Origin of the sequence: Kiloniella sp. (assembly GCF_048270245.1) — a bacterium.
In the GTDB taxonomy this organism is placed as follows: Bacteria; Pseudomonadota; Alphaproteobacteria; order Kiloniellales; family Kiloniellaceae; genus Kiloniella.
Genome location: NZ_JBLWTH010000006.1, coordinates 1 through 57,671 on the forward strand (window position 1 = coordinate 1; position 57,671 = coordinate 57,671).

Below are 57,671 nucleotides of genomic sequence, written 5' to 3' on the forward strand. Positions count from 1 at the left end.
AAGCTCGGAAAAGTAATATAAAACCTAAAAACAACGGACAAACATCACCCTAACGCGGGGTGGAGCAGCCCGGTAGCTCGTCAGGCTCATAACCTGAAGGTCGTAGGTTCAAATCCTACCCCCGCAACCAATAAAGTACTTAAAAGCCTCCTCAGCAATAGCTGCGGGGGCTTTTTTGCGCCCGTCAGGAGTGAGACAACGAATTCTTAATGTGAAAACAGTAAGTAGCGAAGCTGAGTAAGTTCTCGAAGTAACCTTATCCATGGCAAACAAGCATCAATATATTGCAAGTGATAACTATTCTCATTAAATTGTTTTTGATAATTAGAATCAGAAAAGTAGCTATAAAGGCCAGATAATGCAGTTTAGTGATCGCGAGTATAGCGTTGAGGATTTGCGTATTTTTAGTGAACACCTGAAGCTTAATGTGGAAGATCTGACAATAACTAGATCGGATAAAGCAGTTGATCTTGAAACTGGCCTGATAAATGGATGTTTTCGGGAAAGCAAAATTTTACCTGGTTTAACAGTCTGTACATTAAAGGGGGCGATTCTTGGCGAATATAATGTTGAAGCAACGAATCCACCGGGGTTAAGCCTTTATATTGGATTTGAGGGGAGTGGTCATACAAAACAAGGTGAAAACACTATTGAGCATAAAACAGCGCCTAAAATTTATTATCTGTTCCACGAGAGCCTTTTAACAATCAAGCAGGTATCTTTCCCTGGAAATATTGAAACTGTTGTTATTCATTTTGCTTTAGATGAATTAAAGCTATTTATCGAAGAATACTGTCTAAATAATGGGGAAAAGGACCGTTTAAATACTTATCTACTAGCTGGTCGAGATTACAAGGTTTGGTGTCCAAATCCTTCAATAACCGAGGCTTTAAAAGGGCTAGTTTGTACCGAGTTGACTGGGATAAATCTAAGGTTACATTTTATTCAAGTGGTGGTAGAGGTCTTAAAATCTTTCTTCACACACCTGTTGCAAAGGAACAAAATACAGTCGGAAGAGCAGGTGGTTCTGGCTAAAGATGTTCGGCATGTTGATAAGGCAGTCGAATTTATTAAGAGCAATATGGGTAAGAAGCTAACTCTTCAGGCCATTGCAGATGAAGTTGGCTGTAGCAAGAAGCATTTGAAATTGAATTTTCCAAAAATTTGCGGTTATCCACCAGCTCATTATGTTCTGCGTACACGAATGGAAGTTGCTAAAAATATGCTCAGGTCAGGGCGAGCAACTATTCAGCAAACAGCTGCACACGTTGGCTATGCAAATCAGGCCAGTTTTACGACAGCTTTTCGAAAATATCATAAAATTACGCCGAGTGAAGCAACATCGGCTGCTCTTTAGCTCTCCCTAAGCCCCCAGTACCTCTTTGCGATAATAAAAGGACTAAATGGGAAAACAACATCAATTGAGAACTCTTAAATAATCCTTCAAAACATCCAACGTTGTTTCGTACACTGTTGGAATGTAGATATCATGTTAAATTGTTATAAAAAAACTTTGTTATCTAGCTGCATAATCTGTAGCGCGTTTGTCTTAATTAATGTCCCTGGAAGTGGTGCTTTTGCTGAAGGAGGTAAGACAGATGAAGAGAGTAAAATGCAGCTTGATCCTGTGTATGTAACAGCACAAAAACGGGACGAGATTGAGCAAGAAGTTCCCATTAGTATGGAAGTTTTTACAGCAGATGAACTTGAAAAACAAAATTTAACATCCGTATTTGATATTATTCAAAAAACACCAAATTTGTCTGTTCGAACTGGGGCAAATGGTGGAGATAGTCAAATTACAATCAGGGGGCTTGGCGCTCAACTTCCTTACGTAGATAGCTCTGTTCCTGTTTTTGTTGATGGGGTGGCGATACCTGCAAGCCAAGCTATGATGCTTTTGAAAAATGCAGATCGGGTCGAAGTCTTAAGGGGGCCTCAAAGTACCCTCTTTGGCCATAATGCGATAGCTGGTGCCATCAATATTGAAACCAAATTACCAAGTGATGAATTTGAAGGGCAAATCCAAGGTGGTGTGGGAACCCGTGATCACTACCAAGGGGATTTATACCTTTCTGGCCCGATTCTGGATGAAAAGCTTTATGGATCATTCACAATCTCTGGAACGACAGGCGACGGTTTTGTTAAAAATCTTTCAGATGATAAAAATGCAGATAAATATGACACTAAGTATCTGCAGGGGAAGTTGCGTGCCCTACCTAATGACAACCTAGAACTTAGACTTAATCTGGACTTATCTGACCGCAACGGTCCCGCACGTTATTGGACAGATAGACCTAATTATACGGTTACAAGCACAGATAATCTGAAAGAGGAAACTCACTCACGAGGAGGATCCTTTGATGTGATCTATGATTTTGATGAAGCCGAGCTTCGTAGTTTAACAAACATGCGCCAAACCAAAATTGATTCCCTATTTGCCTGGCCTTACAAAATAGATAGCAAAGAAGAAATTTATAGTCAGGAAATCAGGCTTTCTTCTGTAGATGACGATAGTTCATTATCGTGGCTTGCAGCGGCTTATGTATCTCATGAACGAAATAACGTTAAGCAAGATATTCCCGCTTATCCTGCTATTTACGATACCGACTTGAAAACTCAAAATTATGCGATGTATGGGTATTTAGGTTATGACGTAACAGAACGTTGGAATATTAATGTGGGTACTCGATTTACCCGTGTGGATCGCAAGGCTGATCAGCTATTTTCTTTTGGTGGTACCTCAACAACGTTGGATTACGATGAAACCTTTTATGGTTTTACGCCTAAAGTTAGCACTACTTATGCACTTACACCCTCTACAAATATTTATGGTTCGATTGCTTCAGGATTTAAACCTGGAACAGTTAACTTTGCAGCCTCTAATGCGTCTAATCAGAAAGTAGATAGTGAAAAGAGTATTAATTATGAGATCGGAGCTAAAGGCCGTTTAGCAAACGACAGGATCTCTTATGGTGCTGCGGTGTTTTATACAGATTTCTCGAATTATCAAGCCTATGACACCTTACTCAATGCAATCAATATAAAGCGAGCCTATTCACGTGGTATAGAAGCTAACCTTTCAGCTCTACTGACAGATGAGTGGCAGATCGGGGGGAGTGTTGGATATCTAGATACGGAGATAACCAAAAGTAAGGATCAGTCATACGAAGGAAATAACTTCGCAATTAGTCCGGAATTAACGGCACGGATTTCAACCACATATGAGAAGGATTTGGGGCAGGATCTTACGGGTTATATTACGGCAGATATTACTTACCAATCTGAAACTGATTATAATTTAGCAAATGATGATAAAATTGAGGGTGATGCATACGCGCTTTTAAATGCTTCTATTGGTATCGACTACCAGAATTTACGCCTGGCGCTCCACGGCAAAAACCTTACGGATAAAAAATACGCTGCTGAAATTTCCACAGAAAAATTTTGGACCCCAGGTGCTAGACGATCCGTTCTAGCGACACTTGCTGTTAAATTTTAAGGCTGTGTATCGTGGATGAATTGTTTAATCCTGCTCAGGGTAAAGAACCCTGGGCAGAGGAGAAATTCTTTCCCTTAAGAGACGCTTTTTTACGTCTTTTTGAGCAGGGTGAAGAAATCGGGGCTGGCCTTTGTGTTTATGTGAAAGGGGAAAAAGTTTTAGATTATTGGGCTGGATATGCGGACCTTTTACAAAATAGCTTATGGCAACATGATACTGTAGTAAGTACCTTTTCTGCATCTAAAGCGATGGTCGCAGTTTGTTTACTTCACCTTATTGATAGAGGTTTAGCAGAATTGGATGAGCCTGTTGTTACCTATTGGCCAGAATTTTCCCACAAAGAATGCAGTTTAAAATCAAACGTTACGATAAGGGATGTCTTACAACATAGATCAGGCTTGCCGGTACTTAGGGCAAATAGACCGGGTGACGTCTATCATTGGGACCGCATGATTGGTGCTATTGAAAAGTCCGACCTTATTTGGCCGACAGATACTGAAACGGCGTATCACGCAATTACTTTTGGGCACATCGTTGGAGAAATCATACGGAAAATCAGCGGGATGATGCCTTCTGAATATTTCGATAAATATTTCGCGAAGCCATACGATGCAGATTATGCTTTGAAGCTACTGCCGTCCATGAAAGATCGAGTTGCCGTATGTACGGGATACGGGAGAGGTGCGCAAATATTCTTAAGCATTGCAGCCCGGGTTATGCCATGGCTTGGTGGTTGGAAAAGGCTTTATTTCAAACCCTGTGATGGAAATTACCATCCGAATAGCGATGCCTGGCGAGAATGTGAAGCACCAGCAATTTCAGGGTTTGGTACCGCGAGGAGCTTGGCAAAAATATATAGTGTTATTGGGCAACAAGAACCCACGCTGTTTTCTCCTAAGTTAATGAAAGAGTTGATGTCGGCACCTAAAACTCAGTTAGATCAAGCGACAAACTCATTCGTACGAATTGGGCTTGGGGTCTTTTTTACAGATGATAATTTAGCCCCCTTTGGGCCAACGAGAAATAGTTTTGGTCATGCCGGGATGGGTGGAAGTTTAGGGTTTGTGGACCCGGAAAACCAGGTAGCTTTTTCCTTTGTTCATAATAAGCTCCACCAAAAATCAAAACAGGATCCATCATTGATGGGGAATTCATCTAAGAAATTGATCGACATAGCGTATTCTTGTTTGAGGTAACAGATATCCTAACTTTTTTATAAAAAACTCTCTTAGTTAATTGTCGTTTCTCTTAAAATGAAAAGTATTCTTTATGTCGGCTTGTATTTCTAAAGAAAAAATATTGTTACTTGGAGGACTGTACTGTTCTCAGTTTCTTGCTATATCGTTCATATTTACCGCTTTACCAGCAATACTTCGTAGCGAAGGTGCGGATTTAAATTCTATAGCTTGGTTGTATAGCTTTGGGTTGATTTGGTCGATAAAGCTTTTATGGGCACCTATTGTTGATGCTTATGGATCTCGTAAATTCGGTCATTATCGTAGTTGGATTTTAATCTTACAGCCGCTTATGGTTTTTTCGATCTTACTCGGTGCTATTTTTCCCGTACCTGAAAGTCTGGGCATGCTCGGGGTGGCTCTAGGTTTTTTAAGTATTTGTTCCGCCACTCAAGATATTGCGGTAGACGCGCTGGCAGTTAAATCTTTATCCAAAGATGAAAGAGGACTTGGTAACTCAATCCAAACAACAGGTGGCTTTATTGGATCTATAATTGGCGGCGGTTTTGTTTTGTTGGCTTATGATTTGTTAGGCTGGAAGGGAAGTATGTTTCTTTTAGCTCTAATGACGACAATCCCGCTGTTCATGATAAGCAGGTACAAGGAACAGGGAATGCCATCTGTTCATGGCACAGTACTGCCTCACCTATATAGCTCTAATTCTATAGCTCGAACAACAGGCAGGAAGGGATATCTCCGAGCTTTAGAGTTTTTGACAAAAAGAGAGAATTTGAGCTGGATCCTTACATTAATAGCCTTCAGCATAAGTATTAGTGCGGTTGCCACCCTTCTTACGCCAATGTTGGTTGATTTTGGTTGGTCGCTACAACATATCGGCATAGCTACCAATATAATTGGTCCTATATCGGGGGTTCTTGGGGCATTTTCTGCAGGCAGTATCTTACTTCGGATGTTTAAGCGAAAAACATCGATACTGATATGTGGTTTGTTTATGGTGGTGGCGATAGCAACTTTACTTCTGCCTGCTGGGGGGTATTCATCCTCGTTTATCATCTATGGTGTGATAATATGCATATACTTTGGCTATGGAATGATGGTTACAGTTTTTTACACTGTGATGATGGATAAAAGCCGTCATATTTCAGCAGGAACAGATTATACCGTTCAATATTCTTGTTTCTCCATTACCGGCTATATATCGGCAATGGTTATGATGTCGATAGCTAGTGATTATGGTTATTCTGTTGCGATATATTGCGCCTTAAGTACAGGTATGATGAGTATTTTTCTTGTAATTATATTAAGTAACTCATCATTTACCTCTAGAGAAATTGTCTCTCCCTGAAGTAAATAGGTAGCTCCTTTTTTATTCAAAATTCTTACTTTAATCTGGTCTCGGCAACCAATAAAAACGGAAGATGAAAATCAACGTTAAGTGAGTTAATCTAATCTCTTTTTAATTGAATTACTTAGTCTTTGTAAAAATGATCTGTAATGAGCTTTTTTACGAAAATAATTATGCTTAAGATCTTGAGGCATTAACGTTGGCCAAAGATTTTTTTTCCAACTAACATAAGGCAAGCTGAGTTGGTCGCGTTTACTGTGCTGCAGTAATTCAGCCCACCATTGTTCGTGTAGCTCGCTGATATTGCTTTGATTATGACGGCGTAATAAAAAGTTATTTTCGATAAGCTGTGACGGATTGGGGAGTCCCTGATCAAGATAGAAATTTTTTTGTTTTTCAAAAGTACTTTCTAGATCCATTCCTAAAGCCGAGCATTCTGTAAATTCATCATAAATGTTATCCCTAAAAGGATGATATGCGGCGCCAAAATCTGGCCAAGACAATTTATCAAGCAGCTTTGTCGGGTTGTTTATAAGTCGAGCATTGCCATCAATATACACCGAATATTCATATTCGGATAAAAAGCGATGCGGTAATAATTTGGGCATTCTTGAATAGCGTGTGTTATCAACACCAGGGTTTGCAAACGGGATTATTTTCCAGTTTGATAGCCCAAGTTTTGTTCTCCAGCCAAGTGATTTTTGGTCGGTGAAGCACACATAATCCCAACCAGCGTATTTAGGTTGTTCGATAAGATTGTCGTAACCACCTACAATAGTAGTGTAGATTACATTTTTTTTTGATGTATTCAAAACAATTTTCCTGTTTCTGACAATCTTTGGATCGCGCACTAGAGTATAATTCTATATTGCTCTGGACAAGCTAGCTTTGTCCTATAAAACGAATTGTCATAGCATTTGTTAAAATCGCAGAGGGGCTAAAATGTGTGGGTACGTCGGTGTGATACAAAAGAAAATTCATCAAAGCTATGATGAACTTTCTAATCGTCTTCGTGCCAGTGCAGAAAGGATTAGTCATCGAGGGCCCGATGATGCTCATGAATGGGTTTCAAAAGATGGGCATATAGGATTTGGTTTTCGTAGGCTATCTATTCGAGACCTAAGCGAGGCGGGTCGTCAACCGATGCACTCGCACTGTGCTCGTTTTACGATGGTCTTTAATGGTGAGATATATAATCATCTGGATATTCGTAAGAAGCTTGACGGTATTTCCAGCCAAAGGTGGCAAGGGCATTCTGATAGTGAAACATTGCTTGCTGCTATTTCGTGTTGGGGACTGGAAAAAACATTAACTCTGTTAGATGGAATGTTTGCAATTGCTTTGTGGGATAGGTCAGAGCAAAAGCTTTTTTTGGTTCGTGATCGTTTTGGAGAAAAGCCACTTTATTATACCCAACAAAACGACATGCTCTATTTTGCATCTGAGCTTAAAGGGTTACCAGATCTTGGTGCTTCATTCGGCGACATAGATCAAGAAGCTCTGCAAACGTATTTTCGTTTGAGGTATGTTCCTGCTCCCCGGACAATTTATGAAAATATAAAAAAAGTATTGCCAGGGGAAATTGTTATTTATTCACTGGCTGGTAATCACAATCTTTCATACAGGAAGTATTGGGATACAGCTTTTGAAGCGCAGAAGTCTGTAGATACGGGATACGCAGGAAGCCGTGAAGAAGCTTTAAACGATATTGATAGCCTTCTAAATCAATTGGTCGAAAGACGTCTGGCTTCGGATACACCGATTGGTACTTTTCTTTCTGGAGGGATTGATTCTTCGCTTGTAACTGCTTTAGCGCAAAATCAATCAGATAATGCCATCAAGACCTATACGATACGTTTTGAAGATGAGCGTTATAATGAGGCAGATGAGGCTTTAAAAGTGGCCAAGCATCTGGGAACAGACCACACAGAAATGTCTGTTACAGAAAGTGATGCGCTAAAGTTAATTGGTAATATTCGAGAAGTATATGACGAGCCTTTTGCGGATCCATCACAAATTCCGACAATGTTGCTCTGTCAGCTTGCACGCCAACATGTGACAGTTGCTATTTCTGGGGATGGAGGGGATGAGTTCTTCGGAGGTTATTCGCGATACCTGCAAATAGAAAACGATTGGTATAGTCGCAAACATGGAACGCAAAATGAAAATCTTGCTCGATCACTCGCGGGTCTTCCGTGGCATGTTATTGACAAAGGGGCAGGCATTTTTAGGAAAAAACCAAACCGTTTTGGCCCGAAAGTCAAAAAATCATTGATCAAATCCTGTGCAAATTCTTTAGGAGCTTTTTCAGAGCATTATTCAGGATTTTGGCGAGATGGCCTCCCTCTAAAAGGTGTTTCATTGGATGATAATTGGCAATTTGGGCGAACGTGGCCTTTAGATGAAGGGCAGATGGACAGCTTTGGAGTTCTAAAGTCCTTGATGGTTTCTGATGGCTTGATTTATTTGCCTGATGATTTGATGGTAAAGGTTGATAGAGCAAGTATGGCGGCCTCTCTCGAGGTAAGAACCCCATTTTTAAATCAGGATCTGGCAAAGCTTTGTTGGTCTCTTCCAACGGGGTGGCACATTAATCAGAGAGATGGCCTAAAACAACTGCTTAGAGAAACGTTGTATAAATACGTTCCTCAAAAATTGGTCGACAGGCCTAAAAAGGGTTTTGATGTGCCGATCCGGGATTGGTTAAGAGGAGAGTTAAAACCTTGGGGGGCAGAGTTGGTTAATAGCACAAATGCTGAAGTCTGCGAATTACTGGATATGGAAATGATCCGTCAAAGCTGGCAAGAGCACCAAAAGGGAGCTAGCCGAGAGGGTGATCTATGGCCTGCTCTGATGTTTTTAAGCTGGAAAAATGAAGAATAACTATAGCAATTTTTGTAAAATTGTATCTGTACGCTTTGCCAGTTGTTTCCAACTGTAGAGCTCTTCGGCTGCTTGCCTACCATTCCACCCGTATTTTTTTGCACGGCTTTGATTTTTGTGAATGGAGGTGACGGCTTCGCAAAGGGTTTCAGGCGAGGAGTTCGGAATGACGATTCCGCAATCATTATTTATTACAATATCTTTTTGCCCAGGAAGTCGAGTAGTGATAACTGGTACGCCTGCGGCCATTGCTTCAAATAATTTTAAAGGGTAGAGCCCGAATTGCCCTCTACCATCTGTATCCTGAGTCAAAACGAAAGATAGTTTTGATTCTGAAACGAAATATGGCATGTCTTGGTAATTTATGCGTCCAAGATAACCGATGTGTTTATTTTTTTCTGCAGCTTCTTCAACTAGCGGTCTCATAACTCCGTCGCCAGCAAGGCGAAGCTCTAAGTCTGGAGGCCAAAACGGTGAGGTTGCTGCATTTAAGAGATTATCCAACCCTTGCCATTTGGCAAACGTTCCGTAAAAAGCTGCATATGGCTTTTCATTAGCTTTCGTGAAAAGGTTAGATTTCGGTGGGAGTTGGTTCTTTGGCATAAAGATAGATGTGTTTGCTCCGTTTGTAACTACTTCGAAAAAGGGCTTTTTCTTGTAACAGGAAAGTTTTTTTTCTGAGTATTGCTCTAGGCCTGGCGTTACTGAGATAATCACCGAAGCTAGCTGCATTTGTTTCCGCATAAGCCCGTCAAATATAAAGCGAAATTTTTTTACGCTAGGCCATGCTATGTAGAGATCTTCAAAGGGGCCATTTACTTCGACCGCAATTGGTATGTGTTTTAGCTTAGCAATTAGAGAAACGATAAATCCTGCAAAGTGCATTCTCGTGTATATGATATCTGTTTTTGGAGAAAACAATAAGCGCAACCATAACTTTAAGAAGCTGAATAATCGTGTAATAATACCGGGGAGGTGCGTTGATTTGTATTCTGGAGCAATAAGGTTAACAACCCACTCCTGCTCTTTGAGGCCATTAATAATCTCAATAACGTGAGTGTAGGAGGCATGCCCCTGTCTTAAGGGCTCAAAAGAAATATACGTTAGAGTTTTTTTTCGGTCATTTGAAATATTACTCATCAAACTGTAACTCGTTTATTTCAGCCCATTTGGCGAGATTAACCCATCGCCAGATTGCCCTTGGAAACTCAATTTTACCTTGTTCAAATGAATTCCAAAACCTGACAGCTTTATTCGAATCTATGAATGGAATTTGTTTGAAACTGTCACTCTGTAAAACTTGATTGATCCATGGAGAGAGTTCGTTAAACCAGTTGGTTTCGGGGGTCTGGAACCCGATCTTGTCAGTCCTATTTAATATTTCGTCGGGTACAAGGGATCGCATAGCTGCGCGAAATACAGCCTTGTCACATCCATCTTTTCCTATGAGGTATTCGGGTGGTAGAGATGCTGTGAAATCAACTATTTCAGGCGTAAGGAAGGGAACTCTACTTTCGATAGAATGAGCCATACTGTTACGATCTTCATAACGAAGAAGTCCTGGAAGGTTGAAGTGACATAAGTCTGCGGCTAGAGCTTCATTTAAATCTTTTGCAGTACCAGGGAGGTTTGCAAACTCTCCTTTATGACCTTTTTCACTAAACCAGCGCCAATGAATCGCTGAGTTTATCGTCCCTTCAGCATATTTTTTATGAATTAGTTTCCCTACATGAGGAGGGCATAGACGGGCAATTATGCGAAAAAGAAAATTCGCAAAGGATACTTTGCCTTGTTTTGAAAGAGTTCGGCAAAGGTTTATAGCATCTATGATTTGTCCAGAGCGAACCATACCAGCAATAGCTGCGGAATAATATGATCGGTATCCGGCTAAAATCTCATCTGCACCTTGTCCTCCTAATAGAACTTTTATTCCTGTGTCTTGGGCTTTTTGAAATACTCTGTATTGTGCGTAAATACTTGTGCTACCAAAAGGTTCGTCCTGGTATGTGATAACCTTGTCTATATCTCGGAGCAGATCTTGTGAGGTAAGGATAACTTTATGAGATGTTAGCTCTGCCTTTTTGACCATCAGATCCGCAAAATTCTCTTCATCAAAAGCTGTTCCTTGAGTGCTATAGGTAAAAGTATGAATCGCCTTGTCTCTTGGTAAAATGGTTCTCATTACCGCGGTAATTGCGCTTGAATCAACTCCACCAGACAAGGCTGCTCCATAGGGAACATCGCTCCGCATATGAAGTTCTACGCTTTTGATAAAGAGTCCTCTCAAATGGTCAGTAGCTTCCTGGAAAGAAATATCTTTTGTCGTTAATTGTGTTGTCGATCGTTTATAGTATCTATGAATTTGAAAGTCGTGGGGGGTATTCGTATTGAGTTTCAGGTAGTGACCGGGTTCTATTGAATTGATGTTAGAATAAAAACTTTGCTGATTGTTATTTACAAGTCCAAGAGAGAGATAATCGCGGACGGTTGATAAATTTGGTTTATTATTAATCCCCGGAAAAGTCAGGAGTGCTTTAATTTCGGAACCAAAAACTAAAGCGTCTGTTGTCGGGGCATAGAAAAGAGGTTTTATACCAAAAAAATCCCTGGCAAGAATAAGCTCATTCTTTTGTGTATCCAGAATAGCAAGGGCAAACATACCGACAAACTTCTTAAAAGCTTTGTGGTTCCATTGGATAAAGCTTTTAAGAAGAACTTCTGTATCTGATGCCGTATGGAACGTATGGCCAAGCTTTTTAAGTTTTTCTCGGAGTTCTATGTAGTTATATATTTCACCATTTTGAATAAGTACGTAGCGACCATCATCACTTTGTATGGGTTGATGACCATTAGTGCTAGTATCTATAATTGACAAACGTCGATGAACAAAGCCAACATCAGGGGAAGTTGTCGAAAAATTCGTGGGGGTTTGGTGGTTGATTTCAACACGACGACCCTTCTTCCAGATTCCAAAACCAGAAGCATCAGGTCCTCTGTGAGGTATACTATGGGATAAGTTGTATAGAATCTGTCTTGTATCAAGCTGGGCGGGCGTAGTTCTTATAAAGCCGGCTATCCCACACATTAATAATACTCCGACACTAACTGCTTTAATCCTCTAGAAAGATCTGTTTTTGGCTTCCAATTACTCAATCTTGTGATCTTTCCAATATCTGCAACTCGATAATGAACCTCAAATTTTTCACGTTCTGCTGGAATGGGAAGGTGGATGATTCTTGCTGAGGATTGGCTCTGGGCAATAATTTTTCTTGCTAGGTCATTGATGGTTTCCCCCTGCCCAGAACCTATATTAAAGATTTGGTATTCACCCGCCACTTCGGTTGCCGCAATGGTAGCTTTGGCCAAGTCTGTAATGTAGATAAAATCTCGAACTTGTTCTCCATTCCCAAAAATTTCGATATTTTGGTCGGCTAAAGCTTTTGTGATCATACTCGGCACAGCCATTTTTGCAAATTGATGAGGTCCATAGGGGTTAAAGTACCGCAATATGGTAGATTTGATATCAGAGTTCTCACTGAGAAACTTTAAGCGTTTTTCTCCCTGTAATTTTCCTTTGGCATAAGGCGAAGCTGGTGCTGCATCTATACTCTCATCTACTGCCTGACTCATTGCATTTTGCCCATAAACAGCACAAGTTGATGCATAAACTATACGCTTTGCTTTACACTGCTTAGCGAGAGAAATGACATTATCCAACATTATTGCTTCGTGCGTTTCATTTCCCCAAATTTGTCCTGCTAAATGATAGATAGTCTCAATTGTTGTTGGTAGTGTTGGGAATTCAGTTATATCAGAAAGATCTATAGAACAGCTAGGAAGCGCAGTATGAGCTTGACCCATACGAATAATTTGGAGAAGCGATTGGTTTTGAGCGGCAAGTTCCCGGATTACATGGCGACCAATAAAACCGTTTGCGCCGGTAACCAATATCTTACAGTCGGGAAAATTCATTAAAGGCCACTATTTATGTTCGATTAAATGATAGGAAGTTTCTTCTAATAAACGTGACTGAGAATGTAAATCAGCTTTTTCTTTTATCAGGGCGATGCCTTTGGTTCTCAAGGTTTCATAACTCTGTTGATCCTTGAACAACTCTAAAATGGCAGTAACGACATGTGAGGTTTCAATTTTTGTAAACCACCCTGTTTCCTTGTGAGCAAAGAACTCTTTATAGCGTTCAAGGTCAGCCATAAGAACAGGGGTTCCGCAGGCCATGGCTTCCATAACTGAAACAGGGGTTCCATCGGAGGGGGACAAGCTAATAACAAGATCGGCACTATTATAGGCGAGCATCATCTCTTGTTGGTTCATCGGCGGTGCATAGCGTACATGGTCTTCCAGATTTAACTCTTTGGTTCTGGCTTCCAAATTTTTCCGATAGTTGGCATCCTGATTGTAGGTAGCAAAAACTAATACTGATTTTGGGTTATGCTGTACAACCTCTTTCAAGGCATCCAGCATCATCATTTGGTTATAGAAAGGCTTTAACATGCGTGGACTGAAAATTATTTGCGCATCTTCTGTAACGCCCCAAAGACATCTAGTTTGTTGTGTTGAACCCTCGGGGTGAAAAATTTCATGATTTACTCCCCAAATTACGCGTTGAATCTTTGACCTGGGAACTCCAAATCGTTCGACGGTTTTGCCGAGGTGGTTCGAGACAACAGTAACATGGTCACATTTTTTTAACGCACGTTTTGTGATCCAGCGCCCAATGGGGCCAAGAGTTCCTTGTTCATCAAAAAGAACATCACCACCCAGGCAGCTGATAATAAAAGGTTTTTTACCTAGAAGCCAAGCCATCCAAGTGGTAAGTTCTGCTGCATAGTGCGCGTGATAAACATCGGCTTCAACAGATTTGACGCCATTATAAATGGCTTTTAACCAACGTAATTTTCCTAAAATTCCTTTATCAGAGGATATCGCGCAGGGGACATGTCTTACGCCATCTGGGCACTTGCCGTCATCGGGCGATACCAAGGTCACATGGTGCCCAAAATCTTGTAAAATTCCACATTGCAGATAGGTATGGCTGCTACGGGCTGCGGCTAAAACACATATTTTTAAAGGTTTCTGTTGCATCTTCTTCAAACGTCTCGTGATCAATACAGAAACGGAATTGTGTGTTGTGGCTGTATTTCTTGTTTATTTACGGGTTTGTTTTCTCAAATACTTCCGGATTACTTCCAATGTCCTGCAAAAGATTTTTTACCATCGATAAGAGCTTCCCATATGCCTCGCAAATTTCCTTTTAAACGATCTCGAGTAGGTTGACCTGGTTTTTTTACAAGAGCCAAAAAATTCATAAACACGAGGCCGAAAATGCTCCATGTAAACAATAGTGAGGAAAAATCCCCCATCTTTCGAAACATATAGAAACGGTTATAGGTTTGTTGGCGACCTAGGATATACATTTTTGCATCTGCCATTTGGCGTTCATGATGATAAGTTCGTGATCCTGCCAAGACAAATAGTTTATAATCACGGCCGACCCGATAACTATATTCAAAATCTTCTCCAAAACCGTGGCCTACAAACCATTCGTCATAGTGAAATTTAGCAATTACGTTCCGATGCCACAACGTTGCCCCACCGTAAAGCCATTTTGTCTCAATGGTCTCTTTTACTGTTGGGATTGCACTGTGAAAGCCGGACCTTGTCACACTTCCGGCTGGGTCACTATACATCAAAAAAAATTTCAACCAGTTTTGGCGATAAGGGGCTGATTGATTAATGATAGACATGGATACACCACCAACCTGATCATCCGCCTGTATCCAAAAATCTACCATTTTCTGAGTTGCCTCAGGCTCTAATTCAAGATCATCATCCAGATAACCTGCAACAGTTATCTCATCATTTAGTGCTGCCATTCCTGCATTACGTTGTTTCGCTAAAGAGGGCGGAAAACACCGTACGTAGGTAATATCTAAATCGGGATGTTCATTACAAACGGGTTCAATAGCTGGATCACTACCGTCTACAATGATAATCTGGTTTGGTTGTCTTGTTTGTTTTTGTAAACTTGCAAACAATACCCGTAAATCATCAGGACGATCTTTGGTAGGGATGACGTAGGCTATTTTTACATAATTTTCAGAACCGATCATTGAGGGAAAACACCCTTTTCGGGTAGTTGGTTATTGTCTAGACCCTCAATGGCCGCCCGGCCCATGGCCAGAATTGCTTCGTCCGCACTGCCGCCGATGTGAGGCGTGCTTAAGAAATTATCCAATTCTATAAGGCCTTTGCTCTGGGGTGGTTCTATAGCGAATGCATCAAAAGCAGCCCCAGCTAGTTTTCCTGTTCGCAAAGCATTTTCCAAGGCTTCCTCATCAACGAGGCCTCCGCGGGCTGTATTGATCAGAATAGCGCTGTCTTTCATCGTTGTGAGGCGCTGTTTAGAAATGATATTCGCGGTTGTCTCATTGTACGGAATGTGGAGGCTCACTACATCTGATTGAGCTAATAACTCATCAAGGCTTACTGGGTGGATACTGTTCTCTTTATAGAATTCGGGGTAATCCCTAATGTCATGTACAAGTATTTTACTTCCCAGTACCTTTAAAATCGATACGAGATCTTTCCCAATATGACCGCAGCCAATTATGCCGATAGTTTGATTGCTTAGTAGTCGGCCAGGTAGTATTTTCCATTGTCCGTCCCGAATTTTGCGAGAACTCTGATCAATATTTCGAATTAGGGAGAGCATCATGCAAAGCGCTAATTCAGATACAGATCTTTTATTTACTCCACCTGTCCACCCGAGGTGTATATTTTTCTTGATGACGGCGTCTAAATCAATTTTGTCGAATCCAACACCGTATTTACTGATGGTTTTTAATTGGGGGAGTTGAGAAAGTACTTCTTCGGTAACTGGTTCCAAAGCTAGGATTGCACCGTCCATACCAGAAAGAAATGAGACTAGACTTTCGCCCTTTAAGCTTAAACCTTCATCATTGAAGATGGCTTTAGGATAGCGGGCTAAAAGTTCTTCTCTCAAGACCGGGTGGCGAGAAAAGCTGCGAGAGGCAACTGCAATATTCCAAGAAGAGTCAGCTTTATATTTGGTCATTGTTATCTTATGTTAATCGCAATAAAGATATATTGTTTCTTATGAATTTCTTATTGAGTTTATAACTGATTATCAAGATGACACAAGTCGACAACATGCAGTGCTCTGCCGAATTAAAACTTGCCAAATCCCTTGCTGTTAAAGCTGGAAATGCCTTGCGAAATCACGCTGAAGAATGGAGAGATGCCGTTGCATTGCCTGAGAGAGATATCAAGGTTAAGGGAGACTTACTTGCTGAAGAAATAATTATCTCGGGTCTGAAAGCGGGCTCAGAGTTTCCGATTTTTTCTGAGGAGGCAGGTTGGGCTGTAGAAGATCAAGAAGATCAATCCTTCATGTGGGTTGTTGATCCTCTTGATGGAACTTACAATTATTCTCGTGGAGTTCCGCTTTGTTGTACAAGCATCGCTCTGGTAAAGGGCGGGGTTCCTCGTCTGGGAGTAATTAATGATTTCAATCGAAATGAAATTTTTTATGGGGAGGTAAACTCAGGAGCCTGGTTGAATGGTGAAGAAATTAATGTTTCCACAACAACAGAACCAAACTCAAGTGCTCTGATGACAGGGTTTCCTGTTAATCGTGATTTTTCAGCTGAAGCTTTGTCCTGTACAGCCCTTGAATTCGGGCGTTGGAAAAAAGTACGAATGATAGGTTCCGCAGCCCTGTCATTGGCCCAAGTTGCGTGTGGTCGTGCGGACGCCTATCACGAAGAGAACATCATGTTCTGGGATGTTGCCGCTGGCTTAGCCCTGATAGAAGCTGCGGGGGGGCGCGTTGTGATGCCTCGGGTAAAAACTGAGATTCCCAGAACCGTATGGGCAATGAACAGTTCTCTTAAACTCTAACCGCTCTCATGAGATAAGTCCCAACGATATGATCCAGAATCATGTGGAGATCTTCGACGGGGCCGTATTCCCCTTTGGCAGTTTCGATCAATATGGATAGATCTGAGACTTTACCACTTATACCGCCATCAAAACCACATAGAGATATTGTTTTGGCTCCAACTTCTTTCGAGTATTCCAAAGCTTTGACTATATTTGGGGAATTCCCTGAAGCTGAAATGGTTATGACCAGATCACTCGGGCGAAGAAGGTTCTTCAGTTGAAGTACAAAGAGATTTTCATATCCATCATCATTGGCAATTGCAGTCATGACAGCATTATTGTCTGTAAGGCTTTGTACCCGAAATGGTTTTCCAGGAGCTCGTGTTCCTAGCCCAATATCATTTGCAAAGTGTGAAGCTGTCGCCGCACTCCCGCCATTACCAATAAAGAAAATTGACTTATCATTTTCTCGAGCATCTAGAATCAGCGTAATGAATTCTTCGACCTTCTGGTAATCCAGATTTTTGAGTAATTCACAGAGGTAAAGAGAATATTCACGTGCGTATTCTGCCGGAGAGGATATGTCTGCGAATATCGCGTCGAGTTTGTTCATAACTGAGCCGTTTTCTGTAACTTATTCAACTGATATATCATACTTGCTCTGCCACTCAGGGTCAGCACAGTAGATGCGGTAAACTAACTCCATCGTTTTGAGGGCGTCAAGGCTTGTTCCCACTGAGACTGGTTTGTCGTTAGAGATACTGTCGGCAAATTCAGCTATTTCACGTTCCCATGAGTTATCATATATGTAGCTCGTGGTTGTTTCTCTCGGGTTTCCACCACTCTCTTCTTCACGATAGGCGATAGTCAGTACTTCTTGCCCATAAGAGCGTGTACTTGAAAGAATTCCTGAAAGTGTCAAGGCCCCTTTTTCAAACATCATCTCCAGAGAAAATTTGTGACGCCATTGCGTGGCACTGGATTGAATGAAAGCTACAACCCCTTCATCGTTACGCATAAGGGCATAAGCGTTGTCTTCAACGTCCTTATTCCAGAAATCATTTGTAACGAAGCTCTTAATTTCCTTGAATTCGCCAGCATAACAGCGAATTAAGTCAAGCATATGTATCCCTTGGTCGAGAAGGATACCTCCCCCGGCGATTTCTCTGTGGGCGCGCCAGTAAACAGGATCGTTAGGATCTGTAATGCCTTTGATTTTTGGCGTGAGCACTGATTTTCCATAAACACCGCGTATATTAACGATTTTGCCGAGTGTCTTCTCTTTAACAATCTTAAGTGCGTCGAGAACGGAATCGTGATATCGGTGATTGAAGCCGTATTTGAGCTTTAAATTTGGGCGAAGTTTTTCAGCTTCAATTACCCTTCGTATATCCTGAACATTGCGGCCCGGAGGCTTTTCACAAAAAACATGGCTGTTCTTTGTTAATCCCATTATCGTAGCATCGGCCGCGACATGGTTGGGTAAGCAAACAAAAAGAACATCAAGTTCTTCCTGTTCAATCATTTGGCGATAATCACCATAATAGCAGAGGTTGTTACGTTCTTCTTTTTCAGGATTGTAAGTTTGATCGCTGACTGCACTTACGTGAAATAGAGGGTGCTTATCAATAAAGTTATGACGTCGCTTTCCGACAAGCCCATGCCCAGCGATACCGACTCTTAGTTTTTTTGCCATCTTATCCACAGCTATTTGATATTCAGGTAACGTGATGTGGTGCTATCTTTTTCTAAAAAAATTTCAGCTCGTTTGCGGTCATTTTCAGTATCAACGCCAATGGTTTCAACTTCACTTTTTACCGAAAATAAGGGAATGCCATTTTCTATGAGTCGCAGCATGTCAACTGACTCTGCAATTTCGAGAGGTGTCTGAGGAATTTCAGCATACTCAGCCAAAAAAGATGAGGAATAGGCGATAATTCCGGTTTGTTGATACATTTCAACCGTTGAGCTTCTCGAGCGATTAGGAATAGGACTGCGTGAGAGGAAAACTATCCGATTTTCCAGATCAGTAACAATTTTTACGACGTTAGGATCGTCATGTTCTTCGGTGTTATAGAGCCGACTAACGAGGTTAATTGCGGGAGATTTTTTCTTCTTATAAAGGCGGACCATGTCATCTAAAAGTTCAGGATTGACCATAACTTCGTCACCTTGAACCATGAGAACTAAATCGTCATCCTTGAGATTGAATTTACCATTATCGATAGCTTCAGCAACACGGTCAGTACAGCGCTCGTGTGTGTCGGCAGTCATTATGGCTGAACCGCCCGCATCAGTGATGCAATCGTAAATCTCCTGATCGCAAGTTGCAACGATAACTCGGTCGATTTCTCTCGCCAGTTGACACCGTTCCCATACATGTTGAATTAAGGGCATTCCCAAAAGATGTTTCATCGGTTTTCCCGGAAACCGGGAAGAGGCCATTCTGGCAGGTATAATACAAATTGACTGAGTCATGAATTTAGAGGCTCTAATTTACGATTAGTGTGTGGCAGTTTCGAGGTCTATAGTTACTTCAGAGAGCTTTTCGGCTAAAAAGATCATGTCTGTGCCGTAAGCTATGAAGCGAAAGCCTTGTTTGATGTTACTCGCAAGGGATGCTTTATCTGTGTGTACAACGTGTATGCCGCCAGCTTTGTCTGATGTTTGGCAAAAGCGTTTTGCTTTATCCAGAGATGCTGCAACTTCAGGTGCTGTGAAATCACCCGGCTTTCCAAATGAACCTGAAAGATCGTAAGGGCCTATCATGAAAGCATCAACTCCAGGTATGGAAATAATATCGTCTAATTGATCAACGGCATCTTTATGCTCGATCTGCACGATGACGACAATTTCAGGCGCGATATTTTCTTTGTAGTCATCGAAGGTTGTGCCATACCCTTGAGCTCGGAATAGGCCAACACCGCGTTCACCTATTGGCGGGTAGTATACGGCATTAACAACTTGCTGCGCCTCGGCAGAGGAGCAAACTTGCGGAACGATAATTCCTTTGGCTCCACAATCTAAGGCACGTTTGATTTGCAATGGATCATTTGAGCCCACTCGAACAAATGGGGATATTCCCGCAAGATCAATCACCTGTATCATTTGTGCCATGGTCTCTGTTGATATGCCGGTATGTTCCATATCGATGACAAGCCACTCAAATCCTGCCAGCCGCGCCATCATCTCTACGGTATGGACATTGGGAAGGCTGATCCACGAACCGATTGTGGTCACATTATTTGCCAATTTTTGTTTGATTTTTGCAGACATTGATCGGTTTTTACTCCTGAGTGCAGGGTGCGTGCTATGGTAATTTCTTAAAGGTATAGTATTAATGGGATAACTTATAAAGCCTATTAATCCGTACGGACCTAACAAGTGTTAAAGCAATGAAAATAGTAGAAGTTAAAACAGAGGATGTGCTCTATCGGGAGGTTGTGGATAGAACTGCCGATTTGCTGAAACAGGAGATCAAAAGCTCTGGCCGAGCATCCTTGATCCTATCTGGGGGCAATACGCCGCAAAAATATCTTCCGGCATTGTTTTCTATCCCTTTGGATTGGGGGAAAGTTACAATTACGTTGTCAGATGAACGCTGGGTTCCCCAAGAACATCGTGATTCTAACGAAGGTATGATCCGCAAATGTATGGAGAATTATCCGGAAGCACAAAAGGCTAAATTCATCTCCTTCTACTTTGGAGAAAAGTCACCTGTAGAAGATGCTAATCGTTTGGAGAGGCTTCTTATCGCAGAAGCGATGCCTTTCTCAGTCGCTCTTTTGGGGATGGGGGCTGATGGTCATATTTGTTCTTTATTTCCAGGTGCAGTGGATGATGAAGAAAGTCCCAAAGGGGTATGCATCGTTAATCGTGATGCACCGCTGCACCCAAGGATCTCTTTATCTTATGAGGTTGTAAGAAAGCTAAAAACACCTATTTTAGTTTTAAATTCGTCAATGAAAGTAGAAACCTTTTATGATTTTAGAAGGTCTGGCAGGAGCACTAGGTCTCCTGCTCTTGATGAGTTAGTCGAGAATCAAGGTCTTATTGTGTTTCAGTTGAAGTCAAATTAGTCTTATGACGAAACACAAGGCAAATTATACAGCATTGATTAAACGGTGTATTTTTCCCAGACCTGATTTCTTGTGTACTCAGCTGACCAAACGACTTTCATGCCTGCATCGGTAAGTAGATCTATACAGACTTGGTTGGCTGTTTCATCCATTGGCATTTCGATTACAATGCTTCTTAACTGTGGATCTGTAAGGGTCTTTTTTGCGCCGCGCAGAATTTTAGGCTCATTTCCATCGGTGTCGATTTTCATACAATTGGGGACAACTCCAATATGTTTGGAGAGACTATCAACGGTAGAAGTGGCGATGCCTTCTTTCCAGACGACTTTATAGCCTTCATCTGTAGTGGATATGTCATTAACACTTTCAGTGTGGACAGCCGCACCCGGAGTGACATCTTGAATATGGAGAGAGCTTAGCTGATCTTTGTCGCTCACTGCGACTGAGAATAAGTTAACTTTTTCCGTCAATTTATTGGCAATAATATTTTCTTTTAAGTAGTGGAGATTTGAATACTCAGGCTCAAAACTGTAAATATTTACATTGTTTTTTGAAATGGCAGTATAGAGTGTGAAGACACCGATGTTCGCACCGATATCAAATAATGTGTCGCCTTCTTTGACGTATTTATCTATGTATTTAGAGACTTCTTGCTCTTTTTTATTGTATAGGTACCATCTGAAATGGGTAATTGAATTGTCGCAGGGTAAGTTTAATCTTGAAGAGCCGATTTTTACGGTTCTTCTTGGGACCAATACTTTGGCAAGCCACCATGTGAAGGGCATATATAGATAGCGCCAATCACCTTGAGAATCACTCCAATAGCCGTAAAGTCGACTGTTAACCACCCATCTTGCTATCGGTTTTAGTCGATCTTTCCAAGTACGACTTTCCATTATGCGAATACCTTCTTTAGTAAATTTTGATTTATTGGTGCAAAGCAGAACTTAGCCCAATCCCTCTGGGTTTTGTATATGTCATCTCGTTCTTGCTGAGACATTTGCGTTAACTTAGTGAGAAGATCAAGGAAATCTTTGCTGGTTTCGACAGGTAAGAATGGCTCGATGTTGTCAAAAACCGGGTTGATTGAAAAGCAATCTGTTAAATCAGCATATATTCCAAGGATTCCAAAGTTTATTGCTTCTGGACCGGCACTTGTTGCGCAAAATAATACAATGTCGTTGGCTTTTACGTTGTCTCCTAGATCTCCTGAAACTTCAGATATGTTCGGATATCGTTCTTGTAAATCAGCAAAGGCTAGGTCGAAAAATGTATCATCTACAGCCTTATATCGCCGTAAATTAATATCTGAGATTTCGCATATCTCGGGAGTGGATAATAGCCAAGATCTAAAAATTCGAATCTCTTCGGGATGACTAACTGTGAAGAGAACCTTTAATTTCTTTTGGGACGAATAGCGAGGTTGCCAATTGGAAACTGATGGAGATTTCCGGCTTCCCCATACTAATCCTTGAGCGTTTACCTTATTACCCCATTCTTTAAAGTAGTTTGAATAGCCTTCTCCACAATACGCATAGGTTATTGGTTTGGGGCAGGTACCTTGGTCTTGATCTTTAAGGGCCAATAGCAGTTTGTGTTGGGGATGTGGCGTGAAGCCAATTGTCTCTACCCCATTTTCCAATGCGGCTAATAGAACGGCTCTTTCAATCCCTTTTTCTTCGTAGGGCAATATTACTCTTGAGTTTTTCCGTGACTTAAGAAGACGTTTAATCATTCTATAAGTAGCTTGTACTTCTATCAGTTCTTCCGGGTCATTGAGTTGGGCAAAATACTGTGACCAAAACTTGGGATAATTAAAGCTATCCAGTTGGCAGGGAGACCCTCTTAGTTTCCTTGTAGATAGGTAAGATCTGATCCCTGCTAATGTCGCGATTACTACATCAGTGTAGTTTAGTTGGCGTAAAAGAGAGACGGTTCTACCGTCCTTATTGTCGGGTGTTAAGCCTAAAGCCAGTATGGAAATATTGTTTTGGTCTAATTCATCAAATAAATTTGTATAGTAGTATTTATAGCCATCTTGAAGGTTTTGATTATGTATATGTTGATAGATAATGAAGTTGGACGTGTTTGAATACTTTGCAGCGGGGCGAGAGCGCGCCAGTCGAAATAACGACCATATTCTTTTTAATGTAGGCAGGAGTTTATGCTGGCCTCTGTTGCCCGCGTATTTTTTTTCTTTGGTTGAAAAGTTATGATGAATGGTAATTGCCATAGTTTTAGCAACGCTTTTAAGGTGGGTATAGACTTCAAAAGGTGCGCCGTTTATATGGAGTGTTTGCCCTTCAGTTTGTGAATTTAACCAAGTGATCATGGCGTGAGAAAATATAAGAGGCTTAAATATATCGGCATTACCCCAAGGTCTGACATCTAGTCTTGATAGGCGCGAGAACCACCAGGATTTATCATTTGCAGCAATCTCTTCTCCCAATGTTGAATGAGAAAGATTAAGTTCCTCAAGCCATTTGTCTCTGTGTACTTTAATGATAGAGCGTAGATCGAGTAAATTGGGGTGATTGAATATTGTTTCATCAAAATCGTAATAAGCGGTTTTGTTTTTAGATGTCTGATTACTAAATATTACGGTGTGAGTTGGCATATCTTTTAGATGTAGTCGCTTTGAAAGTATCGCCAGCTGGCAAGGGGGAACAAATTGCAAAGTATTTTTTTAGATCTCTCTGGTGATTCTAATAATATAATGCGTCCATCTGTTATCATGTCTGCAGGAGAAGATCGCTGAAATAATAATGTTTGTAAGTCATTACTTCGAATAAAGCATCTGGGAGTATCTATGCTAGGTTCCCCGATTTGAAATATTCCCTGGTCAGGCGTCTCAATAGAGAGGGTGTCTTTTGCCTCTGATTTCGGGAGGTTGCCCGGGAGTTTAGAAATTTTATTCAAGTAATTTTGAATATTAAATACCCGGCCCATGATATTGGTCCGGCGATTTCTATATCGATATCCGTTTTCTTCAATCCAATACCTTAATTGATCTTGTGCGGAGCATTGTATTCGAACTTCATTGACTTTAATTTTGTGAGCATAGCCCTCAATTAAGGACACAAGGGATGATATTTGCGCGTGTTCAGCTGCTACAAGTTCAAGAATATCAAGTCGATCTATATTGTCTCTCATTGAAGTTCGAGCAAGAACTGCGAAGCTGGTGATATTGGTATCTGATCTTGTCGCCAATATAGATAATTCGTTGAAATCCTTGTAGTAATAAGAGGAAAATAGTTTCCTCCAGTGCTCTGGATTTCTTTTCGGAATACCACAGATCATGCTATTGTTTAAGCAACTGAATAGATCTTCTTCATAAAACTTCAGATCCTGATCGCTTGTTATCTGGACCCAATCGTTTGTTGGATTTAGGGGGGTAAAACCATCGATCTTCTTTTTATAGGCAAGTATGGGGAGAAGTGGAATGAAGTTGTTCTTTTCATACCATTTATAAGCTTTGCTGCTTTCGTCTTCACGATAGACACCAAAAGAGTCGAAGTTTTTGCCAAACAAAGAGATCGTGTTATCCAGAAGTTGTTGTCCGATCCCTTGGGATCGGTATGGAGGGTCTACATGTGCAGCACTTACCCATAACATTTGAGTGTGATGTTCGTTCGTGATTTTGAATGTTCTTTTTTCAAAGGGAACAGCGCCGATTAGCCTGCCGCTCTCAAATGCTAAACAGGCAGTCATTGGGTTCCCGTCCCATGTGGCGTCCGTTCGCGGAGTAGAGTCTGATCTTTCTATCAGCGCGAGCAACTCTCCCTTATCACATGGGGTGAATTTACGAAACTCAAACATGTAATTATGAGGTATTTCTTTCTGAGTGATGTTTTGTTTCCAGCCATTCTTTTAGTGTGTCGACAAAGGGTTGCATTTGCTCTGGATGGCCTAAGCTAACCCTTACACAGCTATCGTATGGTGGTTCAAATGCGCCCCGAATATATATCTTTTTCTCACGCATAAATTTAACCAACTCGGCCGAGTCAGTTCCATTTTGTAGGAAAATCATCAATCCGTTTGTGAAGTTTCCGCCATGCCATTCAAGACCAAGTTTTTGTAGTTCTGTCTTTAGGAGGGAGCATCCTGCTTTGGCTTCGTTTACATGGTCGTCAATTATGCTTGGGCGATTAAGCGCAAAAAGGGCAGCTTCCATCGAGATGGCATTCGTCTCGACTAAAGATCTGGTTTTGCTCAAATAATTGATATTGTCAGGGTGAGAGATTGCATAGCCTAGGCGTATCGCAGGGAGTCCCCAAGCTTTTGAAAATGTTCTTAATACAACAAGATTATCATATTTCAGCGTAAGGTCATAAACCGTATCTGTTCCGAAATAATGGTAGGCCTCGTCTATAACGACTACAATTCCTCGCTTAGAGCAATGCTCCAGAACTTTTTCTATTTCTTTCCGTGTAAAGGACGATTCAATTGGAAGGTTAGGATTGGCAATCATAACCATTGTTGTTTTGTTATCTATTTGATCGTAAAGAGTGTCCCAATCTGCATCATGTTCTTTGTTATAGGTGAATTTTCGATATTCTACCTGGTACATCTCAGCATAGATGGAGTACATCGGATAAGTTGGGTCTAATACAATGACATTTTCACGTGGTGAGCATAATGTTGCAAAAAGAAAGTTTATACACTCAGTAATTCCCTGGGTAACATAGATTTGCTCTTTGCCGATATTATGGAATTCTGCCAGCTTATTATAAAGAGGTGCAATATCCGGGGTGACATTGAGTATGTGATCCGGCAGGGATGATAGAAACTCGGTCATTAGACCGTGGTCCATATTGGCTACCCGTTCATTTCGGTCGAGTCGATATCCGTTTTCGATGTCCCGGTTTGAGGAAGTTTGATATCGACGCATCTCTTCAATGTGTGGCTTGAAATGAGATCGCATAATTTTCCCCAGAATTTATGAAGTTATAAGTTAATTAAGGTAAGTCGTAGGTGTTATTCAGAATCTCTGCGCGGAGGGGCGATAGGCCTTTCCAGATATTCGGGAAGCAGCCCGTCAAAAGATTCGTTTGTGTTGTTTCTACAATTGTAACAAATCGTATTTTCGAGTTTGTTATTTACATGCATACGTCTGAAATTCTTGTACACTTCGTTGGACCAGGCATCTGCGAGGCTTACGATATTCAAATCGGCGACAACAAGAGCCTTGTGATAGTCTAGAACGCATGCGGACATGAAGCCCTCAGGTGTGACCGTGAAGCTCTTAAAAGGCTGGAAGCATACACCTTTATGGCCTCGGCCCCTTATGTTGTCAGCTTCAATGTCACCGATTTCGTTGTTTTCCGGCATGGTTCCGCATGAATTAGTCAGAAGATGCGGATCCCATTCATCAATATACGGACGAACAATATCATGCAGCATATCCAGTTCAAACATATTGTCATGCGTTTGAACGATCGTTACGTAAATTTTGTACTGCTTTCCTGTTTCTTGTCTGTAATTATGAACCCATTTTAAGTTCTCAATTACGCGATCGAAATCGTCTTTACCGTGAATTTTTTTATAAGTCTCGCGCGTACCGGCGTGGATGGAAAATTTGATGCTGTCTAAGCCTGCGTCTATTACAGATTTTGCTCTGTGGGGAACGGCACCAGCTCCATTCGTTGTAATATAAACGTAGTCATAGCCGACTTCTTTTGCTTCGCGAACATACTGATCCAGATTACGGGCCATAAATGGTTCACCTGTCGCATAGAGGCCGAGTTGAGTTGCCCCGCATTCTTTTCCTTCGCGCAAGATACGAATGACATTATCAGCTTCCATAAGGATCTTATTGGCCATCCGGGGGTTAGCACAAAAGGTACATGAATGGTTACAAACCGATGATATATCGATAAGAAACTCATCGGGAAAGTCGGGGACAAGCTTGTACTTAGCTTTTTTTGCTTCCTCTTTGCGATCTTTAATCGATACTTCAGTCATAATTTACAAGCTTTTCTTTAGAATAATATTAAAAAATGACATTCTCGGGAGCTTATTCTTAGTTACTGAGAAGGTCAATAATTGCAGTAGATGTATATGTCATTTGTAAGTTAATGCAAATCGATCTTTTGTATGATTGATAGTCGAGAGTTATCTAGGGTGTGGACTCGATTGATCCAACATTTTATGTAGAACATGAATAGCATGTTTAGAAAGTTTGCTCCCTTTTTCTCAAGTCTTGTTGCTAGCCGGCTGTTATCCTTCATTTTACAAAAGAAACGCTCGACAATATTCCTCCTTACATAAAGGTTTTTATCGTGAGGGGCCGGCTTTTTGGCATTACTTTTTGTGGGAATGACAGACAATGCGCCGTCATCAGCGATAGCTTTTCTGATCTACGGCCACGTGAACCTTACTTGTCCGACCTCCGCGTGAGCGGCCGATATTTTTCGCCAGGTTCCCCTTTTTTGACCTCGCGGCTGCGCGGTGAGCCTTTACAATAGAACCATCAATAAAAATCAGGGCGTCTTCGCATTCTTCAGCCAAAGTATCAAATATGTTCTTCCTGACACCGCGTTCTCCCCAACGGACATGACGGTTATAGATTGTTGTGTGAGGGCCGTAACGCTCAGGAAGATCGCGTCATGGCGCGCCTGTGCGCAATATATAAAAAATCCCGTTTAGAATAACCCGGTCATCCCGACGGGCCGGACCACGGCCTCTTTTCGGTAGTAAAGGTTCAATAACCAGCCATTCTGCATCGCTTAAATCAAATCTTGCCATAGTAAAATTCCTTAATTCGGAGTTATGAATCATAAAAAGTCATATAGAGCAAGAGATTGAATTGGGTTCACACCCTAATTGTATTTTAAAATAAGAGCTCGAAATTTATCTATAAAATTATTCTCAATGTTGTTTGAAATAAATTTTTCGAAATATTCATTTTTATTTATATTCTTATGAAGGGTTTTGTTTTTAATTAAATCTTGAACAGTTTTACTTAAATCAGAGGGGCCATGAATAATAAAAGATGTAAAATCAAAAGGGTATCCATGATGACTATGATCTGGATCATACCAAAAAGCAGGGATGTTTGCACATAATGCATCTGCTGTAGGAGAAGATAAGCCATCAGTAATCGTTAAATCAGAAATTGCAATAACTTCAGTTGGATCAGCTGTTTCGGGGAGGAGTGTAACATTATTTCGTTTTTGTAATTTTCTTCTTACATTAATCAATTTCTGCCCTAAAGAGTCTGAAAACCAAATGTAACTTGGATCAACAAAATGATTATCATTCTTCGATGGTTTAAAGAATATGTGACAATTTTCAGTGCAAGATATTTGATATATATGTTCCAAAAACATAATTCCATGAGTGTAGTTTGTTCTGCACAGAGGTGAATCTATGTACGTAGTGTCAAATATTGAAATTATAATGGCAGGATTACTGTTTAGTTTTAAATATTTTTTCCGAAGAGCAACTCGATCTAAATTTTGGATCATTTGTGAAAATGGGGAGCCCCAACTAAGATAATTTTGAACATCTTGTGTGTGCTTTTTGTGAGAATTTATTGCATCCTTAGAATAAAGAAGCATATAGTTTGGATTCAAGCCATACCAAATTATATCCTTGGAGTCATTTCTTGATCCCTCTTTGGCAAATATGGCCGGTGACCCTATGAACAGTGGATATGATAAACTTTCTATATTATGCTTTCTAAGACATATGTTTTTTGCAATTTGATTGGTGTCCTCTTTGTTCGTGTATATGTATACTTTAAGACTTGTATTTTGACTTAAGTTTTCAGAATGTATTAGTTCGTCGAAGGCTATTATTAGGGCTCTATTTAAGGCTTCAAATTGGCTGGCTAAGCTAAGTGACAAGATTTTTAGCAAATTAAATCTTGTTTTGTCATCGATAGAGATGATTTTTTTATTTAATAATTTAATTGAAGAGTCTGATGTGTTGAAAAATACATAATCAGCGTTCTCTTCTTGAATTAAATTGTCTCTTGTTGATTGATATTCCCGTAAGAACAGAATGTCTTTTTTTAAGATATTTTTGTTATCAATAATGAAATCAAATTTTCGAGGGCCTTGAAACTTCATTAACCATGAAGTGTTCAAAGCAAAAGAAATTCTTTGAGTGTGTTTTTTAGTTTTTATAGGCTGTGCATCAATTTTATTATTTGATATTGCTAATCTTCTAGTGATGTATTTGGCCCATTTTTTAAATGTGTTTAAAAAATGGGAAATGCATCTACCAAACATAATAATTTTGTTAGTGTTAAGGTTTTTTAATTCATCAATAAAACCATATTTTTGACAAAGATAAATTAACTCGATATTTTTTGGTGAAAATAAAAAAGTCTTTTTTGACTCGTTTGCTATTGATAATATGAATAAAAATCGTAGTAAATCTTCTGCAAGTATTTTTTTTACTAAAATATCAGCATGTGTGTCTGAGAGAATCTCTTGTAATCCTTGGATACCTTTATGCGATTTACACTGCATTACAATGTGCTCTGCTTGTGCAATTGCTTGGCTATGAAACGGCGCCATAATCAAAGGAGGAGTTAATTGAATTTTTCCTGATTTTATTGCTTTGTTCCATTCAGGGAATTTTCGGACACTATCTTTGTCAATTACATGAATGCTTATTCCCGTTAATTTTAAAAGAAGTAAAAAACACAAAGTCCATCTGGGCGGTTGGTCAAGTAAAAGTGTTAATTTGTTATTTTGCATGAAGTCACTGTATGTACAGTTGTGTACTTTACTAAAGATTTAATTAAAAAAATATCGTAGAAGTATGCTTTGAAAAATAATTAGGGTGTGGACTCAGTTGATCCAACATTTTGTGGATAACATGAATAGCATGTTTAGAAAGTTTGCTCCCTTTTTCTCAAGCCTTGTTGCTAGCCGGCTGTTATCTTTCATTTTACAAAAGAAACGCTCGACAATATTCCTCCTTACATAAAGGTTTTTATTGTGAGGGGGCGGCTTTTTGGTGTTACTTTTTGTGGGAATGACAGCCAATGCGCCTTCATCAGCGATAGCTTTTCTGATTTTATGACTGCTATAGGCCTTATTAGCCACAATGGCCAGAGGCGGTACTTCCCAATCAAGGAAATCAGGCATCAGCTTGCTGTCATGAACGTGACCACCACTAATCGCAAGACGGATCGGGCGACCTTTCTGATCTACGGCCACGTGAACCTTACTTGTCCGACCTCCGCGTGAGCGGCCGATATTTTTCGCCAGGTTCCCCTTTTTTGACCTCGCCGCTGCGTGGTGAGCCTTAACAATAGAATCATCAATAAAAATCGGGGCGTCTTCGCATTCTTCAGCCAAAGTATCAAATATGTCCTTCCAGACACCGCGTTCTCCCCAGCGAACATAACGGTTATAGACTGTTGTGTGAGGGCTGTAACGCGCAGGAAGATCGCGCCATGGCGCGCTTGTGCGCAATATATATAAAATCCCGTTTAGAATAACCCGGTCATCCCGACGGGTCGGACAACGGGCTCTTTTCGATAGTAAAGGTTCAATAACCAGCCATTCTGCATCGCTTAAATCAAATCTTGCCATGATTGTTTTTTTATTTAACCTATGCTTTTTGATTAAAGTCATTCCTACTATATCGAGAAGTTAATGAAATGAGTATTTGAATATTATGTTTTAAATGGTGAGTAATTAAAGAAAGTTGGACTTTGCATGTAGTCGCGTATAGCTGTTTCAAGTTCTTTGGAAGTAACATCTAGTGGTTTCTTGTAATCTGTAGTCCCAATGTTAAATGCGCCAGAATAAATTTCGGAACCTATAATTTGAAGTGATGTTTCGTCAAAGGAAAATTGTTTAATTAAGCTCTGGGACGTATTCTGTGCAGAGATTTCATAAACACCATTATACACACTTTCAGATATAGTATATTTTCTTGAGGTATGATCTGATAAAATATCAATACCGTCGAATGTGTCTTCATAAGTGAAATCTAACAAGTTATGCAATGTTGGGCGTAAATCAATATTAGGGGAGCAGAGGCCTTCGTAGTCCATCGTAGGGACTCCGGGCCCTTTAATATAAAAGTCAATCTTCACTCGGTCATGTGTAAGAGTGGGCTCTGGGATCATTTTGTTACTGGGTCGAAATGCTTTCCAGGCACTACCATGGTCTGCAGTTAACATAACTAGAGTATTATCTGGAACGTTCTTTTCTATGAATGAAAAAAGTGCACCAAGTTCTCGATCCAAATCATGGACACGTAGCTGTTCTAGTTGTTTGCTCTGGGATAGAGCATCAGGATGGTCTTCTATTTCAAGAAAATCTAAACCGGTTGATGATCCTTCTCGACTTAAGTTATAGCTTCGAGATAATGGAGGGATGTTCCATGGTGGATGTGGGTCGGGTAACTGTAAGTAAGTGAAGGTTTTATCATGGCGATGTGTAGAAAGTTGTCCAATAACATCGGATACCCATTTGCAGGTATCGTAATTATATTCAGTTCTGCCTTCTTCAGCCCAGTGATATACAAATCGATCAAAACCCCTATTGAAGCCATAACTTGGAGTTATGCGGTTGGCTGCAGAATAACATGTTGTATGAAAGCCATTACTTTGAAAGGTTTCAGCCAAAAGATGATTGTTTTTAGATAATTTATAATTACGAGTAGGGTGAAATGCATGGTGTCGTGATGTCCGCAATCCCGTGAAAAAACTGGTTACAGAAGGAAAGGTCCATTCACTAGACGAAAAGCAATTATGTGCTTTGAAGCTTTTCTTGAAAAAGTGATTAATATTAGGTGTTAATTCTATATCCGGCAAAGTGGGATGAGTTTTACCCTGTATCCGTTTACACCCACCATCAAGGACAAGAACAAGAACATGTTTTATTTCACTTCTTTGAGTAGAAGGCTTATGAGCTTTGACACTGATCCATCGAGGCATTGTTAAATGAATTTTCTCATTACAATGGATAACAATCTTTTCCGCTTTTGGGGGGACAGGGAGGCGTATATCTAGCCATCGTCCCTTTGAGGATTGCCAGTGTACTGATTTTAGGTGTGTTTGTTCAACGGTATGGTCGCCAATTGTTATTTTTAATAAGCTGTTTTGTTCCCAGCTGTCAGCTGTTACGCCGATTTGAATGTGTGAGGCTCTTTCCCCATAAGGCAATGGAAGAATCGTTTCATCAGAAATCGTTAGACTGCTTCTAGTATCGTCACTTCTTGTTATAGTTTGTCTAATACCTTTCAGGCCTTTGAAATACTTTTCTTCAAAACAAGGTATTCCAAGAGGTTCAGCTGTCCAAAATTTTTGTGTAGTATTTTGTTGGTTGGATCGGATAAGAAGGCTTTTAATTTTTGGAGGAAGCAACCAATTCGTTACAAAGTTTTTAAATTTAAATTGCATTTTCTAAGCGAACTTCATAAAATCTATATTGTTTCTAATTAACAGGTATTTTGTAATCAAAATTTTTGGTGTTACAAGTTTTTTTTGTTTTAAGTTTTAGTTGCACTTAGTCTGATAACGACAGGATTATCATCTTTGTACTTTGCTAGGCCATCGCATTCACTGGACTGTATTACTTGTAATCCGGTGTTTTCGACCCTTTTTGTTAATTCATCTAGAACGATGAAGCGGCGATAGTGTCCAGCTATTCGTTCCGTTGGGCTTAATACCTCCCCCTTTCTTGCAAGAGGGTCGTTTATTGATCTGCATTCAACAAATATATACCCATTCTTTGATAATAATTTAGCTGCAATATTCCAAAATTCTATTTCTTCAGATGGTGTCATCGCGTGTAAGCAGAATCTACTATAAATTACATCGAACTGAGTACTATCTTCTTTCCCTAACGAATTTATAGTCCCAACGGAGAACTTAATTTCCTGTTTTGAATAATTTTCAATACAATAATCGATAGCCGATTTAGATAAATCTAATGCAGATACAGTATGTCCACGGCTTGCAAAGAAAGACGCATCTCGACCGTTCCCACAACCAACCTCGAGAATACTTTGTTTTGAAGTAAGTTGTGAATTCACGTGTTGGGCAAATGAAGATGGGATATTTGGAGCAGATCCTTTTCCATAATAATTGTTCCAGTGTTTTTTCCTGCCTCGATCTGATGTAATTTGTCCATCTTGGGATAGGAAATAATTTACAATTTGTTGAGCTGCAAATTCAGGATTGGTATCGCCATGGTTTTCTATTGTCAAATCAGGTTTTTTCGGAAAATCATACAGATTTTCAAAATCAATATCTTTTTGATAAATACCTTTAGTTAGACTATCTCTACGCCGCCGCTCTTCATCAGGTACATTTAAAAAAATCTCAACGGAATGAGATACATTTTCTTTCATCCAAGCTCTAACTTCGTCGTACATTGCCACTGCTGAAATAATAACGATAAAACCTTGTGAGGCTAAATGGCTAGATAAGTGAAAATACACTTTAGCTAATTCGATTCTATCTTCTTTATTATAGCCCCATTTGTTCGCGAAGATTGCTCGTAAATCATCTCCGTCTAAAAAAATACAAGAATAACCACCTTCCTTGAGTTTACTTTCAACTTTCCTACCTATTGTAGTTTTCCCAGAAGCTGAATATCCTGAAACCCAAATAATTCCGTCTTGAATTTTCATCTAAAATATAGCGCCTTGATGTGTAAGGTTGAGATAGTAAAATCAGTATTAATAACAGAAACAGTAGTGCCAGATGCACAACAGTGCATAGAGAATCCATAAACCAGATTTAATAAACTTTTCGTTCTATGTATACAAGATTAAAACGAAATTCTTAGGTGCAGGCAGTGATATTGAGTGACATATCGTTTGTTTTGCGGAAGAAGGCCTGAGAAATGAATCATTGAAAATTTATTGAATAATCAACCATTAAATCTTAGATTTAAGCATATCAATTGTACCAGCCAGTTTGACAGAGAAGGTAGAGGGATACTAAATCGCCTAAGTTGGCACTGTTAAGTTCTTCTCCTGCGATATACTTGTCCACTATTGTTGAGGCATAACCCAGATCAAATGTATTTGTGTCGAGTATTTCTTCGTAGGGTTTGCTTTTTAAAGTATCAACGGCTAATTCTCGCATGGAGGAATGATACAGTAGTTCAAAATTATGATTAAAGCTGTGGTCGGTATCGTATGTATAGGAATGAGGACCGGTTTGTAGGTTCTTTGGATATGGAATACGGTCATTAAGCATGGATTTTAATAGGTACTTTGTCGATTTGAAGTCCAGGCCTCTTCCATAGTCTTCCGGCATTATTTTAAGTAAGCTTTGAATTTGGCCATCCCAATAAGGCATATCTGACTTTATACCAAAATGATCTGACATAATATGTGCTGTTAACACGGTTGAACCCTGCCAATGAAAGCTATTGTATAGTTCCAAGTACCAGGAATAAATTTCCTCGGGATCAGCATTTTCAATACCTGAAAAATAGCTCTCTTCCATTGTTTGTGTGTAATTTTCCGCACCTGATGCGTTGAGAAGCTTTGAATTGGTAATTGACCAAAAAGGCATACGGCCGTTGCGGAGAAAAAAGCTAGTAAGCATTTGACGCATCTGGCTGCCGGGATTGTCCTCAGCACTGTCAAAATTGCTGGTATTCGCTCTGGCTTTGAACAATTGAAAAATGGGGTCTTGGTTATGGGCGTTGTTATTTATTTGCTTTATAAAGGTGGGGCCAAATAAATAGGAAGCCATTTTATCCGCATATTCGCGGAAATCGTATGAAGGATGAAATATTGTAGCGTACTGGCTAAAGCCCAAATTGTGGGCCCCGTCACTTATTTCTCCAATATAGTTGGTTTCATCACCATTTGCTGTTTCTTTAATTTTCTGAGCGAGAAGATAATGGTTTAAACCTGTAATGCTTTGAAAATTATGTTTCTTAAATATGGGTTTTGATGCGGCAATTGTCTCTGGAGCATTATTTAGGTGATCAAGGTCAACGATATCGATTTTAACCCCGTAATGTTCAGAAAACTTCTCTGCCCTTTCAATTTCATACCTGTTACAAACACCGCTTCGCTCGGAATATTTCATCCGACCAATTACACCTCTTACCTTTTGGGGGCCGTGTAAATGGACCAAACCAGCTAATATTGACGTGGAATCCCACCCTGAGGAGAGAAATACTGCATTGCCGTCAGCAGAAGAACTGGCATCCAAATGATCCAGAAAAGAATTGGCATAAATCTCTTCCTCTTGGGCGCCAAAATCCTTGAACTGTTTTTGACCAGTAAAAGGTCTGTTGTTTATTTTGAAGTTGTTGCGGTTGATTGAAATTGTGTCTCTGACACCTAAACGAGTAACGGATTTATATATGGTGTGTTTTTTTGGCGGCCGGTGCCCATAGTAGGTTAGTGTATGGGCCAGTGCGGACTGGTCGTATCCATCCCTAGCGGGATTGTCTGGTAATAGTGATAAGTCACTTGCGGCAACTAAAATTCCGTCTGCCTTTTGCAGATAGACATCTATTTTCCCAAACTGGTCTCTGTAAATGTCAATCTCACCAGAGGATTTAATCCAAATGAGTAGAAAGCGCCCTTCCAGATGGTCTTGAGAGTTAACTCTGGATTTACCGGAGATATCTTGGAGAGCTGACAGCGTTGAGGGGTAGGCGTGCAGCTTTTGAGCGGTGTCTCGCCATCCATTTATGTCGCCATAACAAAAAAGTTTGTCACCAGATAGGGTGGATATCGAAGCAGGAGCACTTCCTTCAATCTTAAAATGTGGGGATGAATATAAACTGGCTAACGCACGATTGCAGCCAGCACCTTCTTGAGAAATTTGACCTATGGTTAGCCTGAATTCCATATCCTACCCCTGATTTAATTTCCGCTGCCAAATTTCAGTAATAACTCCATCAGCCCTTGTTAATTTCTCATCGACAAGAACATGAAATCCTGATTTAGCAAAAGCATGTTGTGACCCAACATTTTGCGGGTCGATTGCAGCAAGAACTTCTTCTGTTTGTAATTGATTCAACGCGTAGTTACTGACGGCAGTAATAATTTTTCTCCCCCAACCTTGTCCCCACAAGGTCGTATCGAAAATTGCCAGGCCAAGCCAAGAGTTTTGTTGCCTAATATCGTGCAAACGACAAGTGCCGCAGTGTATGCCCTTAACAAAGAAGCCAAATAAGATGCAATCTGAAGCTGTGTCGTTTTGTAATACAAACTGGGTGACATTTGTATTGTTATACTGACTGCCACCCTGAGTAGATAGGTATTTTCTAACAATAGGAGTATTCAAGCTATCAATATAATTACTGCTGATATCCTCAGTCTTTAATGGCCGGAGCAATGCGCTGTCAGCAATTTGAAGGATAGGGTCAATAGCGTGAGCTAAATTCAGAGATGAAAAAGACATGGCTATATTATGGCCCTAAATACCGGTTTAATTTCGGGGCCGATCAATAGCTTTTTTGCATTTCCTGTGTCAATTGCCTGTTTATAGATTCCACATGCCTTCTCAAACGCAAGGCACGTTAGTCCAATATCACTTTGTGTATGACTTGGGGTGACAATGAAAATACCTTGGAAGAGCACGCCATGTGAGGCGATTTCCTGCATAAAGAGAGTTCTAAACGTCCAGTCGAGTTCTTTATCCGGCCCCAGAATGTTAAGGAGTAGGTTGCAGGGATAGCCCTTCAGTTGGAGAAAATCCTCAAGACCCTCTAATTTAATAATACGGTTTAATCGCTCTTGCAGGATTGTACCTATTTCCCAAATCTTTGAGACGTAATTTTCTTCTCTGAACAATTTAAGGGTGCTCATCATGGCGGCCAATCCGACAGATTCAGCTCCATGTGTGCTTGATAGCAAAAACAATTTTGGGTCACCAGATCTTGAAATTCCTCCGAGTTCCATTATATCGGAGCGGCCGGTTAAAGCTGCGAATGGAAACCCATTGGCAAATCCCTTGCCATAGGTGTTGAGGTCTGGTTTTACCCCGTAATAATCAGAGGCACCGGGGACACCCATTTTTAATCCTGTGATCATTTCGTCCAAGATCCATAATGATCCGTTTTGATCGCATAATTCCCGAATACCCTCTAAAAATCCTTCTTTTGGAGGGTCGAACTTTACCGGCTCCATAAGAACGCAGGCTATTTGGTTGGGATATTGGACAAACAATTGCTTTAGTGAATCAAGGTCATTGTAAGAAAATGTGACGGTAAATTTTTTGAGTTCATCGGGAATGCCAAAATTTGCGGCTGTTACGCCGATGAACCAATCATCAAAAGAAAAAAAAGGATGTTCTTTTGGAACCGCGATTATTTTTCTTCCAGTAAAGGCGCGAGATAATTTGACTGCAGCTGTGGTAACTGATGAACCATGGCGGGCAAATTTGACCATGTCCGTTTGTGTTGTTTCCAAGAAGAGTTCTGCTGCTTCAAGTTCAAGATTACTGGGGCGAGATAAGTTTACGCCTTGAGATAATGTATCTATTACCGCCTGATTAACTTGTGGTGTTGCATGGCCAATTGAAACAGATGCTAAGCCCATTGACCAGTCTATAATCTCGTTGCCATCTGCATCCCAAAGGTGTGTGCCTGAACCCTTTATAATCCCTGAGGATGATAATTCTGGATATTGATCTCTACCTTTTGAGTAGGTATGCGCACCTCCAGGCACGAGGCGCTCAATGCGTGAAGTAAACTCTTTGGATTTTTTGAAGGATAATTTGCTATTTCTCATGGGGGAAAGTTTCTTTTTGGCAGTGAGCCCATAGGGGGGTCATATCAACAAAAGGCTCAACAAGTCTATGCAGTTTGGGATGTCGATCAACAAACTTTAGTATTTCTTCTGTCGGAATATGGGGTTTTGTATTCTTTAAATTTTTAAAAATAGCGCGACATAGAATTAAATCTTCTGGATTATCCACTGTTAATCGGAGATCTAATCGATTCCAATTTTCTTGGCATGGAATGACTTGAATATTGAATTTGTCGTGACAGCGCCTGGCATAAGCAGAACAAAATTCACTACGTTCGTCGTCGTTACCTTCTTTATGAGATTTTTCTAAAGAAGCTAAAGAGTATATTTCAAAGTTTAAGCCTTCAGGAAGGAATTCTGTGACGGTGATATCGTTGTTATTATTAGTATGTTCCTTCCACACCGCAGGAAGCATTTCCCAAGATGTAAAAGGACATTCGCTAGTAATACGGAAGACATCTGAAGCGGATTCATGGTGTCCACATTGAATAAGACGTTGTAAAACATCTTTTTGGTCGCCTAGGATATAACCGATATCATGACGGTTCGCGACATCTATAAATATTTGGTTTTCTATACCTTCAGAAATACCAAGGACAATAGCATCGATTTCAATCGCTGCTTTCATTTCTTCCAAAATATGATCAAGAATGGATATTCCTTGGTCAAGGGTTTGGAGTGGTTTTCCAAAAAGCCTCGTTCCTCCTGCCCTGCATGCAAGAGCAGCAACGAGACGTCTGTTTTGTTTTGTACGTTTTTCGGAGTGCAATTTGTTACCCAATATCACTTGGTTTTATTGGTTGTGCTTCTTTTACTTTAGCAATTAATTTCTTGCCGATTACTAGATCTGGATTCTCTATACCAATAGGTTCATTCGGGCGTATTAGTGCAATATCGGTATGCGTGAGAATATGCCCTATTTTCAAATCACGAACCGCGACAATTTTTTTCACTGCTTTGTTTCGATATTCCACTTCTTGTGGAGAGGGAGTTATATCATTGCTACCAATCGCTGATAAAGTACGCTTAATGGTTTGAGCATAAACCAAAAACTCTTGAGGTGGGAGTGCAGAAATATAATCTTCAATTTCAAGAATTCTATCTAAAGTAATATGTTTTTCAATTATACGGCAACCTAGGATTAAGGCCATTGATGTTATGGGGGCGGCATCTTCTGATGCACCGTCGACATGGTCTAAAAAGCCAATTTCAACACCTAAAGAGTCTGCTAAAACAGGGATGCGCGCCAAGTTTGTGAGTTCGAGTGGAGTTGGCTCGGATTGAAAGCCGTACATTAATGTAACATTTGTACGGTTTGTTATGTTATAACGCGCTACATAATCTTTCAATTCTAATAAAGTGATACCGCCAAATGCAATCAAAACAGGTTTTTCTTCAGCGAGAACTTTCTCGGTTAATTCCTGATCAAAAAATGTCGTCGTATGAAGCTTGTAGCCGTCGACACGAATTTCTTGTGCAATTTGAAAAGAACGATCACCAAAGACATCAGCATAAAATTCGATATCGAGTTCTTTTGCGTAGTTTTTAAGCTCCTGCCAGCTTGCGAGAGGCATTTCCAGAGATTTAAAAATATCATAGTGAATATTACCTGGCGCAGCTAGTTCATCGACAAAAACGATCTGGAATTTGACTGCATCTGCTTTTGCTTCTTTCGCGCCACGTATAAGAAGTTTAGCAGTATCAACACTGCCTTCGTAGCCTTGTGCTGCTTCTGCAATAATTTTTAACTTTGTCACGTTCTTGATATCTTTATCTGGAGGTCCAAAATTTGACTAGCATCTTTAACGGATGTAACCGGTGGAGTAAGGCCTTTAATTCCCTCAAGAACATGTTGTGTCTGTGCGACATACATTTCATTGAGATCGTCTATTTTTTCTTCAGGAAAGTGTTTGGTTTCACCATCTTTGTTAATCAGCGTCAAACCGCTATTAAAGTCCCATTCCAAGATACCTTTTGTTCCTGCTATTTCATATTTTCGTCGATAGACAGGATACAGGTAATCCATTTGGATGGTGGTTAGAGTCCCATTGTCATGTTTTAGGCAAGCAATAGCTAGGTCATTCGTATCTATTTCTAAAATCTGCGTATTGGTTGTCATAGACTTTATTGAGTTAACAGGTCCCAGCAGCCATGTAATGGCATCAAGTTCATGGGCGTCAAATTCTATACCTCCGCCCAGATCTTTGCGTGCTGAATAGGTTGTTCTATAATCTTCCCATGGATGCCAGTCTGGTAGCCAATAACCACCATGTACTCTGGATGAGAAAACGACACCAATTTTGCCATCACAAATCAGCTGTTTCATCTTGGTAAATGCGGGATGAAACTTCCAATTTGAACCTACGTGGGCAAATATATTCTTTTCTTCAATTGTTTGGATTAACCTTGGTACGCTGTCTTGATTTGTTCCCAGTGGCTTTTCAATTAGTAGATTACACCCGTGATCAGCAGCAGCAATGGATTGTTGAACATGAAATAAGTTTGGACTGGCAATTACAACAAGATCAGGTTTTTTTTCTAAGCCTTTCTCAAAATCATCACAACTCTCTAACCCCATTGTTGTTTCGAAAGAGAGCCTTCTTTCTTTGTTGGGATCATATCCGATAATTTTCTGTATTCCACAGGCTTTTAAATTACGTGTGTGTCGTAAACCGATTGACCCTAAACCAGAGATAAGAACTGTTGGGCTTGTCATGCGTAATTGTACTCGTTTAAGAAAAATAAAGCTGTAAGTCGCTGGCAATGCATTTTGCCCAAGCGCGCAGGATACGATAGTTGGCCTTCAGGACACCGCCGATTCTGGCCTGATCGTCTTGACGAGAGATTATATCAACGGGGACGCTCGAGATTTTTCCACCATCTCTCGCGACATCAAGCAATAATCCTGTATTGATAGTCTTTTTCGTTCTTGGTTTATTGTATTTTATATAAGCATCTGATTTGATTGCTTTTAATCCACAAAGAGGATCTGGAATAGCAAAACGTTTTTGAGTGTAGTATCCAAAAAGAATTTCAGAAAATCTTGGGAAAGATGCACGAGCTCCGATAGCTATTAATGCATTCTCTTTAAGTATTGTTTCCAGAACGCTTTGAACAGATTGTAAACTATGTTGTCCATCAGCATCACAGCTTAACAGAATTTGTGCTTTATGGGCTATTGCAGTTTTGAAACCGGCTGCTAGCGCGCGATCATATCCCTTGTTCTTATCGTGCTTAATGACCAATGCTCCAGCTTTTGTTGCCTCTTCGGAGGTTAAATCAGTGGAGCCATCATCAACAACAATAACCATGCCTAGCTTAGTTAAGCCTTTAACGATGTTAAAAATAGTACCGGCTTCATTAAGTGCGGGGATAATTATGGCGACTTTGGGCATTCAACATCTTCATTACGTACGCAATCACCCGCAGGGATATCCCTAATCAATCTTTGTCCAATTAAAGTATCTATTTTATAGGGTTCAAGGGCATCCGGGGGGCAAGGACGAAGAACAACAAGATCTTCTAGCTTAATAATTGATCCTGAATTTAGATCTTTAGCAGAACGGATTGCTCTTCTTTGCACGACTACTGTTTCTTCTTCATTGGGCATGACCATTTTTTCATGGCACCCTAGTGCTGATTCGAGCCATCTCGTTCTCTCGACCATTTGAGACCATGTCTGTGGGTTCATAGCAAAGGGGTGATCTGGTCCTTCACGATTATTGTCATCAGTGAAATGTTTCTCAATAACTCGTGCGCCTAATGAGACAGCACCAAGCACCGTCATATCACCCGGAGTATGATCTGAAAGACCTAAAATAGTATTCGGAAACTTTTCACGATAGGTTTTTAATACGTTTAAGGCAGAATAACTTATGTTATCAATATTTCCCGTATAATTCGTATTGCACTGCATGAGAACCAGTTTGTTTGTCTCTCGGAGAGCAACGTCCATTGCTAAATTGACTTCTTCCATGGTTGTTGCGCCTGTCGCGAGCAAAAGGGGTTTATTATCTTTTGCCAACTTGGATATCATTTCATGCCAGGTAATATCTCCTGAGCCGAGCTTCCATGCGCAAACATAGTTACTTAGATAGTCAACTAGATTAAGGTCATAAGGTGTTGTAAAGTAATCAATTTCAGCTTCGTCACATGCTTTTTGAAGCTCTTCTGTCCATTCCAAAGGGAGTGAGGCTTCTCGATACACCTCTACGACAGATTTTTTCCATTTGGCCTGATGGCCTAAGCCAGCGTTAAGGTTTTCAAAGCCATAATCAGAAACAATAGTCTCAGCAACAAAATTTTGAAACTTTGCAGCGTTGGCACCAGCTTCTGCAGCCAAGAAGATAAGTTCCTTGGCTCTTTCTAAAGATCCATCATGATTTGCAGCAATATCTGCAATAAAATACGTTGGGTGTTCAGTGCCGATACTATTGTTTCCGATGGAAATATTCATTGTTTGCGGCTCATCAGTTATTATGAAATCTAACTTTTGGGGAGACTAAGCATCTGATTCAATAACAGAACGAAGCTGTTCGGTATTGAACCAATCGGTATTTGTGTCACTGGCGTATTCAAAATCCTGCACGACAGGCATACCTTTTTCTTCGTTAAACACGGGACTTGGGTCATAGTCCCAAAAAGTTGACTGCGGCTTTATTACAAAATGGTCTTTGAACTCTAAAGTGTTCCGTGCTTCGTCTTTAGGAATCATCATTTCATGTAGCTTTTCACCAGGGCGAATTCCTACAATTTCTTGCTTACACTCGGGATCGATTGCAGAAGCGAGATCTGTGATTTTCATAGAAGGAATTTTGGGAACAAATATTTCGCCACCTCTCATGCGTTCAGCCGAATCAATTACAAATTTAACGCCGCTATCAAGAGTAATCCAGAAGCGAGTCATTCTTGGATCGGTGATCGGTAAAACACCTTCTTTTGCTTTCTCCTTGAAAAAAGGAATAACGCTTCCTCGTGAGCCAATAACATTGCCATATCTAACAACAGAGAAACGAGTACCGCCAATATCGGATAGATGATTTGCTGCTACAAAGAGCTTATCGGAACAAAGTTTAGTTGCGCCGTATAGATTTAAGGGGTTAACAGCCTTGTCCGTTGATAAGGCAATAACCTTTTGGACGCCGGTGTTTATTGCGGCGTTAATTATATTCTCGGCACCCAAAACATTCGTTTTAATACACTCAATCGGGTTATATTCAGCAGCAGGAACTTGTTTTAGGGCTGCTGCGTGAATAACATAGTCAACTCCTTTAAATGCTCTTTCCAGTCGAGCTTCGTCTCTAATATCACCAAGAAAATAACGAAGATTAGGATGTGAAATGTCTTGCGCCATTTCAAATTGCTTTAACTCATCGCGTGAAAAGACAATCAAGCGTTTTGGGCTGTGATCTTTGAGGAGCTTAGAAATGAATACTTTACCAAAGGAGCCTGTGCCGCCGGTAACTAGTATTGACTTTCCATTGAAGACGCTCATGTTTTTAACCATTCATTTCTGCATATAAACTATCTATGCCTTCATCTATCGAAGGCATTTTTTGATCAAGGAGTTTAGAAGTTTTTTCTGAACTCAATGACATATCTTTAGGTCTTAATGTTTGTGATTGTATGTTGCTGCTTTTTATACCCTCAAGTCTCACATCGGGTAAACCAAATTTAATTGCGACTTTCTTTATGAAATTATATTTAGAAATTCGTTCGGCACTGGCCACATGGTAAATACCCTTACCGTCGTGTGCGACAAGATCCATTAATATGTTGATTAAGTGGGTTCTATGGAGAGGTGAAAAAAACACATCAGTGTAGCCATAAACCGTTTCTGCTCCTTGTAGAGCGCTCAAAATCCAATCTGAAAAAGATGTCCTCCACTCAAGGCCTTTACCATAAAAATTCGTACGAGCAACAAGAGTATTGGGATTACTTGAAAGAACTTGTTTTTCACCTAGGTATTTTGTCATTGCATAAGCATTAAGAGGCTGTGGTTGTTCATGCTCTTGGACGTGTTTTTTTGATCCATCCCATAAATGATCCGTGGATATATATACCATTTTACAAGCGTTTATTGATGCCCATCGAGCCATAATGTCCGGTGCCGTAACATGCAACTTGGTTGCTAGATCAATGTTTCTTTCGCATTCATCTACATTGGTTAGAGCTGCACAGTGGATTATTTTCTTAGGTTGCGCATTCTCTAGAAGCTGAAGGATTTCAGCATCATCTGTAATATCACATTGTATTGTTGTTATTCCCTTAAAGGGCATTGAGTGATGATTAACAACTCCAATTGCATTGATATTATTCATGCTTAAGTGATAACAAATCTGGCTCCCCAATAAACCACTGGCGCCTGTGATTAGCCAAGTCATTAACTTATATTCCAGATTTCTTTATTTTGTTGATGTGTCTACGGCTAATGATAAGCATTTCAAACCTGTTTAACGATAGGACTTATACTGAATATTGTTTCTCATTAAGTTGGTTAGCTGGAGGATCATTTAGAATTGTACCGCCAGTAATTGCGATATCTCTAAAGGTAGAGTTTCGAGAAACCAACTCGGCAAAATTACCAAAATCAATAACTTTGCCATTATCCATATAGACGATTTTATCAAAAGACTTTAATGCGCCCAATCTGTGTGTAACAAATATCAAAGTGTTTGTTGAATGTTGCGACACAAGTTCATCTATAATGAATTTTTCAATTTTTAAATCTAAAGCGGAAGTTGCTTCATCAAAAATAAGAATATCAGGCTGATTATAGAGGGCTCTTGCAACGCCAATACGTTGTGCTTGCCCTCCAGAAAGTTGGGATCCTTCGTCTCCTACAATTGTATCCAATCCATGTGGCAGAGATTTTATGAAATCTTTTAACCCGGCATTGGTAACAGCTTGCTTTATTGCTTCTTCATCGATTTCTGGGTCAGATATACCAAGTGCTATGTTTCGACGGATAGAATCGTCGTTGATATATATTTTTTGGGGAACGTAGCCTATTGATTCTCTCCATAGTGCAAGGTCTGAAAAGATGTCTGTGGTATCACTCAGCACCATACCTTGCTGTGGTTTCTGAAAGCCGAGTAATATATCTACGAGCGTTGATTTGCCTGCTCCGGAACTACCAACAACAGCAATGTTTTCGCCTTTTTTTAATACTAAATTGAGATCTTCTATATGGCCTGCTTCTTGATTCGGATGTTTAAAACAGACTTCCTTGAATTCAATCTTCTCTTTATAAGTCAGGCTTTTACCCGAAGTTATTTTTGATGAGTTTTTTGTTGTTTTGATAAACTTAATTTCTTCTGTCAAACAATCAATGGCTGCTGAACCTGCTCTAATTTGTTGTGCTGCAACTAATATTCTATTTGTAGAAGAGGCGACCCGTAGGCTTGCTGCGCCAAGTAGTGCTAACGTGGCAATGATTTCACCTGATGATCGCTGTGTCGAGAGAGCAAAAATAATGATCGCTAAGCTGATTGCGATAAGGATTTCGAGAAGAAATCGTGGTGCTATTTGATAAAGGCGTTGTTCTGCAGAAATGTTCGAAAGAATTTTCGTGTATTTGGTCACCAAATCAATAACAAATTCTTGCCTGTTAAGTATATGGAGCTCTTTCAGGGCTCCATATCCCTGTCTAATCCAAGTTAATTGTTTAATATTTATAGTTTGATAGGTTTGAGCCAAGAACCCCAGTCTTTTGTGAAGCAACATGTAAATTGTGAAGCCACCCCCACCGAGAACAGCAAACGCTATACCGGATGATAAAGGATCAATTGTAATGAGGACAATGAGAGCCAGAACAATTGTTACAATCTCAATTAAAATTGCTGTCACGGGGAGAATTATCATCGAAACGATTTGGCGACTCAAGGCATATACGTTTCTGATAAGTTCAGATGTACTACGTGTTTTTATTTTAGCATACGGTGCTCTTAAGTGGCTGGAAAATATCGAGGACACAAGTGACGCTTCAAAACGTACGAGCGTTTTATTTTGCCAATGGTAAATGAATAAAGAGCCAATATTTTTAAAGACAATTAATCCAAAAATGGAGATGGAAAGGATTAAGGATATTTCTTCACGGTTGTAATTAGGGAAAAATTCAAAAATGATTTTTATTATAGGACTGTTATTCGACCCATCTGTATCTAAAAGCATAAGGATGAGTGGGAAAACCAACCCTAATCCTAAAACTTCAAGAGCTGATAACGCTGCACCAGATAAAACGATTAATGGTGTAAGGCGCCTTGTTCTTTGGTCAAGGAGGCTTAGTAAATTAAAAAATTGCTCTTTCATTGACGCTTTAAAATCTTTTCTATTGTGGCGCAGATATAATTTTGGTCGGCTTCAGTTAGATAAGGAGACATCGGTAAACTAAACACTCGTGATGATAGCAAACGTGAGTTTTGAAGTCCCTCTGGGGCTGATGGATACGTTTGGTAAGCTTTCAGCTCGTTTAAAGGAGTTGGATAGTAAATGGCTGTTGGAATTCCTTGATTAATCAGTTTCTCTCTAATGATCTCTCGTTTTGTGCAGTGTACAGTGTACTGAGCCCAGGCAGGTTGGCTTGTAGAGTGTATTTTCTGTTTTATAAGGCTCTCCGGTAGTACGGCAGAGTAGGTGCTTGCTATCTTTTGACGGGCAAATATCTCGTCACTAAGGATGTTGATTTTTTCAAGAAGTATAGCTGCTTGAATAGTATCTAATCGGCTGTTCATACCTACACGAACATTGTCGTATTTATCGATGCCTTTTCCGTGAATTCGCAGAGATTTTATCTTATCTGCGAGTTCTGTGTTATTCGTAATTACTGCCCCACCATCACCATAGGCTCCTAATGGCTTGCTGGGGAAGAAACTTGTTGTGGTTATCTCTGCAAGAGTTCCGACTTGTCTATTACCATAAGTGGCTCCTATGCTTTGCGCCGCATCTGCTATAACAAATAGGTTATTTTCTTTGGCTATAGAAGTAAGCTTATCGTAATCTGGAATTGCTCCGAAAAGATCAACGGCGATGATCCCCTTGATGGAGTGACCATTACGTTTTGCATCGTAAATTGAACTTTCTAGGCTGGCAAAGTCGATCAAAAAAGTTTCTTCATTAACGTCCACAAAATATGGTATGGCGCCTAGAAGTGCTACAGCTTCGGCCGTTGCTGCAAATGTAAAATTTGGCACGAAAACAACATCGTTGGGCTGGATATCCAATGCCATCAGTGCAAGAGAGAGCGCATCTGTACCATTTGCGCAGCTAATAACGTGCTCTGCGTTGGTATATCTTTCTAATGCTAGTTCAAATTGTCGTACTTCAGGGCCCATAATATATTGACCGTGTTCGATAACTTTCTCGACGGCGGCTTCAATGGAGCCTTTTAGGTGAATTCGTTGAGTCTTTAAATCTATAAAGGGAATTTTATTCATTGCGTTTCTTCTAGGAGAGATTTTTGAGTACAAGAAACCCATTTGATGTCTCTAGATATTCGGTTTTGTCTGAAGGGCAAATCAAATCTTCCGAGAGTTTTGAGCCAGCTTTGCTCATCCATCCAATCTGCTTTGCAGGCACGCCTGCCATCAATGCGTGAGGTTTGACATTTGTTGTCACAACAGCGCCTGCAGCGATGAAACTGTATTCGCCGAGTTCGTGCCCACAGACAATTGTTGCATTGGCACCAATCGTGGTGCCCTTGCGAACAACCGTTTCTCGAAACTCGGCTTTACGTTCTATTTCAGCTCTTGGATTGTTTACATTGGTGAAAACGCAAGAAGGGCCACAGAAAACACCGTCTTCTAGTGTGATGCCTTTGTAAATACTAACATTGTTCTGTATTTTGCAGTTTGTACCAACCTTGACAGATGGCCCAATCATAACATTTTGTCCAATAGTGCAATTCTCGCCGATGATAACGTTTCCAAGTATATGGCTAAAATGCCAAATTTTTGTGCCGTCACCGATAGATACATTCTCATCTATGTAAGAGCTTTCATGAATAAAGCACGAGGATGATAGGGGAGACATTTTGATGTTATTATAGCTGTGAAGTGGTGAGGGGATGACGTTCGCCAAGACGAGGGGTCAGATCAAGTGTTCGGATAGTGGAAACAAGTTCAATAGAGGTTTGTGCATCATCCAAAGCAAATCCTTCCCCATCAAGAATATGCTGATAACTGGCTGTATGAAGATCTGTGAACCCGCCAGAAAATTCGATCTCATCACCGTCAACAGTGATTGATCGATAGGTTGGTTGTTTTCCTTTTACATGTTCTGGCAAATCGGATTGATCTACAGATAAAAACCAACGAACGCGCGCTTGTTTGAATTCCAAATAACCAGCGCCTCTTTCGCCTGAACGAATATGGACTTTATTTTCTTTAAGTGGGCCAAAAATAAAACCTAGCATATCATAAAAGTGTACACCTATATTGGTTGCAATGCCTCCGGATTTGTCGTCGGCGCCTTTCCATGAAACATGATACCATTTCCCTCTGGATGTGATGTAACTTAGATCAACATCGTAAATTTTATCTGGATTTTCTGCGACTTTCTTTTTTAAGTCGATAATGGCGGGGTGGAGGCGCAGCTGCAAAATGGAATATATTTTTCTACCTGTTTGCTCTTCTATCTCACGGAGCCCTTCAATATTCCAAGGATTAAGAACCAGTGGTTTTTCGCAGATTGCGTGAGCATCTGACCTTAGAGCAAAGCGGCAATGCGCATCATGTAGATAGTTGGGTGAGCAAACGCTTACATAGTCAATTAAATCGCCACGGCGTCTCAATTTATCTATGTGACGATCAAATCGTTCAAATTCTGTAAAAAAGCGAGTTTGCGGAAAATAGCTATCGATAATACCGACACTATCATTAGGATCCAGTGCTGCTATCAAATGATTGCCTGTATCTTTGATAGCTTTCATGTGTCGGGGGGCAATGTACCCAGCGGCACCAATCAGAGCAAATGTTTTTGTCATTGAGTTAATGTGTATTTCTTCAAGGTTAAATCGTACGATTTTCCCACGCTACCGCACTTTGGGTGAACGCGTTTTCACCCATAAAATGAACTTTCTATTAGCCTCTTTATTTGATTAAGCGACCGATGTCACATCAAATCTAGAGACCGTGGTTTTTACTTCTCTACCGAGCAAATTGAGCAAGACAGCGATACGTTCTTTATCAACCATGTGGGATAAAGAACCGATAATATTAGCAAACGGGCCAGATAAAAATTGCACTTTTTGGCCAGGCTTAAAATCAGGATCTACATTTTTATCTTGGGAAATGCTTTCCTTTAAGCCTGCAACAAAATCGCTCGGCAAGCTCGGGAGGAAGTTACCATTGGATATCAAGTGCCTGACGCCATAAGTATTGTTAATTGAGCCCCAATTATTGGCTTTTGTATCCAATTCGACAAATAAATATCCGGGGAAAAGTGCTTTTTTTACGATATCAACTTTTCTGGCGTGTCTACGTGACTTCATGTAGTAGGGGAAAAATACCCGGTACCCTTGTCTTGCCAAGTTTACTTCAGCGCGAGTTTCCTGATTAGAATGGGTATTCACGACGTACCATTTTTTCATGCCTTCACCTTGCCGGTGTTAACAAGGGCGTCAAGTGAATGAATTCGAAGGAATTCAGGAACAATTAAATCAATACTCTCGTACTGTTGGCTTGCTTTTTCAAAAGTTTCTTGCGGTGCTTCAGAGTCTGTCAAAATCATAACGTCATAGTTATCGATCTTATCCAGTGTGTCTAAGACGGGGATGTTGCCAATTTTTTCTCGATGCGTGGTGTTGTCAATAACGGCGAGAATTTCTACCTTTGTATCCCAAGCTGCCATAATTGCAATTTCTGCTAACTCGCCACCACCAAGTAATACACTTGCTTTGTCGCCTTGAGCTTCAATTGTCTCGAAAATTTCGGAGTATTGGTTCCGGGCGTTCTTAAAAAAATCTAATGACGTGTCTAAATATTCGACGACTAACCTGCTCTTTTCGCTAAAGCCTCTAGGTGTCAGATAGTAGGCATATCGTTTGTAAGGAGCTGATTTTGCTTTAACGTAACCTTTGTGAATGGCACGTTTTAGTAAGGCATTAGTGAAGCCGATAGAAACCCCGATGCGTTTCGAAAGCGTCATCTGAGAGATCACTTCACCCTCTTCCAGAGACTGAAGAAATTCGATATCAGTTTTTATATCTGACTTTGAAGGCATTTGAATTCCAAAATTTTTCTTGGATAATGTAGATCGATTTACAATATAGGTCAATCATCATTCATGCTGTGAATTTCACATTCTGAATGATATGTATGTTCTTGATGCTTTGCCCTTACATATGCTTTGCGGATATAGGAATCTAATTAGTTGTTTGTAGTAATACTTTGGTGGTAAGAACTAAAAATGTTGCTTGTCTTATTCATTATATAATAGGTCGTAATTTTTTATGTCGAATAAAACCTTTGTGGTTACTGGTACAGCTGGATTTATTGGATACCACCTTGCGGACCGTTTATTGAGCCAAGGGCACAAAGTTGTCGGGATTGACATTGTCAGTGATTATTATGATGTAACTTTAAAAGAAGCTCGCTTGGCTAACTTGACTAAGTATGAATGCTTTTTCGAAAAGCGCATAGATCTTGCTGATTGGCCAGCTGTTGGAGCTGTTTTTAAGGAGCATCGCCCAAATTATTGTGTGAACTTGGCGGCGCAGGCGGGTGTTCGGTATAGCCTTGAAAATCCGAGAGCTTATCTTAGAGCGAACGTTGATGGCTTTTTAAATATACTTGAAGCATGTCGTCATTACCCTGTCGAGCATTTGATATATGCATCAACAAGTTCTGCTTATGGTGCGAATACAAATATGCCTTTCAAAGTTTCTGAAAGTGCTGAACACCCAATGACGCTTTACGCGGCCACGAAAAAATCTAATGAGATGATGGCGCATTCCTATTCTCATTTGTTCAATATTCCAAGCACAGGAATGCGGTTTTTCACCGTATATGGTCCTTGGGGGCGCCCGGATATGGCGCTCTTTATGTTTACACGTGATATTCTGGCGGGCAAACCGATCAATGTCTTCAACAATGGCAACATGCAGCGCGACTTTACTTATGTGAAAGATATCGTTCAAGGTATCAGCAGGTTGGCTGAAGCACCGCCTTCAATAGATCCCAACTGGGATAGTAATAACCCCAATCCAAGTACGAGCGGTATTGCCCCCTATCGAGTCGTTAACATCGGAAATACACGTTGTGAAAAGCTGATGCGCTATATTGAAGTACTGGAAGACAAGCTCGGTGTAAAAGCAGAATATAATATGTTACCGATGCAGGATGGTGATGTACCGGCTACCTGGGCGGACGTTTCTGAGTTGACGGCTATTACAGGCTATAAACCGATGACGACGATCGAAGAGGGTATCGGCCACTTCGTTGATTGGTATAAATCGTACTATAGAATTAATTCATAAACCTCTGCTGACAAAGTCTAAGGTTAAGTAGGCTTTTATACGGCTACGTATTTTCTCTGTGTGGTGACTAAGGAGTCATAATTCATGTGTGGTGTCGCGGGATTTCTCGAGAACAATGCTAATCGACGTGAAGAGCATCTTTCTCAGATAGCGCATGCTATGGGAAATGCAGTGCTACATCGCGGTCCTGATAGTGGGGATGTCTGGGTTGAGGGATGTTCCGGGATTGCTTTGTCCCATCGACGTTTGGCTATTGTAGATTTATCTTCAGCTGGCGCTCAACCAATGGCTTCTGCCTGTGGTCGTTATGTCATTATCTATAATGGTGAAGTTTACAATCACAATGAGATTAGGCCTGAACTGGCTGCTCAGGGAATTAATTTCAGGGGGCATTCTGATACTGAAGTTATTTTGGAAGGCTGTGCTCTTTGGGGGGTGAAAGCAACAGTACAAAAATTGATTGGAATGTTTGTTCTCGCTCTGTGGGACCGTCATGAGAAACGCCTAACAATTGTTCGGGATCGATTGGGTATTAAACCAGTTTATTGGTCTAAAACGTCCAATAGCTTTTTGTTTGGTTCAGAACTCAAAACCTTGCGAGTACATCCAGATTGTCCGGAAGAGATTAATCGTGACGCTGTTTCTGGGTTTTTAAGGCATAATTATATTGGTGGCGCAGCAAGCATTTATGATGGGATCAATAAACTCGAACCTGGTTGGATAATTAGTGTACGAGCGAATGAAGAGCCAATATTGGAGCAATATTGGTCTCTAGATGATGTTGTTGCTGGGGCAAAGAAGGATCCTTTTGAAGGAAGCGACGAGCACGCAGTAGAGTCGCTTCATGAGCTACTTCTTGATGCAACAGGTCGTCGTATGATGGCTGATGTTCCTCTTGGGGCTTTTCTTTCTGGTGGTATTGATTCTTCGACTGTTGTTGCATTGATGCAGGCGCAAAGTGAGCGTCCTGTTCGGACTTTTTCAATTGGCTTCAACGAAGAGGGATATAACGAAGCGAAACATGCTGCAGAAGTAGCGAAACATTTGCGCACAGATCATACAGAACTGTATGTCTCTCCTCAGGAAGCGCGAGATGTTATTCCGAAGCTTCCCTTTTATTTTGATGAACCCTTTTCAGACTCATCACAAATACCAACTTATCTCGTGTCAAAAATGACAAGAGAGCACGTTAGCGTTGCTCTCTCAGGAGATGGCGGGGATGAGCTTTTCTCTGGTTATACAAGGTATTTTACCGCTGAGAAATATGGAAAAGCGATTTTTCGACAACCGCAAATGCTGCGTCGTATTGAAGCTACGCTCATTCAAAGTTTGTCTCCCAAAAATTGGGATCAAATTGGAAAGCTAATTCCTTCTAGCCAACGCCCAGCTTTATTCGGGGATAAACTGCATAAGTTGGCTAGAATATTGGATGGTGGAAAAGATGATTTTTATCGCGGTCTGGTAAGTCATTGGTCAGACCCGGACAGTATTGTTATTGATGGGGCTGAGCGAAAAGGCATTATGTGGAACGACGAAGTTAAGCAAAGAATTCCCAACTTTATCGATCGGATGCAATATCTGGATACCTTGACCTATCTTCCGGATGATATTCTAACCAAAGTGGATCGAGCTTCTATGGCGGTTTCTTTGGAAGCGAGAGTACCTTTGCTTGACCATCGAGTGGTGGATTTTGCATGGAAACTGCCACAACACATGAAAATTCGTAACGGTCAGGGAAAATGGCTCTTGAGGCAAGTTCTCTATAAATACGTTCCCCGAGAACTTATAGAGCGGCCGAAAATGGGCTTTGGCGTACCAATTGATTCATGGCTTCGTGGGCCCTTGCGTGAATGGGCGGAAGATCTGTTGTCAGTAAAATCCTTAAGCGAAGGTGGTATTTTTAGACCAGTGCCAATACGTGTGAAGTGGCACGAGCACCTTTCCGGCCGTCGAAATTGGCAATATCTGATTTGGGACATCTTGATGTTTCAGGCATGGCAGAAGGAGAATGCTGTCTCTCCGATTGTAAAGTTGAGTCAGGGTGGGTAACTATTTCTCTTTTTCAAGTATTTTACCCAAACCATACCTAGCCAGTCTTCTTATATTACTTGTCTATCGTTTTGAAGCCTGCTGCAAAAAAGGGGGAGGGTTAAGCATCGAGATAAGTTTACCTCCCATTTAGGCAATTTAAATCTTAAAAGTACTGAACCAGATGATCTGCTCTCAATTATCATTCCCCAAGTTTTTTATGCACATGTTCCAGAGCATGATCCCAGGCGGTAAATCCCTGTTCCTTCTTTAGAAGATTTAACCCCTCCAGCGTAAATGTCCCTTCTGTGGCAATCTCATTGGTGATGGTGGCGAGTTTTTGATCTTCTTTTTGCAGGGCGTAGGCGGTTGCGCCTCTTATGTTGTGTAGAATAATGTTACGGGCCTTGTCTTCGGGAAGGCCTTTTTCTTCCAGCCAATTTGTCATTGTGCCAAAAAACTCATAAAGCCATCCGTTCATACAGGATGTTGTTAGAGCCAGATCAAAATCATGTTCGGAATCAAAGCTTATTGGAGTACCTGTGAAATTTGCGAGTTTTTCTACCTCTGGGTTGGGCGGATAAATAGGAACAACGCCTTCGCCAGCTTCGATGCTACAGACAGGGATCATACGAACCAGTGTTTGGGGTAAGTGCTTTGCTGCTGCGTAATGTTCGGTAATTGTTTTTCCGGCGACTGCGGTAATCACAATCTGATCCTTCCGAAATGATAATGGTTCCAGCAAAGCGGATAATTGTTTGGGTCTGACAGAGAGCAAAATGATATCTGACTTATCTATAACGTCCTGATTATTTTGTGCGATTAAACAATGATGTTCCCTGGAAATTTTTTCAGCAGTTTGCGCATTTCTCGGCGATAGATATATTTTCCCTTGGTATCCACCGTTTCTGAGCGAGCTTGTAAAATAAGAGGCGAAATATCCAGCACCCAATATGCCGAGTACAGGATTTGTTGTGTCGTTGGTCATCCTCTTATTCTTTCCCAGTTCGTACCTGTTTAGATCGTTTGTAAGTTTCGATAACTGTAAATGGATTATTTCTGTTTGCCTATTGTAGATTTCGGTTAAATATCTTTCGGAAACACAGCTTGCCTAGTCAAGTTAGGTTCTGTTAGCCTTGCACAGCTTTTTACCCGTTATTCCTTGATCTCAAAAATTTATATCAATGATCACAGGGTGTTTTTGACGGAATTCAACATGCCTTATCGGGGCTAATAAAAAATACAAACACTAGGAGCATAGGAATGAGCGCTTTGGAACAAGTGTTATCCCACGTGGATGACCATCTGGAAGAATCAGTAGATAGATTATTTGACCTTGTCAGAATTGAAAGTATTTCTACAGATCCCGCTTATAAAGCAGAATGCCAGAAGGCGGCAAAATGGTTAGAGCGTGAACTCAAAGAGCTTCAGTTCGATGCTTCTGTGCGGCCAACCCCTGGTCATCCTATGGTCGTTGCCCATACACCCGATCAGGATACAGGCCCACATGTGCTGTTCTACGGACATTACGATGTTCAGCCTGTCGATCCGTTGGAGCTATGGGATAATCCGCCGTTTGAGCCTACCATCAAGGAACTCGCTGACGGTAGCAAAGAGCTAACAGGTCGCGGCACATCAGATGATAAAGGGCAGCTTCTTACTTTTGTCGAAGCATGTCGCGCTTGGCGTGCTGTAACGGGTAAGCTACCGCTGAATGCGTCGATCATTTTTGAAGGCGAAGAGGAAACTGGTAGCCCAAGTTTGGATGATTTTCTGGCGGCGCATAAAGATGAATTAAAGGCCGATCTGGCGTTGGTCTGCGATACTAGTATGTGGGATAAGGATACGCCTGCGATTACAGTTCGCCTTCGCGGGATGATGAAAGAGAACCTTGTTATCAAGGCTGCTGACCGTGATTTACATTCTGGTGGATATGGTTCTGCTGCGCGCAATCCGTTGCATGTTTTATCTAAAATTATTGCGGATCTTCGGGATGATAAAGGGCGTGTTCAAATTCCCGGGTTTTATGACGGCGTGGGTGAATTACCAGCGGATATAAAAAAGCAGTGGGATGAATTGGGATTTGATAGCGCAGAATTCCTTGGTGAAGTCGGACTTTCTGTGCCTGCAGGTGAAGAGGGCTACTCTGTCCTTGAACAACTGACATCACGCCCGACCTGTGAAGTGAATGGTATCTGGGGTGGATATAACGGCGAGGGGTCTAAAACTGTTATACCGGCCGAAGCGAATGCTAAGTTCACTTTCCGGTTGGTTGATCAGCAGGAACCTAGCAAAATTCGGGAGGCATTCCGACGCTTTGTTGAAGCTCGTTTGCCAGCCGATTGTTCTGTTGAATATGAATCTGTCGGGGGAGAATTTGGTCCCTTGGTTGTCGATACGGATATGCCAGAAACGCAGAAAGTAATTAAGGCGCTTTCTGACGAGTGGAACAAAGAAGCTGCCCTGATCGGGTCTGGCGGTTCTATCCCTATTACGACTGAATTCCGGCGTGTCTTAGGTATGGAAACTCTTTTGGTTGGCTTTGCTCTGGAAGATGACCGTATTCACAGCCCTAATGAAAAATACGACCTCAAAAGCTTCCATAAAGGTATTCGATCCTGGGTCCGCATTATTGCAGCCTTAGGTGACGCATAGAAAGACATAGGTGGCAGTTGATATAGCTATCTTATTTATTCAAGGGCACGAACATTAGGGATTATGTTGGTGCCCTTTTTGTGTCTGCTTTGTCAATGTATCAAATAGATACTGCCTATGATCAGGCCTGCAATAATGATGGTTTCGACGACGACCAAGATTAATGCTTGATGACCAATCTGGAGAACATCGCGCAGAGATGTTTTGAGCCCGACGGCTGCGATAGCGGCGATGAGGCACCAGCGGGATAGCTCGGACAGTTGGGTAATCCAAAAATCTGAAAGCACCCCTGTAGAACGTAAGCCAGTGAAAGCAATGAAACCGATTAAAAAGAGTGGGGGCAGATAAGCCTTAATTTTGTTTGTGCTGGTTTGCTTGAAGATTGTCATGACAAAAAGTGTAATCGGAACAAGAAGTGCCACGCGGAAAAGCTTTGCCACGGTGGCCGCATCACCTGCTTCTGCTGAAATGGAATAGCCTGCCCCAACAACCTGTGCGACATCGTGAATTGTTCCGCCAATAAAAAAACCTGATTCTTCGGGCGTCATTTCTAGCCATAATGCAAGAGGGGGGTAAAGAATCATGGCCAGCGTGGACAGAGTTGTGACCGCGACAACAGCAAAAAGAGTAGAGCGTTCTTTGCTTGGAGACGCTGGCATAGCAGCCGAAATCGCCAGAGCTGCCGAAGCACCGCAAATTGCGGTGGCGCCTCCTGTTAACAATCCGAAGCGTTTATCAAATCCAAAAAAGCGGGCAAGTAGTACACCCGATGCAATGGTCACGACGACTGCGATGACCAAAATTATAGTTGATGTAATCCCAAGTTGGGTAATTTGATCGAGACCAATCCTTACGCCTAAAAGAGCAACACCAATGCGTAAGAGAGATTTGCTTGTGAATTCAATGCCTGGCTTTGCGGATGATCCTTCGATGAGGGAATTAAGGCTCATACCAAAAAGCAAGGCGTAAAGAAGTGTCGGCCCCCCATGGTGATCGGATATAAAAGTTGCTGCAAAAGCCAAGATGATTGCTAGCATTACGCCAGGTATGAGTGGTTTCATCTGGGCGTACTTTTCAGCCCCGAAAACGAGAACAGGCATTGTTTTACTCAATATGCTTTGTGATTGTATCACGCTAAAGGCGCAACAGGTATTTGCGAAGATCCTATAGGAAGATCACTCTGAAATCTCAAAAAATTATCTGTTAAGCAAAACTAATGATAGAGCACGCTTTTGATTAAAGAGGCGGCAAAATTATGAATATTGCTGAAGGATAAAGAGCTATCAGGCGCGATTTGGTTCTGTATTTTCGATTGATGTATCTTGCTTAGCCTGATGACGCATACGATTCTGAACCATTCTGTCGTACAGTTTTGTAACTAGTTGGCTGCCGGTTTTTTCAAAAGCGCCTGGAATAAAGGCATGGCAAAGGCAAACAAAAAAACCAAGGCACATGTTAAATGAAAAATACAAAGCCTGTCCCATGTGCTCAAAATAGGTTTCGTTCACAGCTTGTGGATGATCAATAAAAAGATTGTCGATAATTTTTTTCATTTAGTTCACCAAGAAATCGTTTTTCGTTTTTGCTTTTTCTCAGTATAGATCAACATTACAGGTAAAATTTTCTCATTCTTCGTGGTAATGTGTCGACTTCTTGAGAAAATATCCCAATATAAGAGAGTTTGATGAAGTTAGATGATATTGATCTCCGAATTTTAAAGGAGCTACAGCGTGATGCCAGTCGCCCCGCATCGGAAATTGCAGAGTTGGTTAATCTGTCTACCAACGCCTGCTGGCGTCGCATAAAGCTATTGCAGGAATCTGGTGTTATAAAAAAACAGGTGGCCTTGGTTGATCCGGCTATGGTGGGGAAAGAGTTG

Annotated in this window: 51 protein-coding genes and 1 tRNA gene (1 of these 52 running past the window's edge); 12 read left to right on the forward strand and 40 right to left on the reverse strand. The window is 40.8% G+C overall.

Annotation, left to right across the window (positions count from 1 at the left end):
• Window positions 1-53: 53 nt before the first annotated feature.
• The 5 genes from ACN0W5_RS14095 (at window position 54) to ACN0W5_RS14115 (ending at window position 6,043) form a co-directional block, all read left to right on the forward strand.
• A tRNA-Met gene (locus ACN0W5_RS14095) sits at window positions 54-130 on the forward strand.
• A 228-nt stretch (window positions 131-358) separates the two neighbouring features.
• Window positions 359-1,357, forward strand: a complete 999-nt coding sequence (locus tag ACN0W5_RS14100) for a helix-turn-helix transcriptional regulator (protein ID WP_417454737.1) — start codon at window positions 359-361, stop codon at window positions 1,355-1,357.
• 132 nt (window positions 1,358-1,489) lie between these two features.
• A complete protein-coding gene (locus ACN0W5_RS14105; RefSeq protein WP_417454738.1) occupies window positions 1,490-3,502 on the forward strand; it encodes a TonB-dependent receptor in 2,013 nt (670 codons plus the stop codon).
• Window positions 3,503-3,513: 11 nt separating this feature from the next.
• Window positions 3,514-4,698 carry a serine hydrolase domain-containing protein gene (locus tag ACN0W5_RS14110; protein WP_417454739.1) on the forward strand — a complete coding sequence of 395 codons (1,185 nt, stop codon included), beginning with the start codon at window positions 3,514-3,516 and terminating at the stop codon, window positions 4,696-4,698.
• Window positions 4,699-4,771: 73 nt separating this feature from the next.
• Complete coding sequence (locus ACN0W5_RS14115) at window positions 4,772-6,043, forward strand: MFS transporter (protein ID WP_417454740.1); 1,272 nt, start codon at window positions 4,772-4,774, stop codon at window positions 6,041-6,043.
• Between the two features lie 95 nt (window positions 6,044-6,138).
• On the opposite strand, the gene ACN0W5_RS14120 is transcribed toward ACN0W5_RS14115, so the two are convergent.
• Window positions 6,139-6,855, reverse strand: coding sequence for a glycosyltransferase domain-containing protein (locus ACN0W5_RS14120; RefSeq protein WP_417454741.1), 717 nt, complete (start codon window positions 6,853-6,855; stop codon window positions 6,139-6,141).
• Window positions 6,856-6,985: 130 nt separating this feature from the next.
• Between ACN0W5_RS14120 and asnB (ACN0W5_RS14125) the strand changes: the two genes are divergently transcribed.
• Window positions 6,986-8,926, forward strand: a complete 1,941-nt coding sequence (gene asnB, locus ACN0W5_RS14125; protein ID WP_417454742.1) for an asparagine synthase (glutamine-hydrolyzing) — start codon at window positions 6,986-6,988, stop codon at window positions 8,924-8,926.
• On the opposite strand, the gene ACN0W5_RS14130 is transcribed toward asnB (ACN0W5_RS14125), so the two are convergent.
• The 6 genes from ACN0W5_RS14130 to ACN0W5_RS14155 form a co-directional block, all read right to left on the reverse strand.
• Complete coding sequence (locus tag ACN0W5_RS14130; RefSeq protein WP_417454743.1) at window positions 8,927-10,066, reverse strand: glycosyltransferase family 4 protein; 1,140 nt, start codon at window positions 10,064-10,066, stop codon at window positions 8,927-8,929.
• Complete coding sequence (gene asnB / locus ACN0W5_RS14135; RefSeq protein ID WP_417454744.1) at window positions 10,059-12,011, reverse strand: asparagine synthase (glutamine-hydrolyzing); 1,953 nt, start codon at window positions 12,009-12,011, stop codon at window positions 10,059-10,061. The genes ACN0W5_RS14130 and asnB (ACN0W5_RS14135) overlap by 8 nt, the downstream gene beginning before the upstream one ends.
• Entirely contained in the window at window positions 12,011-12,898 is an 888-nt protein-coding gene (locus ACN0W5_RS14140; RefSeq protein ID WP_417454745.1) for an NAD-dependent epimerase/dehydratase family protein, read from the reverse strand. Before ACN0W5_RS14140 ends, asnB (ACN0W5_RS14135) begins: the two co-directional genes overlap by 1 nt.
• Window positions 12,899-12,907: 9 nt before the next feature.
• Window positions 12,908-14,029, reverse strand: a complete 1,122-nt coding sequence (locus ACN0W5_RS14145) for a glycosyltransferase family 4 protein (RefSeq protein ID WP_417454746.1) — start codon at window positions 14,027-14,029, stop codon at window positions 12,908-12,910.
• Window positions 14,030-14,127: 98 nt separating this feature from the next.
• Window positions 14,128-15,057, reverse strand: a complete 930-nt coding sequence (locus ACN0W5_RS14150) for a glycosyltransferase family 2 protein (RefSeq protein ID WP_417454747.1) — start codon at window positions 15,055-15,057, stop codon at window positions 14,128-14,130.
• Window positions 15,054-16,022 (reverse strand): phosphoglycerate dehydrogenase, encoded by a 969-nt coding sequence (locus ACN0W5_RS14155; RefSeq protein ID WP_417454748.1) that lies wholly within the window; start codon window positions 16,020-16,022, stop codon window positions 15,054-15,056. The genes ACN0W5_RS14150 and ACN0W5_RS14155 overlap by 4 nt, the downstream gene beginning before the upstream one ends.
• Before the next feature lie 77 nt (window positions 16,023-16,099).
• On the opposite strand from ACN0W5_RS14155, the gene ACN0W5_RS14160 reads away from it, so the two are divergent.
• A complete protein-coding gene (locus ACN0W5_RS14160; protein WP_417454749.1) occupies window positions 16,100-16,867 on the forward strand; it encodes an inositol monophosphatase family protein in 768 nt (255 codons plus the stop codon).
• On the opposite strand, the gene ACN0W5_RS14165 is transcribed toward ACN0W5_RS14160, so the two are convergent.
• Genes ACN0W5_RS14165 through ACN0W5_RS14180 form a run of 4 tightly spaced genes read right to left on the reverse strand, consistent with a single transcriptional unit; the run spans window position 16,857 to window position 20,125 of the window.
• The gene (locus tag ACN0W5_RS14165; RefSeq protein WP_417454750.1) at window positions 16,857-17,462 is read right to left on the reverse strand and encodes an SIS domain-containing protein; all 606 of its coding nucleotides are present in this window, start codon (window positions 17,460-17,462) and stop codon (window positions 16,857-16,859) included. The two genes, ACN0W5_RS14160 and ACN0W5_RS14165, sit on opposite strands and share 11 nt — an antisense overlap.
• A 21-nt stretch (window positions 17,463-17,483) precedes the next feature.
• Entirely contained in the window at window positions 17,484-18,545 is a 1,062-nt protein-coding gene (locus ACN0W5_RS14170) for a Gfo/Idh/MocA family protein (RefSeq protein WP_417454751.1), read from the reverse strand.
• A gap of 11 nt (window positions 18,546-18,556) precedes the next feature.
• Window positions 18,557-19,327, reverse strand: a complete 771-nt coding sequence (gene kdsB, locus ACN0W5_RS14175; protein WP_417454752.1) for a 3-deoxy-manno-octulosonate cytidylyltransferase — start codon at window positions 19,325-19,327, stop codon at window positions 18,557-18,559.
• 24 nt (window positions 19,328-19,351) lie between these two features.
• Window positions 19,352-20,125, reverse strand: a complete 774-nt coding sequence (locus tag ACN0W5_RS14180) for an HpcH/HpaI aldolase family protein (RefSeq protein ID WP_417454753.1) — start codon at window positions 20,123-20,125, stop codon at window positions 19,352-19,354.
• Between the two features lie 119 nt (window positions 20,126-20,244).
• Here ACN0W5_RS14180 and pgl point away from each other — a divergent pair, with 119 nt between their 5' ends.
• Window positions 20,245-20,928, forward strand: coding sequence for a 6-phosphogluconolactonase (pgl, locus tag ACN0W5_RS14185; RefSeq protein WP_417454754.1), 684 nt, complete (start codon window positions 20,245-20,247; stop codon window positions 20,926-20,928).
• A 38-nt stretch (window positions 20,929-20,966) separates the two neighbouring features.
• Here the strand turns inward: pgl and ACN0W5_RS14190 are convergent, their stop codons facing one another.
• From ACN0W5_RS14190 to ACN0W5_RS14315, 26 genes are all read right to left on the reverse strand, one after another.
• Window positions 20,967-21,824: an FkbM family methyltransferase gene (locus ACN0W5_RS14190; RefSeq protein WP_417454755.1), complete on the reverse strand. Its 858-nt coding sequence runs from the start codon at window positions 21,822-21,824 to the stop codon at window positions 20,967-20,969.
• Window positions 21,824-23,545 (reverse strand): hypothetical protein, encoded by a 1,722-nt coding sequence (locus tag ACN0W5_RS14195; RefSeq protein ID WP_417454756.1) that lies wholly within the window; start codon window positions 23,543-23,545, stop codon window positions 21,824-21,826. The genes ACN0W5_RS14190 and ACN0W5_RS14195 overlap by 1 nt, the downstream gene beginning before the upstream one ends.
• Window positions 23,546-23,550: 5 nt before the next feature.
• Window positions 23,551-24,747: a GNAT family N-acetyltransferase gene (locus ACN0W5_RS14200; RefSeq protein WP_417454757.1), complete on the reverse strand. Its 1,197-nt coding sequence runs from the start codon at window positions 24,745-24,747 to the stop codon at window positions 23,551-23,553.
• 4 nt (window positions 24,748-24,751) lie between these two features.
• Window positions 24,752-25,852: a pyridoxal phosphate-dependent aminotransferase gene (locus ACN0W5_RS14205; protein WP_417454758.1), complete on the reverse strand. Its 1,101-nt coding sequence runs from the start codon at window positions 25,850-25,852 to the stop codon at window positions 24,752-24,754.
• Between the two features lie 53 nt (window positions 25,853-25,905).
• Window positions 25,906-26,892: a radical SAM/SPASM domain-containing protein gene (locus tag ACN0W5_RS14210; protein ID WP_417454759.1), complete on the reverse strand. Its 987-nt coding sequence runs from the start codon at window positions 26,890-26,892 to the stop codon at window positions 25,906-25,908.
• A 642-nt stretch (window positions 26,893-27,534) separates the two neighbouring features.
• Window positions 27,535-27,675, reverse strand: a complete 141-nt coding sequence (locus tag ACN0W5_RS14215) for a transposase (protein ID WP_417454760.1) — start codon at window positions 27,673-27,675, stop codon at window positions 27,535-27,537.
• A gap of 74 nt (window positions 27,676-27,749) precedes the next feature.
• Window positions 27,750-29,639 carry a hypothetical protein gene (locus ACN0W5_RS14220; RefSeq protein ID WP_417454761.1) on the reverse strand — a complete coding sequence of 630 codons (1,890 nt, stop codon included), beginning with the start codon at window positions 29,637-29,639 and terminating at the stop codon, window positions 27,750-27,752.
• Window positions 29,640-29,732: 93 nt separating this feature from the next.
• Entirely contained in the window at window positions 29,733-30,482 is a 750-nt protein-coding gene (locus tag ACN0W5_RS14225; protein WP_417454762.1) for an IS5 family transposase, read from the reverse strand.
• Between the two features lie 83 nt (window positions 30,483-30,565).
• Window positions 30,566-32,302, reverse strand: coding sequence for a sulfatase-like hydrolase/transferase (locus tag ACN0W5_RS14230; RefSeq protein WP_417454763.1), 1,737 nt, complete (start codon window positions 32,300-32,302; stop codon window positions 30,566-30,568).
• A gap of 89 nt (window positions 32,303-32,391) precedes the next feature.
• Window positions 32,392-33,537, reverse strand: coding sequence for an adenylyl-sulfate kinase (locus ACN0W5_RS14235; RefSeq protein ID WP_417454764.1), 1,146 nt, complete (start codon window positions 33,535-33,537; stop codon window positions 32,392-32,394).
• 271 nt (window positions 33,538-33,808) lie between these two features.
• Complete coding sequence (locus tag ACN0W5_RS14240) at window positions 33,809-35,731, reverse strand: hypothetical protein (protein WP_417454765.1); 1,923 nt, start codon at window positions 35,729-35,731, stop codon at window positions 33,809-33,811.
• 3 nt (window positions 35,732-35,734) lie between these two features.
• The gene (locus ACN0W5_RS14245; RefSeq protein ID WP_417454766.1) at window positions 35,735-36,286 is read right to left on the reverse strand and encodes a GNAT family N-acetyltransferase; all 552 of its coding nucleotides are present in this window, start codon (window positions 36,284-36,286) and stop codon (window positions 35,735-35,737) included.
• A 2-nt stretch (window positions 36,287-36,288) separates the two neighbouring features.
• Window positions 36,289-37,617 carry a glutamate-1-semialdehyde 2,1-aminomutase gene (locus ACN0W5_RS14250; protein WP_417454767.1) on the reverse strand — a complete coding sequence of 443 codons (1,329 nt, stop codon included), beginning with the start codon at window positions 37,615-37,617 and terminating at the stop codon, window positions 36,289-36,291.
• Window positions 37,607-38,404, reverse strand: coding sequence for a cytidylyltransferase domain-containing protein (locus ACN0W5_RS14255; protein WP_417454768.1), 798 nt, complete (start codon window positions 38,402-38,404; stop codon window positions 37,607-37,609). The genes ACN0W5_RS14250 and ACN0W5_RS14255 overlap by 11 nt, the downstream gene beginning before the upstream one ends.
• Window positions 38,405-38,408: 4 nt before the next feature.
• Window positions 38,409-39,392 carry an N-acetylneuraminate synthase family protein gene (locus ACN0W5_RS14260; protein ID WP_417454769.1) on the reverse strand — a complete coding sequence of 328 codons (984 nt, stop codon included), beginning with the start codon at window positions 39,390-39,392 and terminating at the stop codon, window positions 38,409-38,411.
• Entirely contained in the window at window positions 39,389-40,351 is a 963-nt protein-coding gene (locus ACN0W5_RS14265) for a Gfo/Idh/MocA family protein (RefSeq protein WP_417454770.1), read from the reverse strand. Before ACN0W5_RS14265 ends, ACN0W5_RS14260 begins: the two co-directional genes overlap by 4 nt.
• 16 nt (window positions 40,352-40,367) lie before the next feature.
• Window positions 40,368-41,030: a glycosyltransferase family 2 protein gene (locus ACN0W5_RS14270; protein WP_417454771.1), complete on the reverse strand. Its 663-nt coding sequence runs from the start codon at window positions 41,028-41,030 to the stop codon at window positions 40,368-40,370.
• A complete protein-coding gene (locus tag ACN0W5_RS14275; RefSeq protein WP_417454772.1) occupies window positions 41,012-42,091 on the reverse strand; it encodes an N-acetylneuraminate synthase family protein in 1,080 nt (359 codons plus the stop codon). Before ACN0W5_RS14275 ends, ACN0W5_RS14270 begins: the two co-directional genes overlap by 19 nt.
• 45 nt (window positions 42,092-42,136) lie before the next feature.
• Window positions 42,137-43,129, reverse strand: coding sequence for a UDP-N-acetylglucosamine 4,6-dehydratase (inverting) (gene pseB, locus ACN0W5_RS14280; protein WP_417454773.1), 993 nt, complete (start codon window positions 43,127-43,129; stop codon window positions 42,137-42,139).
• Window positions 43,130-43,133: 4 nt separating this feature from the next.
• Window positions 43,134-44,018 carry an SDR family oxidoreductase gene (locus tag ACN0W5_RS14285; protein WP_417454774.1) on the reverse strand — a complete coding sequence of 295 codons (885 nt, stop codon included), beginning with the start codon at window positions 44,016-44,018 and terminating at the stop codon, window positions 43,134-43,136.
• 82 nt (window positions 44,019-44,100) lie between these two features.
• Complete coding sequence (locus ACN0W5_RS14290; RefSeq protein ID WP_417454775.1) at window positions 44,101-45,945, reverse strand: ABC transporter ATP-binding protein; 1,845 nt, start codon at window positions 45,943-45,945, stop codon at window positions 44,101-44,103.
• The gene (locus tag ACN0W5_RS14295) at window positions 45,942-47,069 is read right to left on the reverse strand and encodes a DegT/DnrJ/EryC1/StrS family aminotransferase (RefSeq protein ID WP_417454776.1); all 1,128 of its coding nucleotides are present in this window, start codon (window positions 47,067-47,069) and stop codon (window positions 45,942-45,944) included. Before ACN0W5_RS14295 ends, ACN0W5_RS14290 begins: the two co-directional genes overlap by 4 nt.
• 10 nt (window positions 47,070-47,079) lie before the next feature.
• On the reverse strand, window positions 47,080-47,664 hold the full coding sequence (locus ACN0W5_RS14300) for a DapH/DapD/GlmU-related protein (RefSeq protein WP_417454777.1): 585 nt from the start codon (window positions 47,662-47,664) through the stop codon (window positions 47,080-47,082).
• A gap of 10 nt (window positions 47,665-47,674) precedes the next feature.
• Window positions 47,675-48,616 (reverse strand): Gfo/Idh/MocA family oxidoreductase, encoded by a 942-nt coding sequence (locus tag ACN0W5_RS14305; RefSeq protein ID WP_417454778.1) that lies wholly within the window; start codon window positions 48,614-48,616, stop codon window positions 47,675-47,677.
• Window positions 48,617-48,730: 114 nt separating this feature from the next.
• Window positions 48,731-49,222: a transcription termination/antitermination protein NusG gene (gene nusG, locus ACN0W5_RS14310; RefSeq protein WP_417454779.1), complete on the reverse strand. Its 492-nt coding sequence runs from the start codon at window positions 49,220-49,222 to the stop codon at window positions 48,731-48,733.
• Window positions 49,219-49,854, reverse strand: coding sequence for a hypothetical protein (locus ACN0W5_RS14315; protein ID WP_417454780.1), 636 nt, complete (start codon window positions 49,852-49,854; stop codon window positions 49,219-49,221). The genes nusG and ACN0W5_RS14315 overlap by 4 nt, the downstream gene beginning before the upstream one ends.
• A gap of 229 nt (window positions 49,855-50,083) precedes the next feature.
• Between ACN0W5_RS14315 and ACN0W5_RS14320 the strand changes: the two genes are divergently transcribed.
• Window positions 50,084-51,109: an NAD-dependent epimerase gene (locus ACN0W5_RS14320; RefSeq protein WP_417454781.1), complete on the forward strand. Its 1,026-nt coding sequence runs from the start codon at window positions 50,084-50,086 to the stop codon at window positions 51,107-51,109.
• Window positions 51,110-51,193: 84 nt separating this feature from the next.
• Complete coding sequence (asnB, locus tag ACN0W5_RS14325; protein ID WP_417454782.1) at window positions 51,194-53,158, forward strand: asparagine synthase (glutamine-hydrolyzing); 1,965 nt, start codon at window positions 51,194-51,196, stop codon at window positions 53,156-53,158.
• Between the two features lie 181 nt (window positions 53,159-53,339).
• Here asnB (ACN0W5_RS14325) and ACN0W5_RS14330 read toward each other — a convergent pair whose 3' ends face one another.
• Window positions 53,340-54,125, reverse strand: a complete 786-nt coding sequence (locus tag ACN0W5_RS14330) for an NAD(P)-binding domain-containing protein (protein WP_417454783.1) — start codon at window positions 54,123-54,125, stop codon at window positions 53,340-53,342.
• 275 nt (window positions 54,126-54,400) lie between these two features.
• On the opposite strand from ACN0W5_RS14330, the gene ACN0W5_RS14335 reads away from it, so the two are divergent.
• A complete protein-coding gene (locus ACN0W5_RS14335) occupies window positions 54,401-55,792 on the forward strand; it encodes a dipeptidase (RefSeq protein WP_417454784.1) in 1,392 nt (463 codons plus the stop codon).
• A 92-nt stretch (window positions 55,793-55,884) separates the two neighbouring features.
• On the opposite strand, the gene ACN0W5_RS14340 is transcribed toward ACN0W5_RS14335, so the two are convergent.
• Together ACN0W5_RS14340 and ACN0W5_RS14345 are read right to left on the reverse strand one after the other, a co-directional pair.
• Window positions 55,885-56,892 (reverse strand): YeiH family protein, encoded by a 1,008-nt coding sequence (locus tag ACN0W5_RS14340; protein WP_417454785.1) that lies wholly within the window; start codon window positions 56,890-56,892, stop codon window positions 55,885-55,887.
• 183 nt (window positions 56,893-57,075) lie between these two features.
• Window positions 57,076-57,345, reverse strand: coding sequence for a DUF6356 family protein (locus tag ACN0W5_RS14345; RefSeq protein ID WP_299381418.1), 270 nt, complete (start codon window positions 57,343-57,345; stop codon window positions 57,076-57,078).
• Window positions 57,346-57,476: 131 nt separating this feature from the next.
• Between ACN0W5_RS14345 and ACN0W5_RS14350 the strand changes: the two genes are divergently transcribed.
• Window positions 57,477-57,671: the beginning of an Lrp/AsnC family transcriptional regulator gene (locus ACN0W5_RS14350; protein WP_299381415.1), read on the forward strand. Its footprint extends 270 nt past the window's final position; only the first 195 of its 465 coding nucleotides appear in the window; it begins with the start codon at window positions 57,477-57,479; its stop codon lies beyond the right edge, outside the window.

Coding starts and splice junctions, on each gene's coding strand:
- ACN0W5_RS14290 (WP_417454775.1), bottom strand. CDS start 45,945: ATGAAAGAGCAATTTTTTAATTTACTAAGCCTCCTTGACCAAAGAACA.
- ACN0W5_RS14100 (WP_417454737.1), top strand. CDS start 359: ATGCAGTTTAGTGATCGCGAGTATAGCGTTGAGGATTTGCGTATTTTT.
- ACN0W5_RS14200 (WP_417454757.1), bottom strand. CDS start 24,747: ATGTTTGAGTTTCGTAAATTCACCCCATGTGATAAGGGAGAGTTGCTC.
- ACN0W5_RS14315 (WP_417454780.1), bottom strand. CDS start 49,854: ATGCCTTCAAAGTCAGATATAAAAACTGATATCGAATTTCTTCAGTCT.
- ACN0W5_RS14195 (WP_417454756.1), bottom strand. CDS start 23,545: ATGCCAACTCACACCGTAATATTTAGTAATCAGACATCTAAAAACAAA.
- ACN0W5_RS14305 (WP_417454778.1), bottom strand. CDS start 48,616: ATGACAAAAACATTTGCTCTGATTGGTGCCGCTGGGTACATTGCCCCC.
- ACN0W5_RS14115 (WP_417454740.1), top strand. CDS start 4,772: ATGTCGGCTTGTATTTCTAAAGAAAAAATATTGTTACTTGGAGGACTG.
- ACN0W5_RS14245 (WP_417454766.1), bottom strand. CDS start 36,286: ATGTCTTTTTCATCTCTGAATTTAGCTCACGCTATTGACCCTATCCTT.
- ACN0W5_RS14220 (WP_417454761.1), bottom strand. CDS start 29,639: ATGCAAAATAACAAATTAACACTTTTACTTGACCAACCGCCCAGATGG.
- ACN0W5_RS14230 (WP_417454763.1), bottom strand. CDS start 32,302: ATGCAATTTAAATTTAAAAACTTTGTAACGAATTGGTTGCTTCCTCCA.
- ACN0W5_RS14275 (WP_417454772.1), bottom strand. CDS start 42,091: ATGAATATTTCCATCGGAAACAATAGTATCGGCACTGAACACCCAACG.
- ACN0W5_RS14155 (WP_417454748.1), bottom strand. CDS start 16,022: ATGACCAAATATAAAGCTGACTCTTCTTGGAATATTGCAGTTGCCTCT.
- ACN0W5_RS14205 (WP_417454758.1), bottom strand. CDS start 25,852: ATGCGATCTCATTTCAAGCCACACATTGAAGAGATGCGTCGATATCAA.
- ACN0W5_RS14235 (WP_417454764.1), bottom strand. CDS start 33,537: ATGAAAATTCAAGACGGAATTATTTGGGTTTCAGGATATTCAGCTTCT.
- ACN0W5_RS14285 (WP_417454774.1), bottom strand. CDS start 44,018: ATGACTTGGCTAATCACAGGCGCCAGTGGTTTATTGGGGAGCCAGATT.
- ACN0W5_RS14140 (WP_417454745.1), bottom strand. CDS start 12,898: ATGAATTTTCCCGACTGTAAGATATTGGTTACCGGCGCAAACGGTTTT.
- ACN0W5_RS14165 (WP_417454750.1), bottom strand. CDS start 17,462: ATGAACAAACTCGACGCGATATTCGCAGACATATCCTCTCCGGCAGAA.
- ACN0W5_RS14345 (WP_299381418.1), bottom strand. CDS start 57,345: ATGAAAAAAATTATCGACAATCTTTTTATTGATCATCCACAAGCTGTG.
- ACN0W5_RS14180 (WP_417454753.1), bottom strand. CDS start 20,125: ATGTCTGCAAAAATCAAACAAAAATTGGCAAATAATGTGACCACAATC.
- asnB (WP_417454744.1), bottom strand. CDS start 12,011: ATGTGTGGGATAGCCGGCTTTATAAGAACTACGCCCGCCCAGCTTGAT.
- ACN0W5_RS14240 (WP_417454765.1), bottom strand. CDS start 35,731: ATGGAATTCAGGCTAACCATAGGTCAAATTTCTCAAGAAGGTGCTGGC.
- ACN0W5_RS14210 (WP_417454759.1), bottom strand. CDS start 26,892: ATGACTGAAGTATCGATTAAAGATCGCAAAGAGGAAGCAAAAAAAGCT.
- ACN0W5_RS14150 (WP_417454747.1), bottom strand. CDS start 15,057: ATGATCGGTTCTGAAAATTATGTAAAAATAGCCTACGTCATCCCTACC.
- ACN0W5_RS14300 (WP_417454777.1), bottom strand. CDS start 47,664: ATGTCTCCCCTATCATCCTCGTGCTTTATTCATGAAAGCTCTTACATA.
- ACN0W5_RS14330 (WP_417454783.1), bottom strand. CDS start 54,125: ATGACCAACGACACAACAAATCCTGTACTCGGCATATTGGGTGCTGGA.
- ACN0W5_RS14160 (WP_417454749.1), top strand. CDS start 16,100: ATGACACAAGTCGACAACATGCAGTGCTCTGCCGAATTAAAACTTGCC.
- ACN0W5_RS14335 (WP_417454784.1), top strand. CDS start 54,401: ATGAGCGCTTTGGAACAAGTGTTATCCCACGTGGATGACCATCTGGAA.
- ACN0W5_RS14145 (WP_417454746.1), bottom strand. CDS start 14,029: ATGCAACAGAAACCTTTAAAAATATGTGTTTTAGCCGCAGCCCGTAGC.
- ACN0W5_RS14295 (WP_417454776.1), bottom strand. CDS start 47,069: ATGAATAAAATTCCCTTTATAGATTTAAAGACTCAACGAATTCACCTA.
- ACN0W5_RS14225 (WP_417454762.1), bottom strand. CDS start 30,482: ATGGCAAGATTTGATTTAAGCGATGCAGAATGGCTGGTTATTGAACCT.
- ACN0W5_RS14270 (WP_417454771.1), bottom strand. CDS start 41,030: ATGCCCAAAGTCGCCATAATTATCCCCGCACTTAATGAAGCCGGTACT.
- pseB (WP_417454773.1), bottom strand. CDS start 43,129: ATGAGCGTCTTCAATGGAAAGTCAATACTAGTTACCGGCGGCACAGGC.
- nusG (WP_417454779.1), bottom strand. CDS start 49,222: ATGAAAAAATGGTACGTCGTGAATACCCATTCTAATCAGGAAACTCGC.
- pgl (WP_417454754.1), top strand. CDS start 20,245: ATGAAAATAGTAGAAGTTAAAACAGAGGATGTGCTCTATCGGGAGGTT.
- ACN0W5_RS14190 (WP_417454755.1), bottom strand. CDS start 21,824: ATGGAAAGTCGTACTTGGAAAGATCGACTAAAACCGATAGCAAGATGG.
- ACN0W5_RS14265 (WP_417454770.1), bottom strand. CDS start 40,351: ATGACAAGCCCAACAGTTCTTATCTCTGGTTTAGGGTCAATCGGTTTA.
- ACN0W5_RS14320 (WP_417454781.1), top strand. CDS start 50,084: ATGTCGAATAAAACCTTTGTGGTTACTGGTACAGCTGGATTTATTGGA.
- ACN0W5_RS14105 (WP_417454738.1), top strand. CDS start 1,490: ATGTTAAATTGTTATAAAAAAACTTTGTTATCTAGCTGCATAATCTGT.
- ACN0W5_RS14340 (WP_417454785.1), bottom strand. CDS start 56,892: ATGCCTGTTCTCGTTTTCGGGGCTGAAAAGTACGCCCAGATGAAACCA.
- ACN0W5_RS14250 (WP_417454767.1), bottom strand. CDS start 37,617: ATGAGAAATAGCAAATTATCCTTCAAAAAATCCAAAGAGTTTACTTCA.
- kdsB (WP_417454752.1), bottom strand. CDS start 19,327: ATGACTCAGTCAATTTGTATTATACCTGCCAGAATGGCCTCTTCCCGG.
- ACN0W5_RS14215 (WP_417454760.1), bottom strand. CDS start 27,675: ATGGCAAGATTTGATTTAAGCGATGCAGAATGGCTGGTTATTGAACCT.
- ACN0W5_RS14170 (WP_417454751.1), bottom strand. CDS start 18,545: ATGGCAAAAAAACTAAGAGTCGGTATCGCTGGGCATGGGCTTGTCGGA.
- ACN0W5_RS14130 (WP_417454743.1), bottom strand. CDS start 10,066: ATGAGTAATATTTCAAATGACCGAAAAAAAACTCTAACGTATATTTCT.
- asnB (WP_417454782.1), top strand. CDS start 51,194: ATGTGTGGTGTCGCGGGATTTCTCGAGAACAATGCTAATCGACGTGAA.
- asnB (WP_417454742.1), top strand. CDS start 6,986: ATGTGTGGGTACGTCGGTGTGATACAAAAGAAAATTCATCAAAGCTAT.